The following is a 57,320-nucleotide window of genomic DNA, read 5'->3' on the forward strand; positions in this document are numbered from 1 at the left end:
GGTCGGAACCACCTTCAGCGACGCGGTTTTCGATCAGACGGTCAGAACCACCTTCAGCGACGCGGTTTTCGATCAGACGGTCGGAACCACCTTCAGCAACGCGGTTTTCGATCAGACGGTCGGAACCACCTTCAGCAACGCGGTTTTCGATCAGGCGATCGGAACCACCTTCAGCAACGCGGTTTTCGATCAGATGGTCGGAACCACCTTCAGCCACGCGGCTTTCAATCAGACGATCCGAGCCGCCTTCAGCGACGACCGGGTGAGCAGAAGAAGCGGCGAAAGCGTTAACTGCAAAAACCGAGAAAGCGATGCTGAGAAGGATTTGGCGTTTCATGATGGTGTGCTCCGGGGTGTAGTTGTTTGGTATGGAGGCGATGTTACGCCCCGGAGTTTTTAAGAGAACTTCATTGAGGTGATGGTGAACATCGACGGCATTGATAGGTGACACGATCCCCCTCACGCGGGCGTGATGGTTCAGTCGTCGGATGGCGGCGGCGGGGTCGATCGGCGCTTCTACACTGGATAGCTGGCGCGTGCCTTTGCCTTCGAGGAGTCGATCATGAGTGCCACTTCCTATGCTCCCGAGCACACCGGCCTGCTGCTGGTGGATCCTTACAACGACTTCCTCAGCGAAGGCGGCAAACTGCATGGCCGCGCTCAACCGGTGGCTGATAGCGTCGGTACGCTGGCCAACCTGAAAACCGTGGTGGCGGCTGTTCGCAAGGCCGGCATCCAGGTTTTCTATGTTCCGCATCACCGCGCCGAGCCCGATGAACTGGCGCACTGGAAACACCCCACTCCCTATCAACAAAGCGCCAGCCGTGCGCAAGTATTTGCCGCCGGAACCTGGGGCGGGGAATGGCACCCGGATTTCCAGCCACAGGCCGGTGACGTGATCGTCAAGGAACACTGGGGCGGCAGTGGTTTTGCCAACACCGATCTGGACTATCTGCTCAAACAGCACGGGATCAACAAGGTTGTGGTGGTGGGGATGCTCGCCAATACGTGCATCGAAAGCACCGCCAGGTTCGCCGCCGAACTGGGCTATCACGTCACGCTGGTGCGCGACGCCACGGCCGCGTTCAGTGCCGAGGCCATGCACGCCGCGCATGAGATCAATGGACCGACGTATGCCCACTCGATTGTCACGACGGCGGAGTTGATCGCGGCGCTCGGTTGATCGCGCTCAGATGACTTTCACTGCCCGACCGATGAATTGAATCGGCCCGGTCGGCTTGCCGATCGGTGAGCCCTGCGGATTTTCCAGGGTCAGCTCGAACAGTTGATTGGGTTGCAGTGGCGGCAATTTGTCGAGCGGAATCGATAGGGTCTGTCCCGGTTTGACCAAGCCCAGAGACACCGGTCCTTGCCAGTCATCGGCCTTGGTCCAGAACTCGAGCGCCTTGTCGGCCGGGACCTCAATGACACCCAGCGGAATCAGCTGGATTTCCCTCGGGTTGCTGGCCTGGATCACCCAGCCAGGTGCCTTGTCCTGGGGGCCGACCAACACCACCAGGTAGGTAGGCTTGACGGTGGTTTGCGTCAGCATCAAGGCGCCGAGCAGCAACGTGGCCGCCAGCCCTGCACCAGCGAGCCCGCGCCAGAGCGGCAACAGATTCCACCAGGATAAAGACTGAGCCGCGATGAGCGACGGTGGCCGTGTCACCTTGTTCACGCTGCGCTCGATACGCTGCCAAAGGTAGGGTGACGGCGGGTGAGGTTCTGCCAGATCGGTCAGGCCGAGCAGGCGACGCTCCCAGGCGTCGACGGCGGCCCGTAACTCAGGTTCGTCGGGCAGGCGCTGTCGGACCTGGGTGCGAAGCTCTGCGGACAGGGTGCCCAACACATATTCGCTGGCCAGTTCGTCGAGTTCTTCCGGGGTTTCATTCGTCGGTTTGCTGATCATCCCATGCACTCCCGCAGTGCCGTCAGGCTCCGCTTGATCCAGGCTTTGACGGTGCCCAGCGGGGTGCCGAGTTTGTGTGAGATTTCAGTATGAGAATACCCGTCGACGTAGGCATGCAGGATACAGGCGCGCCTTGCAGGCTCCAGTTGCTCCAGGCATTGATGAATGCGCCCGGAATGAGCCTGGGCATCGAAGGTTGCCGTGTCGTCCACCCCATCGAAATCACCTTGAATCTCGCGGCTGTTGTCACGGATGAAATTCAGGGCCAGATGCCGCGTCAAACTGAATATCCACCCCCGCGCCGACCCTCGCGCCGGGTCGAACTGCGCGGCGCCATTCCATATCTTGATGAAGGCATCGTGGACGATGTCTTCCGCCAGCGCAGTGTCACGCACCAGGCGTTTGGCAACGCCCAGCAGGCGCGGACTCTCCTGCACATACAAATCACGCAGGGCCTGACGCTCACCGCGAGCGCAGGCGGCGATATGGGCTTCGTAATCGAAAAGAGTTTCGGGTAAGGACACTGAGTTCAGCCGTCAATAATGGGCAGCAGCCCCGGGCCATCGGACCGGGGCCAATGCTGAGCAGCGTAGACCAATTTCCCGCAGGTCTGGTTTCAGTTGGCCGCCCAAAAAATGTAATCCGCCTGGTACTTCACTATTTCTTGCTTGCCCTTGTTGGCCGCCGAGCATTCAGCGCTCGGAGCCACGCCACCTTTGAGGGCGACGCGCTGGATGTAGCTGACGCCGGTCATTGCGCCTTTTCCTTCGGCCGGGTTGGCCTTGACCAATTGATAGGGCAGGTTGCCCGGACTCGAAGGCGCGACAGCCAGTTGAGTGCCGGTGACTTTCGAACCGTCTTTCGCCTGCCAGGTGGCGGGCGGTCCGAAATAGGTGCCGACCTGTTTGCCGCTGCGATCATTGAGTACCGCTTTGGGGCCGACAAAGAACCATTCGGTCTGGCCGGCGGCATTGACCTTGTCACGGCATTCGTAAGTGATCTCGCCGACACCGGTGGTTTCCAGGGCGACCTTGTGCCCGTCCGGGACCTTGATACTGTCGGGCAGACCTGACTGGGCGTAGGCCATTGGGCCCGCGACGAACAAACCGGCAAGGCAAATCAGCTGTTTGGCATTCATGAATAGCGCTCCGTAAATGAGTAATCTGCTCGGCAGCCTCAGGGGCTGCTACTGGTACTACCCATCGGAAAGCGATTTGGATGCAGTGGCATAAAAAGAAATTTTCCAGCATGGTCAGTATCAGATGCTACAAAGAGACACTCTTGAAGGGGGGTGCTTATGTACCAGCTCTACGGACACCAGAACTCCGGCGCCGCCGCGATAGAGGCCGCCCTCGAACTCTGTGAAATCCCTTATCGCTTTATCGACGTCGAGTCGTCTGCGGAGGCTGCCAAAGCCCTGGAGAAACTCAACCCGCTCAAGCAGATTCCCACCTTGCAATTGCCCGACGGCAGCGTCCTCACCGAAAGCGCGGCGATCCTGATTCATCTGGGGCTCGCGTTTCCCGAGTCAAACCTGCTGTCGAACACGCCCGCCGAGCGTGATCAAGCGATCCGGGGCCTGGTGTACATCGTCAGCAATTGCTATGCGGCCATCGGCATCATCGATTACCCCGAGCGCTGGCTGATCGAGCCGAATCAATCGGCCATGGAAAACCTCATGGCCGGCGCCCGTCGACGGTTGCACTGGAGTTGGGAGGTGTTTGCCGATCAGTTCTCGGGCGAGTTGTACCTGGACGACGAGACGCCTGGGGCGCTGGATGTGCTGGCGGCGGTGGTGACGCGATGGGCGGGCAGTCGTGAGCATCTGCGCAATGCCCGACCCGGTTTTTATGCGTGGCTGACGCGAATCGACCGCCACCCGACGCTGGCACCGGTTTTCGCCCGGCATTGGCCAACCTGAAAACCAGGCAAATCAAAAGTGGAAGCGAGCCTGCTCGCTCCCACAGGGGAACTGCGTAATTTCAGAGTCACTCGCCGCGAATGTACTGCTCCAACTGGCGAATCAATTCAGCCTGTTCGGCGATGGCTTCCTTGACCAGGTCACCGATCGACAGCAAGCCGATCAACTTGCCGTTTTCCACCACAGGCAGGTGGCGCAGGCGTCTGTCGGACATGATGCCCAGGCAGGTATCAACGGTTTGATGGGTGTCCACGGTGATCACCGGCGACACCATGATGTCGCGAACCGGCGTGCCCACCGAAGAACGGCCATGCAGCACCAGTTTGCGCGCGTAGTCCCGCTCGCTGATGATCCCCAGCACTTCGTCATTCTCCACCACCAACAAGGCGCCGACGTTTTTTTCGGCCATCTTCATCAGGGCTTCGAGCACCATGTGATCGGGTTTGATCTGGTGCACTTCCTGATTTTTCTGATCTTTCAACTTGAGCAGTTGGGCGACGGTTTTCATGATGGCTTCTCAGGTGTTGTCGTTGTTATTGAAGAATCGTAGACCCAGGCGCCGAGGGCAAGGCGGAAAGCGGCAGATAACGCGCAAAAAACGTCATTCGACGGATTTTTTTCGGTTAACCGGAAGTTTTTCGCTGATCCATGGGCTGATCTCAGCCCCCTGTGGGAGTGAGCTTGCTTGCGATAGCGCAGGGTCAGCCAATACAAGCGGCGACGGATGCACCGCCATCGCGAGCAAGCTCGCTCCCAAAGGGGTTGCATTCAGCTCAGAGAGGGCTATCCCCCGCGATGACGCGTAGAATTGCCGCTTGAATCAAATCTTGAGGTTGCAGTGGTGGATTTACAGCAGGGCTTCGTCCTGACCCGGCATTGGCGCGACACCCCGGCCGGTACGCAAGTCGAGTTCTGGCTGGCGACCGACGCCGGTCCCCAACGTATCCGTCTGCCACATCAACCGTCGGTGGCATTTATCCCGGCGGCCCGGCGCGAGCAAGCCGAGGCTGTTTTGCGCGGCGAAAAAAATGTCGAGCTCAAGCCATTGGCCCTTCAGGATTTCGAGCACCGCCCGGTGCTCGGCCTGTATTGCCAGCAACATGGTCAGTTGATGCGCCTGGAAACCGCGCTGCGCAAAGCCGGCGTCGAGATGTTCGAAGCCGACGTGCGCCCGCCGGAACGCTACATGATGGAGCGCTTCATCACCGCGCCGGTCCTTTTTGGTGGCACGCCAGGGTCCGAAGGCCTGCTGCTCGACGCGCAGATGAAACCCGCTCCCGACTACCGGCCCAACCTCAGGCTGGTGTCCCTGGACATCGAAACCACGGCTCAGGGCGAGTTGTATTCCATTGCCCTGGAAGGCTGTGGCGAGCGCCAGGTCTACATGCTTGGTCCGCCCAATGGCGATGACAGCGCGGTGGATTTCCAGCTCGACTACTGCGACTCCCGAACCGTCCTGCTGAAAAAGCTCAACGAATGGTTCGCCCGCCATGACCCCGACGCGATCATTGGCTGGAACGTCGTGCAGTTCGACCTGCGCGTGCTGCACCAGCACGCCCGTCAGTTGGGTGTACCGCTGAAACTGGGGCGTGGCGGCGAAGAAATGCAGTGGCGCGAACACGGCAGCCGCAACCATTACTTCGCCTCCGCCGCCGGCCGGTTGATCATCGACGGCATCGAATCCCTGCGCTCGGCGACCTGGAGCTTCCCCTCGTTCAGCCTGGAAAACGTCGCGCAAACCCTGCTCGGCGAGGGCAAGGCGATCAGCACGCCGTACCAGCGCATGGACGAAATCAACCGCATGTTCGTCGAGGACAAGCCGGCACTCGCCACGTACAACCTCAAGGACTGCGAGCTGGTGACGCGGATTTTCGCCAAGACCGAGCTGCTGACCTTCCTCCTGGAACGGGCCAGCGTCACCGGTTTGCCGGCGGACCGCAGTGGCGGTTCGGTGGCGGCGTTCACCCACCTGTACATGCCGCTGATGCACCGACAGGGTTTCGTGGCGCCGAATCTGGGCAACAAGCCCGCGCAGGCCAGCCCCGGCGGTTTTGTCATGGATTCGCAGCCGGGCCTGTACGAGTCGGTGCTGGTACTCGACTACAAAAGCCTCTATCCGTCGATTATCCGCACTTTCCTGATTGATCCGGTCGGGCTGATCGAAGGCTTGCAGCATCCCGAAGACAGCGAGTCTGTGCCGGGTTTTCGCGGTGCGCGTTTTTCCAGGACCCGGCATTGCCTGCCGGCGATCGTCGCGCGGGTAGCCGAAGGCCGCGAGACCGCCAAGCGCGAGCACAACGCGCCGTTGTCGCAAGCGCTGAAGATCATCATGAACGCCTTCTATGGAGTGCTCGGTTCCAGCGGCTGTCGCTTCTTCGATACGCGCCTGGCGTCGTCCATCACCTTGCGCGGCCACGAGATCATGCTGCGCACCCGGCAGCTGATCGAAGCCCAGGGGCACACGGTGATTTACGGCGACACCGATTCGACGTTCGTCTGGCTGCGTCGTGCCCACGGCCAGGAAGAGGCCGCGCAGATCGGCCGCGCGCTGGTGGACCACGTCAACCAATGGTGGCGCGAACATGTGCAACAGGAATACGGGCTGGAAAGCGCCCTGGAATTGCAGTTCGAGACCCACTACAAACGCTTTCTGATGCCGACGATTCGTGGCGCCGAGGAGGGCAGCAAGAAGCGTTACGCCGGGCTGGTCACCCGCGCCGATGGCACTGACGAAATGGTCTACAAGGGCCTGGAAACCGTGCGCACCGACTGGTCGCCGCTGGCCCGGCAATTCCAGCAGGAACTGTACTCACGGATTTTCCATCGCCAGCCGTATCAGGATTACGTGCGCGACTACGTGCGCAAGACCCTGGCCGGCGAGTTCGACGACCGCCTGATCTACCGCAAGCGCCTGCGCCGTACTCTGGATGACTATGAACGCAACGTGCCGCCCCACGTCCGTGCGGCGCGGATCGCCGATGACTACAACGACCAGCAGGGCCGCCCCCGGCAATACCAGAACGGCGGCTGGATCAGCTACGTGATCAGCGTCGCCGGGCCCGAACCGCTGGAGATTCGCAGCGCGCCCATCGACTACGACCATTACGTCACCCGGCAATTGCAACCGGTGGCGGATGCGATTCTGCCCTTCGTGGACGACGACTTTTCAACCTTGATTGGTGGGCAACTGGGCTTGTTTTGAGTCCAGCAGCTGCAGCGTCCAGTCATCCCGTATGCCGTGAAAGTATTGATCCAGTGCCTTATGGAACACGCTGCCCTTGGGGGCGATTTGGGCGAACAGGGTCATCGACGAGTGAAACTTGAGGTTGTCGGGGTGTCCGAAAATCTCGGCGATCGAGCGTTGTTTGATGTCCAGGACCAATTGAGTGCAGGTTCGCAGTCGAGCGCCCAGCGTTGGATGCTCAAGGTAGGCCACGGCTTCCTCGCGGGAGCGGATCGCGTAATGTCGAGACATCTGGCTACCGCCCAATCCGGCGAACTGCGGAAAAACGAACCACATCCAGTGCCGGCGCTTGCGGCCGGCTTTCAACTCTTCCCGGACCCACTCGAACACGGGGTCTTGTGCTTGCACAAAGCGTGGCAAATTGAAGTCGTCGAGCTGATCAGTGCTTCTCATGCAGAAGCCCTCTGACAGTACCGCGATGGCTCAGACCATGGCCAACCGGTGCTTGCGTTGTGGCGCGTGAAACGCGTGGTCCAGCGCCTTCAAGTCCTCGCCGTCGAGCCGCAGTTGTGCGGCCTGCGCATTCAGTTGCACATGTTCAGGAGCGACCGCTTTGGGGATGGCGATCACGCTTGTCTGTCGCAGAATCCATGCCAGTGCTATCTGAGCCGGCGTCGCGGCGTGACGGGCGGCAATCTGCCTGAGCGCCGGATGGGTCAGCATCGTTCCTCCCTGACCGATGGGACAGTATGCCATCAACGGCTGCTGATGCTGTTGACACCAGGGCAGAAGATCAAATTCGATGCCGCGCTCTTCCAGGTTGTACAGCACCTGGTTGGTAGCGCAGGCCGGTGAGTTCAATTCCTCCAGGTCGTCAACGTCGAAATTGGACACGCCCCAACGGCCGATTTTGCCATCTTCTCGCAGGCGTTCGAAGGCTGCGACGGTTTCCTCGAGCGGATACTGGCCGCGCCAATGCAGCAGGTATAAATCGATGTAATCGGTGTTCAAGCGCCGCAGGCTGCGTTCGCAGGCCTGGGGGATGCCTTTGCGGCTGGCGTTGTGCGGGTAGACCTTGCTGACCAGGAAGACCTTGTCGCGCAGGCCTGTTATGGCTTCACCCACCACTTCCTCCGCGCCGCCTTCGGCATACATCTCGGCGGTGTCAATCAGGGTCATGCCCAGCTCGATGCCCAGGCGCAGCGCGGCGACTTCCTTGTTGTGTTGCGAGGGATCTTCGCCCATGCGCCAGGTGCCTTGACCGATGACCGGTACGTCGACGCCGGCCAGTTCGAGGGTCCGCATGAAAACCTCCTTTTTCGAATCGATAGATACTCTCCAGTTGGCAGCAGAATACCCCGGTGGTTCCGTGGACGTGTAGCAGCTGCTCGGCAGCTGCTTGATTGTGGGGGGATGTTTAGTGGGCCGAAAACTTCAGCACAGTGCTCTGGGTATAGGTCTTGCCCGGGTCAAGTCGGGTGGACGGGAAGTTCGGCTGGTTCGGTGAGTCCGGGTAGTGCTGGGTCTCGAGGGTAAACGCGCCCCAATGCGGATAAACCTTGCCGCCCTTGCCCTTGACCGTGCCATCGAGGAAGTTGCTGGTGTAGAACTGCACGCCGGGTTCGGTGGTGTAGAGCTGCAAGCGGCGCCCGGAGAGTGGGTCGTTGACATCGGCCGCCAGCTTGCCCACATCACCCTTGGCGTCCAGGGCCCAGTTGAAGTCAAAGCCGCCCTGTTTCGGCTCGGCGAATTTCAGTTGCGGGTGATCGGCCTTGATGTTTTTGCCGATGGCGGTGGGTTGTGTGAAGTCCATCGGCGTACCCGCGACCGGGGCCAGTTCGCCGGTCGGAATCAGTTTGGCGGTGACCGGCGTGTAATGGGTCGAATGCAGGGTGACGAGCTGTTTCAGAACATCCCCGTTGCCCGCGCCGGCGAGGTTGAAATAGCTGTGATTGGTCAGGTTCAGTACGGTCGGTTTATCAGTGCTGGCCTTGTAGTCGATGCGCAGTTCATTGTTCTCGGTGAGGCTGTAAGTGACCTCGGTCTTGAGGTTGCCGGGGAAGCCCATTTCGCCGTCCGCCGACAGATAGGTCAGGGTAACGCCCACCGAATCCTTGCCTTTGCTCGGCTGAGCTTTCCACACGTGCTTGTCAAACCCCTGCGGGCCGCCGTGCAGCGAGTTGGAGCCGTCGTTGAGCGGCACCTGATAGCGTTTGCCGTCCAGTTCGAACGCGCCGTTCGCCAGGCGATTGCCGAAACGCCCGATGGTCGCGCCAAAGTAAGCGGTGCCGCTCTGATAGCCCTGGACATCGTCAAAACCCAGCACCACGTCGTCGAGCTTGCCGTTTTTGTCCGGCACCTTCAGCGACTGCAAAATGCCGCCGTAGGTAATGATCGTGGCTTGCAGGCCATGGCTGTTGCGCAAGACGTATTGCTCGACGGGTGTGCCGTCGTTGGTCTTGCCGAAGGCTTTGTGTTCGCTGGACAGGCCAGCCGCTTGAGTGGGGAGAGTGGCGATCATCAGGGACAGTCCGAGGCCGGAGAGCAGGTGTCGGGAGTGCAGCATGGTTGACCTTCCTTTTTGTTGTTTTTGGAATGTAGTCATACTAATAACCGATTTTGATCGTCGATCAAGGAAGGATTTATAGCTGATATGTGAAGCGTTGCAATTAAAAGTATGACTAATGTGTCGGTGTTCGTTATGGAGGCCAGGGTTTACGGACCATCGGCACTGCACTTTTTCAGCTTTGGCGGCTCTATCCTTGGCCAGCCTGCGGCGATCCCCTCCGTCGGCCAATGCCCAAGTTCAAGCACCCATGGCTCGAGTTTTACCCTTCTTCGCTTCACTTCTACGGCGCCGATGCCTGCTGCTGGCCAGCCTGTCGATGCTCTTCGCCAGCGGTTGCAGCCAGCAACAGGGCAGCGACATCGTCAGCCAGTTCCGCGAAGGCACGCCTCAGGAATTCCTCCAGACCAGCGTCGACCGCATGGCGACCCTGGCGATGCGCGACAACCTCGACAGCCTCTACTTGCTGATGAGCAAGCTCTACCTGCGTAACCCGGACGAGTTGAAAAAATCCGGCTTCCTCGACGCCCGCACCGCCGGTAAACAAGTGCGCCTGGCCATCGAACAACAGCAGCCGCTGCCGACCCTCGGTGGCAAGAAGGACCTCGCGGCGCTGAGCTACGCCATGAGCCCGGAGTTTCTCGGCGACCGGGTCGGCGCCTTCATCTACGCCATCGGCAGCATGCTGGTCACCGCTCACGGCAACCGTCTCGAGTTCTATATGACCGATGCGATCAACCCGACCTTCGTCAACAACGCCGCTCGCAACATCGAGAAAGCCACCTGGATCCTGAGCCAGCGGCAAAACAAAAACGGCGAGCCCTTGCTGTTCTCCAACGAAATTTCGGAGGAGGGCAGCAACCTGAGTTTTGCCGTGGAGTTCGGCAAGATCGTCGCGCGGCTGGATCTGCTGACGCAGATGCTGGACGAGCGTTATCGGCGGATCGGCCTGAACTACGCGCAGAGCTTGCTGTTTTTGAATTTCCTGCCCGTGCAGTAAATCAACCCCACCGCACTCACTGACACAGCAGATCCCCCTGTAGGCGCGAGCCTGCTCGCGATAGCGTTGGCACATTCAATATCACGTGACTGAAACATCGCCATCGCGAGCAGGCTCGCTCCCACAGGGGGGTTGAGTAAATAGGAAAAGTAGTAAGTTGTGGAATAACGATAGTTCGCATCGATATAACTGGTTATAAGAAAAATCGCTATGCTGCGGTCCAGTTTTTCCATGCGTTTTATTGCGGGCGTGTTAATGGATTTCGTTAACTTCGGGTTGGTGGTGGCAGGGTTGGTCGTCGGCTTTATCGTCGGCATGACCGGGGTAGGCGGTGGGTCTTTGATGACCCCGATTCTGCTGTGGTTCGGTATCAATCCGGCCACGGCGGTGGGCACCGACTTGCTGTACGCGGCCATTACCAAATCCAGCGGTGTGCTGGTTCATCGCAAGAACAACAATATCGACTGGGCGATCACCGGTTGGCTGACCCTCGGCAGCGTACCGGCAGTAGCGTTGACGTTGTGGTTCCTGAGCAGTTTGCAGACTTCTCCCGACGCGATGAATGCCGTTATCAAACAAGCCCTCGGCTTCGTTCTGTTTGCCACGGCCCTGGCGATTTTCTTCAAAAAACGCCTGCTCGACTTCGCCCACAAACGGGCTGGCGGCCATTACAACCCCAGCGGTTCGCGCCTGAATGTGTTGACGGTCATCACCGGTCTGGTCCTGGGCACCATGGTCGCACTGACCTCCATCGGTGCCGGCGCCCTCGGCACCGTAGCGCTGTTCATCCTCTATCCGTTGCTGCCGACACGCCGCCTCGTCGGCACGGAAATCGCCCACGCCGTGCCATTGACCCTGGTCGCCGGCCTGGGCCATGCCAGCATGGGCAACATGGATTGGCAGGTGCTGGGTTACTTGCTGGTGGGTTCGCTGCCGGGGATTTACCTGGGCAGCCACTTGACCGGTCGTATCTCCGACGAAGTGCTACGTCCTTGCCTGGCCACGATGCTGGTGTTGATCGGCTATAAACTGGCGTTTTAGCGTGTACCCCAGATAAAAATGTAAATTGTCTAGTCTTGAAGCAGGGCTACGCCTGTTTCACCCGAACGCCCGATGCACCGCATCGGGCGTTTTGTATTTTAAGGACAGGTGTGGGCACTTTTGGTTGTCGATAAAGATCGCTGCCGCACCCTCTGCTCAAAAAGTGCTGCGCAGGTGAAAATCAGTTGGTGACCAACAGTTCCGGGCCGAGGTAGTCGTTGATGTGGTCAATATCGTCGTCGCCCAGACTGCCGACCGAAGAGGCCAGGCGCAGGCGCGACATCAAGTAGCGCAGCTTGGCCTCGAACAAATCGTGGCGCGCATCGAAGAGCAGCTCTTCGGCATTGAGAACGTCCGAGTTGGTGCTGGTGCCGCCTTCTTTAAAGCCTTTGCGTGTCGAAGTCAGTGAGCGTTCGTTGGACTCCACTGCTCTCTCCAGCGCACGAATACGTTGGGCGCCGCTCTCTACGCCGCGATACTCACGGGTGGTACCGGAGATGACTTCCTGGCGTGTAGCGTCGAGTTCGTCCAGGGCCTTATAGCTATTGGCACTCGCCTGGCGCGTCAACGCGCTAGTGCCACCACCGTTGTACAACGGGAAGTTTGCCTCCAGCCCGATTGAGGCGTAGCGGTTGCGTTGATTCAGCTCGGAGATTGATTGGCTATCGCCCGCGGTGTAGCCGGCAACGAAATCAAGTGTCGGCCAGTGGCCAGCCCTGGCGCGCTTCACTTCTTCTTCAGCGAGGTCGCTGCTATGACGGCGCGCATGGATCAGCGGGCTGTCAGTCTGAGCCTTGATTAACCAGTCCTGCAGGTTGCTCGGTAGCAGCGGTGGCGTATTGAAGGTCGGACGCAAGGTGGTCAGGGATTCGGGGGATTCTCCGATGTATTCCTCAAGCTTGCGGCGCGCGTTGACCAGGTTGTCCTGCGCTTCGATCAGCTCAACCGCGGCGAGGTCGCGGCGAGCGATCGACTCGTCGATGTCGGTGACGGTACCGGCCCCCAACTCCATGCGTCGTTTAGCCGAAGCGAGTTGCTCGTCAAAGGCGTTTAACTTGGCTTTGGCAAGGATGATGGTTTCGCTGGCCAGGAGCACGTCGAAATAGCTTTCGGCCAGGCGCACTGCGGCGTCCTGACTCTTGGCATCGAACACCGCGACGCTATAGTCGGCACGCTGTTTACCCTGGCGGAACTCGGCCATTTTCTGTTTGTTGAACAGCGGCTGGCGCAAGCGCACGTTAGCGCCCTTGGAGTCGTAGTCGAGATCCCTTTCGATGCCGCTCTGGCGCTGGGTGCCATTGACCTTGTTGTCGTAGGCCGAGGCACTGATCTGCGGTAGCAGGCCGGCCTGGCCAATGGCGCGGTTTTCCAGGCCGGCCTCTTTTTCATGTACGGCGGCGCGATAGACGGGGCCTTGGTACTGCAACAGATCCCAGGCTTGCTTGAGGTCCATGGCGCCAACCGGGAAGGACAGCGCAAGCAGGCAAAAGATCAGGCAATGACGGTCCATTTCATTGTTCCTTGAACGAGCTGTCGACACGCTCGAGCATTGGTTTGAGAAGATAGCTCATCAAGTTGCGCTCGCCGGTCTTGATGGTGACGCTGGCGGGCATACCGGGACGAATGTGATTGCTGCCAAGCTGGCTCATGCCATCGGGAGTGACTTCTACCTGTGCCAGATAGAACGGTTGCTTGCTTTCCTCGTCGAGCAGGCGGTCGGCGGAGACTGTCTTCACACGGCCAGGGATGTTGGGCGTCTGGGCATGGTTGAAGGCCGGAAACGCAATGTCCACGGCCAGGCCGGGGACCATCTTGTCGATCGCCTGTACCGGAATCATCGCGTCAACCTGCAGCGGTTCATTGTCCGGAACGATTTCCATGATTTTGAAGCCGGGCTGAATGATCCCGCCGATGGTCGCAATGCTCAGTGAATGGACGATGCCATCGATCGGCGAGCGAATCACCGTGTGGGTCACTTCATAGTCCAGCGCACGCAAGCGGTCGGCCAGGGTGGTATTTTCCTTGGCGGTGTCGGTGAGCTGCGATTCGACTTCCTTCTGGTAATCGTGCTGGCGCTGAAGGATGCGCAGCTTGATTTCGGTGGTCTGGCTGCGTATGCGGGCGATGTTGTTGAGGTTTTCGGCCTGGCCGGCGGAGAGGTCGGAATTGCTGCGTTCCAGCTCAAGCAGGCGGTTGCGTGGCACATAGCCTTCGGCCGCCAGCACGCGGGTACCTTTTAGTTCCTGGTTGAGGAAGTCGATCTGCGAGGCGCGGGCGCCATAGACCTGCTGCAGGCCCTTGAGCTGCACCGCCGACGCCGCGAGGTTTTCCTGAAGGATGCTGATTTCGCCAGCGAGGCCGGCGCGTCGGGTGTCCAGCAGGCGTTGTTGCAGATTCATGGCGGCCACCAGGCGGTGGTCATTCCCGAAGCGCTTGAGCAGTTCAGGGTCGTAGTTCACCACGTCGCGGCCGTCGCGTTCCGCTTCCAGACGGTTTTCCACCGTCTTGCTGACGATGTACTGGGCGCTGACCGCACCCTGTTCGGAGGCGGCGCGCAGCGAGTCGAGGCGGACCAGCTCCTGGCCTTTTTTCACTGCATCACCTTCGCGAACAAGAATGGCCTCCACAGTGCCGCCGGTCAGATGCTGCACGGCTTTACGATTGCTGGTGACTTTGACCGTGCCAGTCGCGACCACGCCGGCATCCAGTGGCGCCAGCCAGGACCACAGGAGGAAGCCGCCGAAGCCGGCGAGCATCAGCAACATGCCCCAGCGCACGGGTTTACCGACGTCCAGATCCACCACGTTCCTGGGATCGGCGAGAATCATCTCGGTGTGTTGGCTCATTTGCATGATCGGTCACTCCCGTGATTTGACGGAGGCCAGCGGAGTCGATGCGCCTGCAGGCATCACACTGGCCTTGCGCAGCGCTGCAAATACTTCATCGCGAGTACCGAGCATCTGCACACCGCCGTCGCGCAGCATCAGCACCTTATCGACGGCGCAGAGCACATTGGGACGGTGGGAAATCAGAATGACGGTGGCGCCGCGGTTTTTCAGTTGAGCCAGCGCCTCGACCAAGCCCTTTTCACCGACGTCGTCGAGGTTGGCGTTCGGCTCGTCCAGCACAATCAGATTGGGTTCTCCATACAGCGCGCGAGCCAAGGCGATGCGTTGCTTCTGGCCTCCGGACAGCGGGCTGCCATCGGTGCCCAGACGGGTCTCATAACCCTGCGCCAAACGCAGGATCATCTCGTGCACTCCAGTCGTCCTGGCGGCGCGTATGACCGCATCGCTGTCCACTTCGCCAAAGCGCGCAATGTTGTCGGCGATGGTGCCCTCGAACAGCTCCACGTCCTGTGGCAGGTAACCGAGCCAGGGGCCAAGTTCGCCCTTGTTCCAGGTGAATATGTCCGCGCCGTCCAGGCGCACCTTGCCGGCCTGCGCCGGCCAAACGCCAACCAACAGACGAGCGAGGGTGGATTTGCCCGAGGCGGATGGACCGATAATGCCAAGGCTTTCGCCGGGGGAAAGGTTGAAGCTCACTCCGCGCAGAATCGTGTTGCTGGTGCCGGGCGCACCGGCATACACATTCTCCACCGCCAGCATGCCCAGCGGCCGCTGCAGCGACATGCTCGGTGGCCGGCGAGGATAGTCGTTCAGCATCTCGTTCAACCGGGCCCAGGCCGAACGGCAGCCAAGCAATTGCTTCCACGACGCGATGACTTGTTCAACCGGGGCCAGCGCGCGGCCGGTGAGGATCGAGCAAGCAATCATCATCCCCGGGGTGATCTTGCCTTCGATCGCCAGCAACGCGCCGGCGCCGAGGATCAGCGATTGCAAAGTGATGCGCACGAAGCGCCCGGTACTGCTGATCAGGGCAGCACGGTCGGAAGCCAGGGTCTGCATTTCCAGAATGTGCAAATGGCTTTGGTACCAGCGCTTGCCGATCGAAGGCAGCATGCCCATGGCCTCGATAACCTCGGCGTTGCGCAGGTTGTTGTTGGCGTAGCTGGCGGAGGTGAGGGCAGCCTGATTGGCTTCGGCCAGTGGCTTTTGCGTTGCCTTCTCGGTGAGATAAGCCAGGCCCACCAGAATCAGCGAGCCGATCAGCGTGACCAGTCCGAGCAGTGGGTGGATCAAATAGGCGACCAGCAGGTAGATGGGGGTCCAAGGCGCATCAAAGAATGCGAACAGACCATTGCCGGTGAGAAATTGACGCACCTGTGCGAGATCTTGCAGGGCCTGGGCCGGATTACCTCCGGCGCGGCTCAGGTTGCGCTCGAATGCTGCGGTGAAAATGCGTCGATTGAGGTCCATGTCGAGGCAGTTGCCGACTCGGATCAGCACGCGGGTGCGGAACATTTCCAGCGTGGCCATTAGCAAGAACAGGCCTATCACCAGGAAGGTCAGCATCGTCAATGTTGTGACGTTACGACTGACCAAGGCCCGATCGTAGACCTGCAGCATATAAATAGCTGGCGTCAACATCATGACGTTGATGACGCCGCTGAATCCGGCCAACGAGTAAAAACTGCGGCGAAGTCGAAAGAGCGCGTCGGCCAGTTCGGATCGGGTACTTGAGAGCTTGTGCATTTGATAGACCCTCACCGAAAAGCCGGGTGTGCTTGCGGCAAAAAGCAGCAAGGAAAATGTGTGAAAAACCATAGATGTAGTTGCGAATGCTTCTCGCGGACACAAGCCATAGCGTTCCTGGAAAAGTTCCGTAAATTTTTATGTTCACATGCAGCAGCGTAGGTGGCGTTTGTCTCTCTAGCGATACAGTTTGAAATAACATTTCGCTCTAGTAGTTCTTCTGAATATCTATATATCGTTTGATAACAGTAAGTTGGCATGTCCAATGATGATGATATTTTTTTACGTCGTAATATTGACAGCGCATTGCTATAGAACTTTAGTCATGTTCAAGGGCGCCCGTCTGAATCTTGCCATCGCTTCGAAAGTGCAGGGCACGGTGGTCCTGAAGGAGCACGGCATGTCGATCATTTTGTTCTGTTGCACCGTGACGGAGCTGTTCAGGAAGTTCGCTTCGACTTCCCGATTCCATGGCCCACCAGTGGCTCGGAATCGCTCTGCCTAAACGCTCAGCGAGCAATTTCATCCAGCGAATTCCAGGCGCGCATTCACCGGCGCAGGGGACGGCTTTGCCTGCCCCACGCCTGCTCTCGCCAAACACTGAACCAACGAACTGCGCAAGCCAGCACGTGACTTGGCGCGGGAGGATTTATTCGTCCCGAGCCTTTCCCATATAGATCGAGGGCAATCGAAATGGCCAATTTCAACAAGTCGGACCTGGAGTTCATTCTCAAGCAAATCTTCATCGCAGAAGCGCATGCCGACGGCGCCAGCCTTAGTGATTTGCTACCCAACAGTCAGGTGCCATACGGCCTGCGAACCGTCGATGGCAGCTACAACAACCTGGTCGCCGGACAAAGCGAGTTTGGCGCCGCGGACAATTCCTTCCTGCGCCTGCTTGACGCTTCGTATCGTGCGTCGTACGCCGGGACAGGGACGGTGGTCGATCCGCAGCCACGGATTATCAGTAACCTGATCAACGACCAGACCGCCAACAACCCGGCCGCTGTCGCTGCGAACGGTGGTGCTGACCCAGTGATCAGCCCCGGTCTGGACGGCGTGTTCGGCACGGCCGACGACAAGGAAGTATTCTTCATCCCCAACGAGTCGCCGGACGCCGGCCTGACCGCCGGCTTCAACTCGTGGATGACCTTCTTCGGCCAGTTCTTCGACCACGGCCTTGATCTGCTCAGCAAGAGCAGTACCGACGTTGTGTTTATTCCGCTGCAGCCGGACGATCCGTTGTTTGTGCCGGGCAGCCCGACCAACTTCATGGTGCTGCCACGTGCAGTGCGTACGGCCGGCGCGGACGGAATTGTCGGCACTTCCGATGATGGTCAGCCCAACACCACCTCACCGTTCGTAGACCAGAGCCAAACATACAGCTCGCACCCGTCGCACCAGGTGTTCCTGCGTGAGTACGTCCTCAACGCGGCCGGTGACCCTATTGCAACGGGGCGCTTGATTACCAACCGCGATCTCGGCGCTGATGGCAAATTCGGCACGGCCGATGATGGCGACGGCGAAAGCGGCGGCATGGCGACCTGGGCAGTGGTAAAAGCCCAGGCCCGTGACATTCTCGGCATCAACCTGACCGACCTCGATGTGCACAACGTGCCGTTGCTCGCGACTGATGCCTATGGCAGCTTCATCCGGGGGCCGAACGGTATGCCGCAGGTGGTGATGCGCACCAGTAACGGTACCGACGGTATTGCCGGGACGGCTGATGACGTCACGCAACTGGTCGAAGGCAACCGGGATGCGCCGATCAGTCTGGCCAACGCCGTAAGCACCGGACATGGTTTCCTCGACGACATCGCCCACAATGCCGCGCCGGTCGTCGTCGGTGGGGTTCTGCAAGCGGATGCCGACGCCGATGTCGGCAATGCGCAGCCCGTGGGTGCGGGCGGCAACAACCTGACCTATGACAACGAACTGCTCGACGCCCACTACATTGCCGGCGACGGCCGGGCGAACGAAAACATTGGCCTGACCGCCGTGCACCATGTGTTCCACTCCGAGCACAACCGCCTGGTCCAGCAATCCAAGCAAACCATCCTGGCCGCCGGCGATCTGGCGTTTCTCAATGAGTGGCTGGTGGACGACGTCGCCGCAATGCCTACGACACTCGCCGAAATATCAGCCTTGGTGTGGGACGGCGAACGCCTGTTCCAGGCCGCCAAGTTCGGCACCGAGATGCAGTACCAGCACCTCGTCTTCGAAGAATTCGCGCGGACCATTCAGCCGCAGGTTGACGCATTCCTTGCCCCCAACGGGTATGACACCTCGATCAACCCGGCCATCCTCGCCGAGTTCGCCCATGTGGTGTATCGCTTCGGTCACTCGATGTTGACCGAGACCGTCGATCGCTTCGACCCCGAGTTCAATCCGCTGCTCACTGACCCGAACAACCCGGATTCGCAAATGGGTCTGATCGCGGCCTTCCTCAATCCGCTGGCGTTCGCCGGCAGCGGGGCCACTGCGGACGAAGCGGCAGGGGCGATCATTCGCGGTGTGACCCGCCAGCTCGGCAACGAGATCGACGAGTTCGTCACCGAAGCGTTGCGCAACAATCTGCTCGGTCTGCCCCTCGATTTGCCGGCCTTGAATCTGGCGCGTGGTCGCGACACGGGTATCCCGACTTTGAATGAGGCGCGGCGTGAGTTCTACTCATCAACCGGCGACAGCCAACTCAAGCCGTACATCAGTTGGGCAGACTTCGCGGACAACCTCAAACACCCCGAGTCGTTGGTCAACTTCATCGCAGCCTATGGCACGCATGAAACGATTACGGCGGCGACCACGCTGGCAGACAAACGCGCTGCAGCCCTGGCGCTGGTATTCGGTGGCGATGATGCGCCGGCTGACCGCCTGGACTTCCTCAACAGTACCGGCGCCTATGGCAACGTAACGCTGGCCGGCAAGGATGGGCTGCTGGGTACTGCCGACGACGTGACGGGTGTAACGATCACGGGCGTCGACGATATCGACTTCTGGGTCGGTGGCCTCGCCGAGCAGAAGATGCCGTTCGGCGGTATGCTCGGTTCGTCGTTCAACTTCGTGTTTGAGACCCAGATGGAGGCGTTGCAGGACGGCGACCGCTTCTACTATCTGTCACGTACCGCGGGCCTGAACTTCGGCACCGAGTTGGAAAACAACTCCTTTGCCAAGCTGATCATGCTCAACACCGATGTCACACACCTGTCGAACACCGTGTTCCTGACGCCTACTTACACCCTGGAAGTGAATCAGGCCAATCAGTTCACTGGCCTTGGCGCGGGCAGCGCCGATCCAACTGGCGGCCTCATGATCAACGGTGTGGAAATCGTGCCGCTGGTGATCCGCGATAACCCCGACACCGTGGGGGCGGACAGTAATTATCTGCAATATACCGGCGAAGACCATGTCGTCCTGGGTGGCACCGCTGGCAATGACATCATCGTCTCCGGTGAGGGCGATGACACCCTTTACGGCGACGGTGGCAACGACCGCCTCGAAGGCGGCGCCGGCAACGATGCGGTACTGGGCGGCGCGGGCGATGACATCATCACCGACTCGTTCGGTGACAACCGTCTGGAAGGTAATGCCGGTAACGATGTGATCGTCGCCGGTAGCATGCTGGTTGGCGGCAACCTGATCCTGGGGGGCGATGGCCAGGACTTCATCATCACCACCGAAGACATCAGCACCACCTTCGGCGGTCAGGGTGACGATTTCATCCTCGGGGCCAAGACCAACCTGCCAGCTACGGGCAATGAAGGAGATGACTGGATCGAAAGCGGCACCCAGGACGGCGCGCCAGGCGATAACGCCTCGCCGTTGCTCAATGACGACGTGATCGGCAACGATATCTTTGTCGGTGGTGGTGGCTTCGACGAAATGATCGGCGAGGGTGGCGATGACATCTTCGTCGGCAGCGATGCCCAGGACAATATGGACGGCATGTCCGGTTTCGACTGGGTGACCTACAAAAATGACAGGGTCGGTGTGACCGTTGACCTGACCATGGCCACGCTGGCGCAACCACACGGCAACGCGCCAAACCAGAACAACGGGCCGTTCAATCCGGTCGGTGCCTCACCGACCTCGATCCTCGACCGTTTTGCCGAGGTCGAAGGCTTGTCCGGTTCGCAATTTGGCGATGTGCTCAAGGGCGATAATGTTGATGCGGTCACGATTGCCGACCACGGCGGGACCACGGGCAGTGCGCTGACCAATGTGGCGTTGATTCGCGGACTGGAGCAATTCCTGGCCGATGCCGGCTTGCCGACCACTGGTTTTGCCACGGGCAATATCATCCTCGGTGGCAATGGCAGTGACCTGATCGAGGGGCGTGGTGGCGATGACCTGATCGATGGCGACAAATGGATCAACGTCAGAATTGCGGTGTATGGCCCCAACGACGTCAACCATACCGGCCCTGAAATCGCCACCTTCGACAGCATGGTCGACATGATTCCGTTCATGATCGACGGCACCTATAACCCAGGTCAGCTCAAGGCCGTGCGGGAAATCCTGCCGGGCACTTCGACAGGCGGGGCGGCTTTCGACACTGCCGTTTTCTCCGGCCTTCAGTCTGAGTATGTGGTGACGCGTGACACCCGAGGCACGGCCAATGTGGCGGACGATGTCTGGACAGTGACCGATACCGAAGCGGGTCGCGACGGCACCGATACCTTGCTGCATATCGAACGCCTGCAGTTCGCCGATACCCAGCAAGTGCTGGTGCCGGATCTGAACGCACAACCGTTGGGCAGACCGACCGTCGCGGATGGAAACGGCGGCGCGATCACAGTGGGCGACACATTGACGGTGAGCATGGCCGGAGTGCGCGATTCCGACAACATCACGGTGGGTAACCCGCAGGGTTTCGTCAACAATGCCTCGGTGTCCTACTATTGGCAGTTCGAAGCCGACCCCGGCACCGGCGTGTTCGAAGACATCATCCAGCTGCCAGCGGGTGACCTGGCGTTCCAAAGTGCCGACGGCACCACGTTCAAGGTCTCGCCGGATCTTGCCGGGCTGGCACTGCGGGTCAAAGCGATCTACCAGGATGGTCACGGCACGACTGAAGTGGTGTTCTCGCAACCGACTGATGTGGTGGCTCCCGGCGAGCCGGTTGTGCCGACGGCGCAGACACCGGTAGTCAATGCCACCGCGGGGGGCGAGGGCCTTAACATGGTCCGCTCCGACCTCAACTTCATCCTTGATCAGATCAAGATTGCCGAGGCTGATGCGGCCGGTCAGGACATCCTCTCGCTGATCCCGAATATCCGCGCGCCGTTGGGCCTGCGTGCGGTCGACGGCTCGAACAACAACCTGATGAACCTCAACGGCATCAACAACACCGAGTTTGGTGCCGCGGATAACACCTTCCCGCGCTTGACCGATCCGGTCTTCAATCCGGCGGAAGGTGCTCCTGCCGGCTTCTTCGGCCCCGGCTCGCCGGCCATTCCGGGATCGTCTTATCAGCAGAACAGCGGCTTTGTGTTTGACTCGCAGCCGCGCACGATCAGTAATCTGATCGTCGACCAGACCTCGAACAACCCGGCGGCCTATGCCACTGCTTACGACCCGGGTGCGGACGGTGTGCTCAACTTCGGCGCAGAGGGGAACGACGACGTGCTCAAGGATGGCACTCGAATAGTCGCCAGCCCCGGCATGGATGGTCAGTTCGGTACTGCCGACGACCATGATGTGTACCTGTTCGAGAACACCGCGTCGGACGCAGGGTTGTCCGCGCCGTTCAACGCCTGGATGACCTTCTTCGGGCAGTTCTTCGATCACGGTCTGGACCTGGTGACCAAAGGCGGTTCGGGCACGATCTTCATCCCGCTGCAACCGGATGATCCGCTGTATGTGCCCGGTGGCAACACCAACTTCATGGTGCTGACCCGCGCGACCAACCTGCCCGGGGCGGATGGCGTTCTCGGCACGGCCGACGACATCCATGAGCACACCAACACCACGTCGCCATTCGTGGATCAAAACCAGACCTACAGCTCGCACCCATCACACCAGGTTTTCCTGCGCGGTTATGAGCTGACCGACAACGGCCCCATCGCGACCGGCAGATTGATCACTAACCGTGACCTGGGGGCGGATGGCAAGTTTGGTACCGCAGACGACACCGAAATCGGTGGTATGGCGACCTGGAAAGTGGTCAAGGCGCAGGCCAACGACATTCTGGGTATCCGCCTTACCGACGCCGACGTCGACAACTCCCCGCTGTTGGCGACCGACGCTTATGGCAATTTCATCAAGGGGCCGAACGGCTTCCCGATGGTCGTGATGAAGGGCGCTGACGGTCTTGGTGGCACGGCTGATGACGTCCTTGTCGAAGGCAATCCGCTTGACCCCATTAGCCTGACCAACGCTGTGCGTACCGGTCACCAGTTCCTCGCCGACATTGCCCACAATGCAGCGCCGGTGTTCAGCGGTGGCGTGCTCGTGCCTGACGCGGATTCGGATACTGGCAACGCAGTGCCGTTCAATCCGCAGACCGGGGCCAACCTGGCCTACGACAACGAGTTGCTCGATGCGCATTACATCGCTGGCGACGGCCGGGTCAACGAGAACATCGGCCTGACCGCGGTGCATGCGATCTTCCACTCCGAGCACAACCGGCTGGTCGCGCAGACCAAGGACACCGTGCTTGATTCGGGTGACGTAGCCTTCCTCAACGAGTGGCTGCTCACTCCGGTGAGCGCTTTGCCCGCCAACCAGGCTGAGATCGATGCGCTTGTGTGGAATGGCGAGCGCTTGTTCCAGGCTGCCAAGTTCGGAACCGAGATGCAGTATCAGCACCTGGTGTTCGAGGAGTTTGCGCGGACCATCCAGCCCAACGTTGACCTGTTCTTTGCACCGACCCAGGTCTATGACGTTGACCTCGATGCCTCGATCGTCGCCGAGTTCGCCCATACCGTGTACCGGTTTGGCCACTCGATGCTGACCGAGACCGTCGATCGCTTCGACGTCGACTTCAACGTGATCGGCGATCCGAACAGCGCTGATCCTGATCAGCAACTCGGCCTGATCGCGGCGTTCCTCAACCCGTTGGCGTATGCCGCCAGTGGCGTGACGCCCGAAGATGCGACCAGTGCGATCGTGCGTGGGATGACCCGGCAAGCAGGTAACGAAATCGACGAGTTCGTCACCGAGGCGCTGCGCAACAACCTGCTCGGCCTGCCGCTCGACCTGCCAGCGATCAACATTGCCCGTGGCCGCGATGTGGGGATTCCTTCGCTCAATGCGGTCCGCCGCGACATCTACAGCCAAACCGGTGATACCCAACTCAAGCCTTACATCAGCTGGGTCGACCTGGTGCAGCACCTCAAGCATCCAGAGTCGTTGATCAACTTCATCGCGGCCTATGGCACGCATAGCACGATCACGGAGGCGACCACACTGGAAGCCAAACGCGCTGCAGCCATGGCGCTGGTATTTGGTGGTGATGATGCGCCGGCTGACCGCTTGGACTTCCTCAACGGAACCGGTACCTGGGCCAACGTCACGCTGGCCGGCAAAGATGGGGTGATGGGGACTGCCGACGATCTGAAGGGAGTGACGATCACGGGCGTAGATGCCATCGATCTCTGGATCGGCGGCCTGGCCGAAGAGAAAACCCCGTTCGGCGGCATGCTCGGCTCGACCTTCAACTTCGTGTTCGAGAACCAGCTGGAAAAACTGCAGGACGGTGACCGCTTCTACTATCTGGAGCGTACGGCTGGCCTGGCGATGAATGCCGAACTGGAAAGCAACTCGTTCGCCAAGCTGATCATGGCCAACACCTCGGCTACGCACTTGCCGGGCCTGGTGTTCTCGGACCCTGGTTTCTATCTTGAAAGGGACCAGAGCAAGCAGTACAACGATGGCTTGGGCAACGCTGATCCGCTTGGCGAGAACGGCGAGCAGGTCGTGTTCCGCGACAACCCGCTGACCGCAGGACCGGACACCAACTACATCAAGTACACGGGTGATCAGCACATCGTGCTGGGCGGCACCAACAATGCCGACATCCTCATCGCCAGTGAAGGCGATGACACGGTCTGGGGTGACGGCGGCAACGATGTCATCGAAGGCGGTGACGGCAACGACCAACTGCGCGGTGGCGCCGGCGACGACATCATCACTGACCGCGGCGGCGACGATAACATCCAGGGGGGCGACGGCAACGACGTGCTGCACGGTGGCAATGGCGTCAACCTGATCATCGGCGGGTTCGGCAATGACTTCATCGTGACCGGCGAGGACGCCTCCGAGGCTATTGGTGGCCACGGCAACGACTTCATTCTGGGCAGCAAAGCCAACGAGCAGGACATGGGTAACGAAGGCGACGACTGGATCGAGAAGGGCACGTCGGACGGTGCGCCTGGCGACAACTTCGACCCGCTCGGCAACGACCCGATAATCGGCCACGATGTGTTCATCGGCGCTAGCGAAAACGACAAGTTCAACGGCGAGGGCGGCGACGACATCATGGTCGGCAGTCTCGGCCTGGGTGACCGCTATATCGGTGGCTCCGGCTATGACTGGGCAACCTTCAAGGGGCTCGCCCAGGGCGTGACCATCGACTTCACCGATCGCTTTTTCGATGTTCCGCCGGTGCCGGGTTCGGGGGCTTCGGCGCTGGTGCGGTTCGACATCATGGAAGGTTTGTCGGGTTCATCACACGGGGACTACCTGCGCGGTGATAACGAAGATGCCACAACACTGCCCGGCGCCGGTGCAACTGGCAGTGTGCTGACCAACATCAACCTGATCGACGGCCTGGTTGATCTTCTGCCCGCCGGAGCAACGTTCTTCGACGGCGGCAACATCATCCTCGGCGGCAGCGGCAGCGACCTGATCGAAGGTCGCGGTGGTGACGACATCATCGATGGTGACAAGTGGCTGAACGTGCGTATAAGCGTGCGGGAAAATGTCGATGGTACTGGCGAGGAAATCGCCACGTTCGACAGCATGGAGCCGCTGGTGCCGTTTATGTTGAACGGTACTTACAACCCGGGCCAGTTGGTCATCGTGCGGGAGATTCTGACCGGCAATGACAGCTACGACACTGCATTGTTCTCCGGTAATTTGGGGGAATACGGCATCGAGATCGATGGCGACACTGTCATCGTGACCGACTCGGTGGCGGGGCGTGATGGCGTCGATCGCCTGACAGGCATCGAGCGTCTGCAGTTCGCTGACGTGGCGCAATCGTCCGGAGTGGGCACCGCTCAAAACAACGACCCATCGGGTCATCTGGCAATCCTCGATGCTGCAACCGGTGTGCGTGACGAAACGCCTGTCGCCGGCCAGTTGCTGCGAGTCAGTGATCGGGCGGTACACGACGCGGACAACCAAAACGGGACCAACCCGACGGGTGCGGTGACTGGCGGGGTGGCTTACTACTGGCAGGTCGAAACCATTGCCGGCACGGGCGTTTATGATGACATCACCTCCCTCGCTGCGGGCGAGGCAACGCGGGCGATCGGCACCACCTACCGGGTGACGGACGATGTGGCAGGTCTGAACATCCGCGTCCGGGCGGTGTACCAGGATGCCAAGGGCACGCTGGAGATCGTCGATTCGTCCGGGAACAGCACACCGACCGAAGGGCCGACCGTTACCGGGCTTGCCGTGCAGAACCAGCTGTTGACCGCTGACCCGTCGAGCATCATCGACCTCGATGGCCTGAGCAATCCGCAGTTCACCTATCAGTGGCAGGCGAACGACGGGCTTGGCTTCGTCAACATCGCCGGCGCTACCGGTAGCACGTTCGCGCTTGGCCAGGCTCAGGTCGATCAGGAAGTGCGCGTGGTCATCGGTTACGTAGATGCGTTCGGTGTGGCCGAAAGCGTTTCGTCCAACATCCTGGGGCCGGTGGAAAACGTCAACGATGCTCCGACTGCAGGGCCAACCTTAACCGGGCTTGCAGTGCAGAACCAGGTGTTGACCGCTGACCCGGCGAGCATCATCGACGTCGATGGCTTGAGCAATCCGCAGTTCACCTACCAATGGCAGGCGAACAACGGGTCTGGCTTCGTCAACATCAACGGCGCTACCGGTAGCACGTTCGCGCTTGGCCAGGCTCAGGTCGGACAGGCAGTGCGCGTGGTCATCGGTTACGTGGATGATTTCGGTGCGGCCGAAAGCGTTTCATCCAACACCCTGGGGCCGGTGGCCAACGCCAATGATGCACCGACAGGCGCATTGCTGATCAGCGATACGACACCGAATCAAGGGCAGGTGCTGACCGCGCTGACGGGCGAGATTGTCGATGCGGATGGGCTGGGCGCCTTCAGCTTCCAGTGGCAGCAAGGTGTCGGTGTGTCCTTCACTGACATCAACGGTGCGACTGCTGCGACCTTCACCCCGGGTGCGGCGCAGGGCAATCTGCAACTGCGAGTGATCGTGCGCTACACCGATGGCTTCGGCACGCTGGAGTCGGTGACCTCTGCGGCGACGGCGGCAGTAACGGTACTGAGTGGCGTGGTCCTGCAGGGCAATGCGTTTGCGAACACCCTCACCGGCACAGCGGGTAACGATGTGCTGATTGGCCTGGGCGGGAGCGATACGCTGAATGGCCTGGCCGGTATCGACCAGTTGTTTGGCGGCACGGGCAACGACATCCTCAACGGCGGAGACGACAACGACGTCCTCAATGGCGAGGACGGCACCGACACCCTCAACGGTGGGCTCGGCGCGGATACCATGAACGGCGGTGCCGGCAACGACACGTTTGTGGTCGACAACGTCGGTGACCTTGTCACCGAGGCGCTGGGTGGTGGTACCGATCTGGTGCGGACCAGTCTGACGAGCTACCAGCTCGGTGCCAACGTCGAGAACCTGACCTATACGGGAACCGCAAACTTCACCGGTACCGGTAACGCGCTAGCCAACATCATCACCGGCGGGGTGGGTAGCGACCTCCTCAATGGCGGTGCAGGTGCTGACCGGTTGGTGGGGGGCGCCGGCAACGATACCTATGTCGTCGACGCAGCCTTGGACGTGGTGGTCGAGGTGTTAGGTGGCGGTACGGACACCGTGCAGACCTCGCTGGCCAGCTACACGCTGGGCGCTAATGTCGAGAATCTGACCTACACCGGAGTCGGCAACTTCGTCGGCAACGGCAACGGGTTGAACAACGTCATCACCGCCGGAGCGGGTAATGACACCCTCAATGGTAACGACGGCAACGACCAACTGTTCGGTGGCATTGGCACCGATACCCTGAACGGCGGCAATGGCGATGACAGCCTCGACGGCGGTGATGGGGCGGATGTCTTGAATGGTGGATCAGGCAACGACACGCTGCTCGGTGGTGACGCTAACGACATATTGTTGGGTGGAACCGGCATTGACTTTATCGATGGCGGAATTGGCAACGATACGGTCACTGGCGGTGCCGGTAACGACATGATGGTTGCCAGCAGTGGCAACGATATCTTCATGTTCGCAGCGGGCTTCGGGGCCGATCAGATCATCGGCTTCGATGCCGACGCGGTGGGAGGCCAGGACCGGCTCGATATTTCCGCGTTCGGCGTCACTGCTGCGACCTTTGCCGGCATCGTTATCATCACCGATATCGGTGCGGATACCTTGATCAGCTCCGCAGGGCCTGAATCCATCCGCCTGGTCGGTGTGGCCGATGCAACAACCGTCACTGCCGCAGACTTCATTCTGGCCACTTGAGGTTCTGATCAGCAATGTCGCAGGGAGCGTGGACATCGGAGGGGAGGGCAATGGATGCCCTCCGTTTTTTTAAAACTCTGGCCGTTTGTTCGGCCGAAAATGCGTGAACCACTCTGCCACGCCGGTATGTCGGTTCGTGGGAAACGCTCGATCAACATTTGACCAGGGAATGGAAATAGGGGAGCCCGACCTTGAACATTTCAACGACCTGCGCCATGAGCAGCCTGTTGGTTTCGCTCACCGCTTCTGCTACCGGGATCATTCCGGTCTTCGAGCTGGACTTCACCCGATCCGCAACAGAAACGCTGCAAAAAATGGGCATCAACGACGCTTGTATTATTGCCGCTTCACATCCCGCTGAATTTACCTACTGCCGAGAAGGATCTTCAACGCTCTGGAAGTATCAGGCGTTGGATCTAGAGCAACAGGCGGCGATCCAAGTTGGCCAAACGCGGTCTTCTATGGATCATCAGCGAATTACTGTCGCGCAATTCAATAGCACTGCCTGCGAAGAAGATCACCTTGAGCCAGTGGTAAATCCGGCGATTAGTCTTGGGTTTGTCCTCGGCTTGTTCACCCTGTTTCTGTTGATCGGTTTTCGACGCGCCCGCCACCTGTAATCCAAACGTGATGAATGCTTCCCACGGACTCTTGACTGCTGAACAAGCTGATAAGACGCCAGGCTGTTCCTGTCGCAAAAATCCTGGAGCAACGCAGCCTGGCGTTCCGGCCTTTTTTCACCACCAGGCAAGGTGGCCTGGTGCAGGTCAAGCGGATGATGGAGCGGTGCGGCGGGGTGTTCAGTCGGGAAAGTCGCGAGGGCGACGGCACGGTGTGTCCGCCTGTTGTTCAAGCGAATTCCCTGAATATGGGGAGGAACTTTACCCAGTAGCGGGTGCCATGCCCCAGTCGCTTTTTGGGCATGGCAAATTGATGTTGATAAGCCATTGTTCTGCTGGGTATTGATGCTTTGTATAGAACATTACGAATCTGGCGAACTCCTTGCACTCCTCCCATTACCCCCTTCACGATTTAGAGGCGGCTGGTGATGGACAGAAAAGCGCGGCACCCCTGCAAATGGTTTGGTCTCCTGACGCCCCTGAGCGTCCTTCTGACAATGACGCTCGGCACAACAAACCTGCGCGCCAGCCCGATCGACGACGAACGACAGCCCGAACCCTCCGACCCTTCAGCGTACTACGACGAACCGACTGACAAAGTAGGCGCCTTGAACGCCATTTTGACCATGCCGCCGGCTAACCTCGATTCCTTCGACTTGCCGGGTGGCGTCAAAGGCAGCAAAGACACCACGCGCAAGGAAAACATCCTGCCGCCAGCGCTGCAGACCAGTTTCAATTACCCCACCAACGGAAAACCCAGTCCGCTGTATGGTGCTCTGCCGTTCACTCAACCACTGGCGCTGTTCGAAGAATTCGGTGTGGAAAAACTCGACCCCACCACCCCGGCGGCACTGTTGCCGTTTCCACCCGCCGCCATTGGCCCGCTGCCACAACAAGATCCCACCAGCGTCGCACGCAGCGCTCCGCCGAGTGCGGCGCTCGACGCGTTCTTGCGTCAACCAGGCCTGACTCCGTTCCCCAGCCAGTATTCCAACGTGGTCGACCGCAACCCTTGGCAGAAGCAGATTGAATTTTTCCTCAACCGCCGTATCGGCTCGTCGGCTGAAGGCCGTCCGCCAGGAAAAGGCTGGTCGCACCAGCGCTGGAACGAGTTTTACCCGCAGGTGGCCTACAAGACCGTGCAAGCCGGCGCACGGGTGAATACCGGTTTGCGTGACAGTCGCCAGATGCACCGCTATGCCGTGGGTGAGTTCGGTCCCAGTGGTCTCTATTACAACGTGGCTGGCGTGCCAGCGACAGCAGGCACCTCCAAAGGATCTGAACCGCGTTTTCATCCGAAAATGCCGGTGCAGAAACTCAACTCGCTATGGACCTTCGACGGCACCTTGCCGCCAAAATTGCTCATGGTGCGGTACGGGCAACCCGTGTTGATGCGTCATTACAACGGCTTGCCGATCGACCCGTCGGCGAACATGGGTTTTGGTCTGCACACCATCACCACCCACGAACACAACGGTCACGTACCGGCGGAAAGCGACGGTTACACCAATGCGTTTTTCTTCCCTGGGCAATTCTACGACTATCGCTGGCCGATCCAGTTGGCCGGTTACGACAGCATCAACACCAAGGCTGAAGACCCGCGTGCAGCGTTTCCGTGCTCGCCGGGCGAAACCCTGTGGACTAACGACCTCGCCCCCGGCCGCAAAACCTGCGACAACGGGATGATCAAAATCCGCGGTGACTGGCGCGAAACCATGAGCACCCACTGGTTCCACGACCACATGCTCGATTTCACCGCGCAGAACGTCTACAAGGGCAACGCGGCGATGATGAACTACTACAGCGCCCTGGACCGCGCCAATGAATCGGTGAATGACGGCGTCAACCTGCGCCTCCCCAGCGGCAGCGCCTTGCCCTGGGGTAACCGCGACTACGACGTCAACCTGATGTTTGCCGACAAGGCGTGGGATAAGAACGGTCAACTGTGGTTCAACCCTTTCAACACTGCCGGCTTCCTCGGTGACCAGGTGCTGGTCAACTGGAAATGGAAACCAGTCCTGGATGTGCGCGCCCGCAGCTATCGCTTGCGCATGCTCAATGGCTCCGTGTCGCGCTACTTCAAGATGGCGCTGGTGCGCGAGATCAAGGGCACCAGTGGCGAGTTCCAAGGGCCTGTCGGGTCGGGCGTGTCGTATGCCCGGGTGCCGTTCCACCTGATCGCCAACGACGGCAATATCATGGAACACGCCGTGCCGTTCGACGGCACCATGGACCTGGATGCCGACGGTGACAAACAGAACCACAACGCGATCCTGCCAACCCTGGGCATCGCCGAGCGTTTCGACATCATCGTTAACTTCTCGAAAAACGGGATCAAACCAGGCGACAAGCTGTTCTTCGTCAATCTGCTGGTGCACCAAGACGGCAAGGGTCCGGAAGAACCCGTCGCCCTGGCTGACGTGCTGTCCGAGAAGTACCGGGCGATCATCAAGCAAACCAGCAAGGGGCCAAAGTGGGAGGACGGTGATCCGGCGGTAGGCAAGGTGTTGCAACTCAACGTCAAGGCTTACACCGGTCAGGACCTGGCCATGGACCCGGCCGCTTATGAGCCGGCCAAACCGGGCAAGGCTGAAGGCCTGTTTATGATCCCGCTGAAAATCCATCGCGACAATGCGGCCGACAAGGCGCTGCTGGCTCAGGCTCGTCACCGCACCTTTACCTTCGGCCGTTCTGATGGCACCGATGAAGCACCCTGGACGGTCAAGACCGACGGCGGTTTCGGGTTTCGCATGGACCCACGTCGGCTGAACACCTCGACCAAACTGGCCAGCGGTCCGACCGACGCCGGCGCCACGGGCTTCGGCACGCTGGAAGTGTGGCACATCAAGGGTAATGACACGGGCTGGGGCCACCCGGTGCACGTGCACTTCGAGGAAGGGATCATCCTCAGCCGTGGCGGCAAGCCACCACCGGAATGGGAAAAATGGGCACGCAAGGACGTGTATCGCGTCGGTTCGGAAAAGGATGGTACGGACAATGTCGAGATTGCGATCCAATTTCGCGAATTCGCCGGCACCTACATGGAGCACTGCCACAACACTCAGCATGAGGACAACTCAATGCTGTTGCGTTGGGACGTTGAAAAACCCGGGCAAGTGCAGTTGATGCCGACTCCGTTGCCGAGCTGGGATGGCGTGCGCTACGTGAACTCCGCTGCGCTGCCAACCTTCCGCACCGGCGACGGCTACGGTACCAAAGCAGCGGTCACACCATGATCCGCAGGGGAGCCGACATGACATCAACTACGCCGCGCTCCCGCGCCCTGGGCATGCACCTGATTTTGCTGCTGGTCACCGGCGTGCTGGCCGCTTGGCTGCTGCTCGCTCATGAAGGTGCACCGTCGCCCACGGAATCGGCGACACCCTGGGGCGGCGATTACTTCCCCAACACCTTGCTGACCGATCAGGACGGTCGGCAGGTGCGTTTTTTCGAGGACCTGATCAAGGGCAAAGTGGTGGTGATCAACTTCATCTTCACCACGTGCAGCGACTCCTGTCCGCTGGAAACCGCGCGCCTGCGCCAAATGCAACAGTTGCTCGGGGACCGGGTCGGGAAGGATATCTTTTTCTACTCGATCAGCATCGACCCGCTGAGCGATACCCCCGAGGTGCTTAAAACCTACGCCCAGCGCTTCAAGGTGGGACCGGGCTGGCAGTTTCTCACCGGCGAATTCGAGGCCGTTACCGACCTGCGAAAAAAACTCGGGCTGTTTATCGAAGGCGTCGACAACGGACGCAGCAAGGATCACAACCTGAGCCTGATCGTTGGCAACCAGAGCACCGGTCGCTGGATGAAAGCCTCGCCGTTCGAGAACCCGTGGATCCTCGCCGATCAGTTGGCCAATACCTTACAGAACTGGAAGCAGGCCAGTGCCGAAGGGAGCTACGCCAATGCGCCCGAGATTCGTCCGCCGAGCAACGGAGAAGAATTGTTTCGCACCCGTTGCGCGTCGTGTCACAGCCTCGGGCCGCAAGACGGGCAGGGCATCGGCATGCGCAGCATCGGCCCGGACCTTATCGGCGTGACCCGTCAGCGAGACCCCGTCTGGCTCAATCGCTGGATCCGCGAACCGGACCGCATGCTTGCCGAAAAGGACCCGATTGCGCTGGAACTGTTTGAGCGCTTTGACAAGATTCCAATGCCCAACCTGCGCCTGGATGAAGACGCAGCGCAGTCCATCATGGATTTTTTGCAGGAAGAAACTGACCGTCAACAATCGTTGCAGGCGGCGCAGTTGCAATAGCAGCTGAATACAATCATTGAGCCGTCGGGCTCGATCAATGCCACCTGCACTGATCCGATGAAAAGGCTTCGTCCAGTACTCAGGAGCCACCCATGCAGTTACTCCAGCGCCAAAAAGTACCTGCGCTGCCGCACACGGCGGCAGGAGAAGGCACGGGCTTGCGTGGCCAGTTCAATCTGCTGCGCTGGTTTTCCCTGGGCAGTTTTTTCATCATCGCCGCCGTGGCGCTGGGGCTGGGTTATATATCTACGCGCTTCGTCGTCGAGGAAAGCATCGAGCGCGATTCCATGCTGACCGCGCAATTCATTCAGGCCATTGGTGATGCCGAAATCCGCCACGCCTCGATTACCCCGAACAGAACCATGGGCGAAATGCTCGATCCTCGAGGTGACAATGCCTATTCCGACGTCGATCCGGGCTCTCGTGCGGCTGCCCGCACAGAGTTTCTCGATCATGTCGCACACTTGCCGGACACGCTGTTGGCGGTGGTGTACGCTCTGGATCGCACGGTGGTCTGGTCGACCAACCCGGAGTTGGTCGGCGTGCGCATTGAAAATGATAAGGAGCTGGACGAATCCTTTGAGATGAAGGAAACCGTGTCCACCAGCTACCACCAGATCGATGAAGAACGTCCCGAACAGATGCTGCTGCGCGAACCCAAGTACTTGTTCATCGAGAACTACATCCCGATGTTCAATGCCGACAAAAGCAAAGTGATCGCCATGGTGGAGATCTACAAAGAACCTGCGGACCTGGTGGCGCGCATCCAGCGTGGTTTCAAGTCGATCTGGCTGGCGACCCTGCTTGGTGGTGTCGTCATTTACCTCGGGCTATTCTGGATTGTCTGGCGTGCGTCCGAGCTGCTCGAGAGCCAGCAGAAACAGTTGATCGCCAACGAAACCTTCGTGGCGCTGGGTGAAATGTCCTCGGCCGTGGCCCACAGTTTGCGCAATCCGCTGGCGAACATTCGCTCGAGCGCCGAACTGGCCCAGGAAATCGCCAGCCAGAATACGCAAAAGAACATCGGCGACATCATCAATCAGGTCGATCGCATGTCGCGTTGGGTTCGTGAATTGCTGATGTCGTTGCGGCCGATGAATGACGACTATGAGGCGGTGGATCTGGTCTTGATCATTGATGACACCCTGGGTGCCTTCGACGCGCTGATCAAACGCTCCGGCGTTGAAGTCCGTTTCACACCCAAGGTCTGCCCGCCAGTGGTTAGTCAGCAGGTGTTGCTGACGCAAATTCTCAATAGCCTGATTGCCAACGCCCTGGAAGCCATGCCCAGGGGCGGCGTGCTGAGTATCGAGATTGAATCGCCGCAGACCGGCCATGTGTGCATGATCCTGAGCGATACCGGCAAGGGCATGACCAAGCAACAGCAACAAATGGTCTTCAAGCCTTTTTTTACCACCAAACAAGGCGGGTTGGGCGTAGGCCTGGCCCTGGTCAAAAGGATAATGGAACGCTTAGAGGGCTCGGTCGAGCTGACCAGCCAGGAGCAGGCAGGAACCCGCGTTTGTCTCAACTTTAAAGTGGCAACGGGGGGAGAGTACGGAGCACAGCATACCGCTGGTCGAGGATGATGGAGCGCTCATGGCGGGTTCTCACGGCGGATCAGGTGTATCGTCATAAGGGATGAGATTAGCTCAGCCTGTTGCGCAATGACCGCCCTGACCTAAGCTTTGGTCAAGGCGGAACACAATTGCGGTGCGTCACCCGGAACGATCGCCGCGATGCGCAATCATTAGAGCGTGGATATCAAAAGGAGATGCGCATGCTCATCAGGTCTTTGACCCTGACTACCTTGCTGGCTTTCGCCGGCCCCTTGCTTGCCGCCGAAGACGGCTCACCGCTGGACAATGACAAAGGCAGATCCCGGCCACTGATTGTGATTGCTTCGAGTACCGTTGACCCGGTCTGGGTGAGCCTGAAAAAGGCGATGGACGATCCGGCCAACAAGGATGGCGTCAAGCAACGCAATATCAGGGTGTACACCGTGCTGAACATGTTCGGTCAGCTCGACGGCAAGGATCTCGGCCAGCAGGACACCATGGCGCTGATCCGCTCGCTGAAACTCGGCGCGGGGGCGTTTCCCAAAGTCATCCTGGTGGGCAAGGATGGCGAGAAGAAGTTCGAGAGTTCGGGGGATGAATCGAAGTCGGTCGACTTGAAGAAGATTTTCGACACCATCGACGCCTTGCCAGCCGCCGAAAAAGAAGCCGCACCGCCGACAGTCGCAACGCCCGTCGTCGCCGAACCGGCCGCCAAAGGCGCCAAGGGTGCAAAACCGGGAAAACCGGCGAAACCGGCCAAGCCTCCTGAAATGCCTGACGATTGAATCCCTATTGACCCCGGGTGAGCAGACTCCGATTCTTGTAAACGTCGCCACCCACTGTGGGCGCGAGCGTGCTCGCGAAAGCGGTCTGACAGGCAACCTTGATGTTGGATGTGCCAGCTCCTTCGCGGGTAAGCCCGCTCCCACAGGGATGCCCTTTTGGCACAAGGGTTGGGGGCGTTACCAGTTGTAGCGATAGCCGACCGTCAGCGCCCAAGGCTGTTCGATATCGTTGCCTTTGGTGTAGCCCGCTTCGGCGAAGAAGTTGTGTTTTTCAACCGCCGTCACAGTGACGCCACCCGCTACCTCGGCTCGTGAACCCGGCAAGCGGCTGTCGAGTTTTGCCCCGTTGACGTTCACTGTGCTGTCACCTGCATGTTCGGTGATCCAGGCGGCCTTGACGTAAGGTTTCACCGCAACGCCATTGCCTGGCTGCAGATTTCGCCCGAACGCCCCGCCAACACGGCTTTGCAGCGAAACCATCGAATCCTGTTTAACGCTCAGGCCATTGCTCGCCGTGTAGCTGCCGCCACTGATGCGCGCTACCTGCAGCCCCGCTTGGGGTTCAACGAACCAGCCCTGGCTTAGGTCGATAGTCTTGCCGAGTTGAACGTCAGCACTCACGGCGTGGTTCTTGTAGCGCGCCTTGACCTTGTCGCCGAGGTTGCTGGTGATGTCGACGTCATTGTTCAGGTGGCTGTATTTCAGCGCGCCATCGACATACATCCCGCTGCGGTCCAGATAGGCGGCATAACCCCCCAGCGTCGCGCTGTCGATCGTGCCATTGCTGGCCTCGCCAAAGTGTTGCCGCGCCTGACCCTTGCCGAGCAAGCCGCCCACATACAGCGTACCGTCGGCAAAGGACAGGGCCGTGTCGGCGCCGATTTCCAGGCCGTTGACCTGTTGCTGGAACGCGCGACTGGCACCTGTGTCCAGGCGTTGTTCAGTGCCATAGCCACGGATCCACAGACCTCCCTGATCCTTACCCGAACGAAGATCGCCCAAATGCTGGGTCGTCGCATTCATCTGCGCGCCGATCAGCGCAGCGGAGGCGGCGTGGCTGGCGACCGCCGCGTTGGCGCCTTTGCTGAGAACTTTTGCCTGAGGAACAGGGTGAGTCTGGATCGGTTGCGGCGTTTGCGGTGGCGGGGCGATGATTGGCTTGTCTGGCTGTTCAGTGACGGGTGGGGTCACCGGGTTGACTGGATCGACCGTATCGATCGGATCTACGGGATCTACGGGATCTACGGGATCTACGGGATCTGCCGGATCTACCGGATCTACCGGATCTACCGGATCCAGATCAGGTGTGTTTTCGCCTGGTTTGGCCAGGAACCAATCGTCGTCGTGCTGTTGCAGGGTGTAGCGGTAGGCGCCGGCATCGACGGTCCCGCCATGGAGTTTAAAATCACCGCTGCCACCGTTGCCATCCACCAGCATCAGTTGCTGCTGCTCGCCGCTCGGCGCGTTCCCGGAGTCGGCAACCACCAGGGTGTGGCTGTCGCTGATCGGCCCTTGCACCTTGATCAGGTCGCCTTGCAGTGAGGCCAGGTCCGTGTTCATCAGGAAGCTGCCATTGCCGGTCAACGGGCCTTTAATCGTCAGCGTGTGAAAACCGTTGATGGCCGGATCGGCGAACGTGACTTGACCGGCGATATGGTTCGCGCCGCCCAGCACTGCATCACCCTTGAGTCGCAGAACACCACCCGAATTGATCGTTGTGTCACTGGCTTCGGCCAGGTCGCCGAGCACCATGAGGCCACCCTGATTGACGGTGGTGAAGTGGATATGCGGGCCAGCCCCACTATCCATCATCCCGCCCTGATTGACCACGGTGTTGATGACCGAGGCGTTCTCGCTGAGGGAAAGTTCGCCACCGTCATTGACCGTCGTGCGGTCGGCATTGCCGTTTTCGTAAACGGTCATCTGACTGTTGTTGACGAAAGTGTTCTTGGCGGTGGCATCGGTATACACCCACATAGTGCCGCCTTTGAGCTGGGTATCACTGACCACCGCGTTCTGCGCCACCTCCAGGTTGCCGTCGTTGACGATGGTGCGCAGGGCTGTGGCTGAACCGACGACGACCATGGTGCCGTTTTCAACGACGGTGCTGAATGCCGCCGCAGAGTCATAGACACTCAGCCTTCCACTGCCATCGACTGTGGTGCCGTTCGCGCGCCCGCCGTCCAGAAGTTGGATGAACCCATTGCTCACGGTGCTATCGGTCAGAGTGCCGCCCGTACCGACGTAAATCGTCGAGCCATCGTTCACCGCTACATTGGCCTGAGGCGTTGTCAGGCAGTTGAGCGAGTCGCAGCTGGCAGCAAAGGCGCCGGCAGGCGCGCAGCCCAGCATCAACAATGCCCCGGACAGGGAGACACGAGAAAACGGTACACCAAAAGTAAACATAACGATCCGCCGACTGCATGGAAATGAGCCGCGGATTCTCCGGGTGTGGGCGAGGCGGATAACGCAGCCGCTTCCTATCTTTTTGTAGGACGCGTCCTACAAAAGTCGACCGTTGAGGTGCTCCTGAAGGCTGTTTTGCAGGCGTTGCATCTGCTTGGCAAAGGCCTGATGCAGGCGACTCAAGGCGTCTAGCGGAATCGACTGGCCACACGCCTGCTCCAGTTCCTCGCAAGCGCTGATCAGCGGCGCCGCGTGGATGATCCGCGCGCTGCCGAGAATCTTGTGACTGCGCCGCCCCATGGCGCTGTAATCGCCAGCGGCATACAGCGCCTGCATGGCGTCGAAGTCTTCCTGATTAGTGCGCAGCACCGTGGCCAGCAACTGGCGAGTCATGGCCGCATCACCCGCCGTAATATCGCTGACCTTCGAGATATCGAAGCAGGGGGCCGCCGCCTGTTGCACTTGTTCGACCTGGCGAAGATAGCGCTCAAGCGCCGAGCGGGTGACGGGTTTGAACAGGCAGTCGTTCATGCCGGCATCCAGGCAGCGCTGGATTTCCTGAGGCTGAGCATTGGCCGTCAGTCCGACCACATGGGTTGCAGTTCGTCCTTCCCGGGCCTCGACCGACCTGAGTTGGCGGGTCATCTGGTCGCCGCTCATTTGTGGCATGTTGCAGTCGGTGATCACGTAGTCGAAGATTTCCCGGTCCCACACCCGCAATCCCTCGAGCCCGTTCTTGGCGCACGTCACGCGCATGCCCAGCGACTCCAGTTGACGTTGCAGCACCACGCGGTTGAACTCGTGATCTTCGACGATCAGGATATCGCGCGCCGGCAGCGGTGCCAGGTGTTCAGTGCTGTCCAAAGGCACCGGGGCGTCGTCAGGCGCCAGGTCCGCGTCGAGTTCCAGGGTAAAACGCGAGCCTTGTCCCGGCGCGCTGACGCAGCTCAGTCGCCCGCCCATCAACTGCGTCAACTGCTGACAGATCGCCAGGCCCAGCCCCGTACCGATCTGCAACTCGCTGTCGCTGGATGCGAACTGGGTATAGGGCTGGAACAGCCGCTCGCGCTGTTTATCATCCATGCCGACACCGGTGTCTTGAACACTCAGGCGCACGTGGGCGAGGTCGCCTTGCGGTTCAATCAACAGCTGCACCATCACCGAACCTTGCGGAGTGAATTTGATCGCGTTGCTGATCAGGTTGGACGCAATCTGGCGGAACCGCAGCGAGTCCAGCTCCACCGCGGTATCGAGCCCTTGGTTGATGAATTCCAGCGCGACGTTTTTCTGCTGCGCAAGGCTGGCGAAACTCTGAATCACCGTGCTGACCAATCGCTCGGGATGGCAGGTGCCGCTGCGCAGCTCGAACTTGCCGGATTCGATTTTCGACAGATCAAGAATTTCGCCGATCAGCTCCATCATGCCGCTCGCGGACTTTTGTGCGATGTCGATCAGCTGCGCGTCGGAGCGATGGTCGCGCATCAGTTCGAGCACGCCGATCAAGGCGCTCATCGGCGTGCGGATCTCATGGCTCATCACCGCGAGGAAGTGACTCTTGCCCCGGTTGGCTGCTTCTGCCAGGTCCTTGGCCTGATGCAGTGCGTGCTGCAAATGCTGCTGTTCGGTAAGGTCGATCCAGCCGCCGATCACCCCGGTCATGGTGCCGTCGGAATCGCGGTAGGGCAGTGCCCAGTGGTAAATGTGATACGTCTTGCCGTTGACGGTCATGGTGAAGTTGTCGAAGGACGGCTCGCCGCTGTCGAGCGTCGCGCGATGAATGCGCTTGTAGCTCCAGGCGTCGTCGGGGGCAAGAATGTTTGCTTCGATCAGGCCTTTGCCCTGCACCTGCTCCAGTTCGATTTCCATCACTTGCAGGTAGGCGCGGTTGCAGGTCAGCAGCAAGCCTTGGCGGTCGCGCACGTAAATCGGATGCGGCGTGCCGTCCACCAGCACTTTCATGAACTCCAGTTGGTCATTCAGGGCTTTTTGCGCTTTCTGACGTTCGGCGATTTGCCGGCGCAAGCCGCGGTTCCATGCCAGGATCGCCAGCACTACCACCAGTAGCCCCAGCACCGCTTTATAGAACCAGCTTTTGTAAGCGCTCCAGCCGCCCTGACTCTCCTGCGGGTTCTGCCAGCGGTTGGCCAGGTCGCTGAACTTCTCGGGACGGATATCGAGCAGGGCCTTGTTGAGGATCGAGACCAGTTCGGTATTCTGATGCCCGGTGGCAAAGCCGATCAGCGCGGGTTGGGAGCCGATCACCGAGTCGATTTGCAGTCGGCCACGGAAAAAACGGTCGATCAGGTACGTCGCGCCCAGTTGCGGCTGGATGACGCCCTCGACCCGGCCTTCAGCGAGCAATTCATACGTCTCGATGGGCGCGTCCACTGAGACCTGTTGAATGTCCGGCCACTCGCGTTCCAGCCAGTTGGCGGCGGCCGAGCCTTTGACGAGCGCGACTGGCCGGCCTTTCATGCCCGTCAGGCCCGAATGCTCGGGTTGCGTGCGTGTCACCAGCACAAAGGGGTTGATCACGTAGGGGCGGGAGAACATCAGGCCGGGTTCGCGGCGTTCACTGTAGGTCAGCGCGGCAATGATGCTGACCGGGTCCCGTTGTGCCCGGCTAGTCATGGCATCGACGGAAGTGATTTTGCTCGGACGGAACACCAGCCCCGTTCGGTCATTGATCAGTTCGAGCAAGTCCGCCGCCATACCGCGGAGTTGACCTTCCGCGTCGAAAAAGCTGAAGGGCGAATACAAGTCGTTGGCCAGCACATCGATCTGCGGGTGATCCTTGATCCATTGCTGTTCCACCGGCGTCAATTGCAGACGGCTGTAACCCAGCCTTGGATTGGCGCCGATGCCCCAGCGCCGGGCAATCACGCCGCGTTCCTGGGGGGAAATGTTCGCCAGGGCACTGTTGAGCAATGTGCGCAACGGCGTGTTCCCGCGCTGTACCGCAAAGCTGAAGCCCAGGCCTTCGGAGTCGCGCTGGATCGTCTGCTTCAGGCTTTGCTGATAGCTGCGCTCCACCAGGTACTGCGCGGAAATGGCGTCGGTGAGCAGCACCATTCCTTCGCCATAGGCAACCCGGCCCAAACCTTCATCGGTCGAGTGCACCGACTCGACCTGCAACTGCGGGAACAATGAGGCAACCCGTTCCCGCTGAATCCAGTCGGGATCGAACAATACGGTAGTGCCGGCCGGGGGGTGGTCTGCGGGCCAGTGCGTACCGAACTTGCTGATCAACACCGCCTGGTCGTAGGCGTAAGGTGCACTCAGCAGCAGATCGGCACGGACGGCTTCGAGGTGATTGATTCGCGGCACCAGATCGACTTCGCCCTGTTGCAGCGCGGCCAGCGCCTGTTCCTGGCTGGCATAGCGATTAACCTGCAAACGTACACCGAGCCCACGGGCCAGCACGTCGAGGTAATCGGCGGAGAGGCCTTCGTAATCCTTTTGATTGGCGGTGATATCCAGCGGCGGCCGGTCGGGCAGATACACGCCAACCCGCAGCACGGCATTTTGATGGAGCCACTGGCGTTGCGCGGCCGTGAGTGTGAGCGCGACGCTGCTGTCCGCGGCGCGGCTGAGCAATGAAAGCGGTTCTGCGCACGCGCTATAGGACAGGAGCATCAGCACGCCCAGCAGCACTCGGCGGATCGCGGTCATGAGTCAGACCAGATCATTGCGTTTGGCAAATTCGATCAGCTCCAGCAGCGTCGAGACGTTGAGCTTTTCCATCAGGCGGGTTTTATAGGTGCTGACCGTCTTGTTGCTGAGCAGCATGTCGTCGGCGATTTCCTTGTTGCTCTTGCCCAGTGCCAGACCGTGCAGCACTTTGAGTTCACGGCGGGTAACGGCGCTCAGGAGCTGCGCATCGTTGTGGGCGAAATCGCTTTTGCGCACCGAATCGAACGTGCTGACCGGAAACCACGTCTTGCCGCTGGCCACGGCTTTGAGCGCGGCGACGATTTCTGCCGGATCATCGATTTTCGACAAAAAGCCCGATGCGCCGGCCCGCAGGCACTGCGCCGCGTAGGCCTGGCTTCTCAGCCCGGTGTGCACCAGCACATGGGCCTGGCTGCCGCCGATGCGCAGCCGGTCAATGACCGCCATGCCGTCGAGTCGCGGGATGTCGAGGTCCAGCACAATGGCATCCGGCTTCAGCTCGAATGCCTTGCTGAGGGCGTCTACACCGTTGTCGCACTCACCGACAATCTCATGGCCCTCACGGGCCAGAATCATCCCGATTGCCATGCGCACCACAGCGTGATCATCGACCAACAGTACTTTCATGGGTCAGCCCTTAATGCTCTGATTCAGCATAGTCCTGTCGCAGATAAGCGGTATGGAGGGCTGATGCGTGGTGGTGGGGTGAGAAAAAAGAGGGCGATGCTACTTGGTTTGGGTGGGGTATGTAATCTTTAACGAGGGCGCCATTGTGCAGCACCACAGGTTTTGCATTGGTCGACAATCGGGTTCAAATCGATCCTCCACAGCGGCTATAAAAACCGCGTGTACCGCTGGGGGCCTGATTTCATTGGTCTCGGAAATTTCCTGCAAGTCCTATCGGACTTCATGAACTGGTTTCTGTCAGAGCGCGCCGTTAGCCTTCGTCAGCCACCGCAACCATCGCGGTCGGACGTGGGAGTCCGCAACACTGAGGGATCCAGGGACGAATTAACCAATGGCCAGAAAGGAGCCTCGTCTATGAAGAAGTTCGGCAAAAATGATCCGCAACGCCCAACCGATGCCACTCACCTGAAGCTTGTCCGGGCGGGCGACACGACCGAGCACGACACCCGCATTCGAGTGCGCAAGCCCAGACGTTCCGTCCCGATCAACCAGATCTTGTCTGTTGCCCCGGGCGTCGACACCCTCACTCTCTTGCATCAGGCCAGCGAAACCCTTGCGTCGCTGAATGCGGTGCTTGTGAATTTTGCCGTCAAGCTGGATGGCTCGAACAGGGTGATGCTGGGGGCGATTCAGCAGTTGGCGGGGATTGCAGAGTTGTTGGTGGCTCAGGCTCGGGACAATCTTGATCCGAGGAACGATGCGCCTGACGCTCCAGCGCCGACTCGGCATTGAGCCGACGTAATAACGACAATGGGCGACCCCAAAGAGGTCGCCCATTTTTATTGCCAGCATTGACCCCTGTGGCGAGGATTACTCGGTAAGGGCACTCACTATGTTGTGAGCGATCTTGATTCGCTCGGCGTTCGGGTAATTCTTGTTCGCCAGAATCACGATACCGATGTCTTCCGAAGGCACGAACGCGACATACGCGCCGAAACCACCCGTCGACCCGGTCTTGTTGAACCATGCCGCGTCTTGTGCAGGTTGTGGCGGGTTCAGCCACTGGACTTTGTGCGCCTCCATCGCCATCTCCGTCGAGTTGCCACTCAGTAACGTTTCGAGGCTGGCCGGATAGTGGTAGTGCTCCCAGCCCAAGCCTTGCGTCATCTCGCCCACGGTGTAGTAACCGCTGTGAGTGAGGGCGATCGCTTGTTGCAATGGCTTCTCCAGCGCTGCCGGTTTCAGGTTCGCTTCAACATAACGAAGCAAATCCGCCGCGCTGGTTTTCACCCCATACGCCTCCGAATCCAGCGCTCCCGGGCTCACCCGCACCGGTTTGCCATCCTTGCCGTAACCCTGGGCGTAAAGCCCCATCTGATCCTGCGGCACCTTGAGATAGGTGTGCTTGAGGCCGAGTTTGGGCAGCAGGTTTTTTTCCATCAGCTCATCGAACGGCTGGCCCATGCTTTTGGCCGCCAGATAACCGGACAGCCCAAGGCTGGGGTTCGAATACTGGCGGTGGGTGCCTGCGGCATAAACGGGCTTCCACTGTTTGAAGTAGGCGAGCATTTTGTCTGGATGATCGGCCTCGTCAGGAAACTGCAGCGGCAACCCGCCAGCGGTGTAAGTGGCGAGTTGCAACACGCTGATGGTGTCGAATGCACTGCCGCGCAGATCAGGCCACACCTGGCTGGCCCGGTCAGACAAAGACAGTTTGCCGCTCGCATGGGCGTAAGCCGTCAACGTGGTGGCAAAGGTTTTACTCACGGAGCCGATTTCGAACAGCGTGTCTTTGCTGACGGGTTTACCGTCCTCTTTCGACGCCATGCCGTAATTAAAGTAATGCTGCTGACCCTTTAAGGTGATCGCGACCGCGACGCCAGGGATATTCTGTTGTTGCATGACCGGCCCGATGGCGGCTTTCACCAGGGCGTCGAGCTGATCGTCGGATTTTGTTGCGGCCATACAGTGACTTGCGCCGAGGAACAGGGCGAAAGCGCTGAGGGACGCCAGTCTTGGCAGTTGAAATTTGAACATGATTGGAATCACTCTCCATGAGTTGCCATTACTTTAACCGCTACACTCCGTCCGGATCCAACACCGGACGGCTGATGGGCGCGCCAAATCTAGGCAGTCGGGCGAAAATCGACAAACGACGATATTTCGGGTTAGCCATTAGAAAAATTTGGGAGTGGGCATGATTCGTCCTCATCTGCCGCTGAACGCATTGCGGGCCTTCGAGGCTTCCGCACGCCATTTGAGCTTTACTCGGGCAGCGGTGGAGTTGTTCGTCACGCCGGCGGCGGTCAGCCATCAAGTCAAAAGCCTTGAAGCCCAGCTTAACGTAACGCTGTTCAAACGCTTGCCCCGCGGCCTGATGCTGACCAGTGAAGGCGAAACCTTGCTGCCGGTGTTGCGCGAGTCCTTTGACCGGATTGCCGAAACCCTTGAACGTTTCGAGGGCGGGCATTTTCGTGAAGTGTTGACCGTGGGTGCCGTGGGGACCTTTGCGGTGGGTTGGCTGTTGCCGCGACTGGCGGACTTCCAGTCGAAACATCCATTCATAGATTTGCGCCTGTCGACTAACAACAATCGGGTGGATGTGGCTGCCGAGGGCCTGGATTACGCCATCCGGTTTGGCGCCGGCGCATGGCACGGGATCGAGGCGTCAAAGCTGATCGAGGCGCCGTTGTCGGTGCTCTGCGTCCCGGAAATAGCCGGGCAGTTGCAAGAACCTGCGGACTTGCTCAAGCAGACGCTGTTGCGTTCCTATCGCACGGACGAGTGGCCCGAGTGGTTTCTGGCCGCCGGGTTACCGGCCAATACGCCGGCGCCTAGGAGCATCGTCTTCGACTCCTCGCTGGCCATGATGGAGGCGGCGCTACAAGGCGCCGGGATTGCCTTGGCGCCGCCGCTGATGTTCGCCCGGCAACTGGCGGCGGGGGCGATCGAGCAACCATTCGACATCGGTATCACCACCGGCAGCTATTGGCTCACCCGCTTGCAGTCGCGCCCTGAAACGTCGGCGATGACGATGTTCAAGGAGTGGCTGCTGCAAGCGGCCAGGACCCACTGACGAATACCATTTCCCCTGTAGGCGTAAGCCTGCTCGCGATGGCGGTGTAACAGTCAACGATGAGGTGGAATGTTGTGGCCTTATCGCGAGCAGGCTCACTCCTACAGGGGATTTTTGGTGCTGCGAGGGTTTAGCGCACCAGGCACGGCCGCTTGTTATCGAACTTCCACCCCGGAATCAGAAATTGCATCGCCACGCTGTCATTCCGGGCGCCCAGTCCCATGCCTTTGTACAACTCATGAGCCTTGGCCAGTTGATCCAGATCCAGCTCAACCCCTAACCCGGGCTTCTTCGGCACCTGCACGCACCCCCCGACGATTTGCAGCGCAGCCTTGGTCAGGCGCTGACCGTCCTGCCAGATCCAGTGGGTGTCGATGGCCGTGATTTCACCCGGCGCAGCCGCGGCGACATGGGTGAACATGGCCAGGGAAATGTCGAAGTGATTATTGGAGTGCGAACCCCAGGTCAGGCCCCATTCGTGGCACATCTGCGCCACGCGAACCGAACCCTGCATCGTCCAGAAATGCGGGTCGGCCAGCGGAATATCCACCGATTGCAACTGGATGGCGTGGCCCATTTCCCGCCAGTCGGTGGCGATCATGTTGGTCGCGGTTTTCAGGCCTGTGGCACGGCGGAACTCAGCCATGACTTCTCGACCCGAATACCCGTTTTCCGCCCCGCACGGGTCTTCGGCATAAGCGAGTACGTGATGCTGGTCGCGGCACAGTCGAATGGCTTCCTTGAGTGACCACGCACCATTCGGGTCGAGGGTAATGCGCGCATCGGGAAAGCGTTCGGCCAGCGCGGTGACGGCTTCGATTTCCGCGTCGCCGCTGAGCACGCCACCCTTGAGTTTGAAGTCCTTGAAGCCGTAACGGGCGTGCGCGGCCTCGGCCAGGCGCACCACGGCATCGGCGGTCATGGCTTTGTCGTGGCGCACGCGAAACCAGTCATTGTCGGCCTCCGGTTCGCTGCGATAGGGCAGGTCGGTTTCATTGCGGTCACCGACATAAAACAGATAACCGAGCATCTTCACTTCGTCACGTTGCTGGCCTTCACCGAGCAGGGCCGCAACCGGCACGTCCAGATGCTGGCCGAGCAAGTCGAGGAGGGCGGCTTCCAGGCCCGTGACCGCATGAATGGTGATGCGCAGGTCAAACGTCTGCAAACCGCGACCGCCAGCATCACGGTCAGCAAAGGTCTGGCGCACCTGATTGAGGATCTTCTGATACGTGCCGATCGGACTGCCGACCACCAGCGAACGTGCATCTTCCAGCGTCTGGCGAATGCGCTCGCCCCCCGGCACTTCGCCGACCCCGGTGTGCCCGGCGTTGTCCTTGAGAATCACGATATTGCGGGTGAAAAACGGGCCGTGGGCGCCGCTCAGATTGAGCAACATGCCGTCATGACCGGCCACCGGCACCACTTGCATGCTGGTGATGATCGGGGCTTTGGCGGTGTCTTGTGGGTTCATAGTCTTGTCCTTCAACACAGAGATTCAGGCGTGATTGGGCGCTGGTTTGCCCAAGGCAACGGCGGGTGCGGTTTTCGGTGTGTTGCGCGCGGCGAAGACGATGATCGCGGCGATGATCGATGTCGCGGCCAGGCCATACAGCCCGCCCTGAATCGACCCGGTATGTTCTTCCAGCAGACCGAACGTGGTCGGTGCCACGAAGCCGCCAAGGTTGCCCACCGAGTTGATCAGCGCGATGACGCCCGCCGCGATTCGCGCATCCAGATAAGCCTGAGGAATCGGCCAGAACAGCGACGAGGCCGACTTGAAGCCCAGCGCCGCGAAGCAGATCGCCACGAAGGCAAAGATCGGCCCGCCCGTGGTCGACATGAACATCCCGGCTGCCGCGATCAGCAGGGCGGCGGCGACCCAGGCCTGCTGGTGTTTCCATTTCGCCGACAGCGAAGCGAAGGCGTACATGCCGACGATCGACAGCAACCAAGGGATCGAGTTGAAGAGCCCGACCTGAATGTCGCTGAGGTCGCCCATCTTTTTGATGATGCTCGGCAGCCAGAAGGTCGCGGCATAAATGGTCAATTGGATGAAGAAGTAGATCAGGCAGAACAGGATGATCTGGCGATCTTTGAGCAACGTGCCCAACGACGGCTTGATCGGTGTCGCCGCTTCCCGGGCCAGTTGTTCGTCATCGATGGCCTTGACCAGCGCATCTTGCTCGGCGCGGGTCAGCCATTTGGCGTCGTGGGGTTTGGAGTCCAGCCAGAACCACACAAATACGCACAGCCCGACTGAAAACATCCCCTCGATGAAATACATCCACTGCCAGCCATGCATCCCGAATCCGCTGATCTGCAACAGCAAACCGGACAGCGGGCCGGAGATCAGCGAGGCAATGGCCGAGCCGCTGAGGAAAATGGCAATCGCTTTGCCACGCTCGACGCCAGGCAACCAGCGCGTGAAGTAATAGATCACCCCGGGAAAGAACCCGGCTTCAGCCACGCCCAGCAGGAACCGCAGGATGTAGAAGTGGGTTTCGTTCTGGATGAAGGCCATGCCGGCGGCGACCAGGCCCCAGGTCAGCATGATGCGGGTCAGCCAGATGCGGGCACCGACTTTTTGCAGAAGCATGTTGGAGGGGACTTCGAACAGCGCATAGCCGATGAAGAACAGGCCGGCGCCGAGGCCGTAGGCGGCAGCTCCGATGCCCAGGTCCTGCTCCATGTGGGCGCGGACGAAGCCGATGTTCACGCGGTCTATGTAATTGACGATGAACATGATGACGAAGAGCGGTAGGACATGGCGTTTCACTTTCGAGATGGCGGACTTCAGGACCGAATCGGCGCCCTCGTGCATCCCGTATATGGAGGTATTCACTTGGTTTTCTCCCACTGATTATTTTTATGCGGGGTGTGGCTGGATGTTGCTGTGTTGATAGACATCATACAACTACATTTTTTTGTCCTGCAAGCAGTCTGACCTAATAAAATGGCGTTTATTTTCGCTGAATTAACTTTTTTGCTGGTGGATGGCACCTTAAATAACGGTCGTTTTTAGCCGATTGTTGAGTGTTGTCATACAAGTTGGTCATGGTTTTCTTGGGATTCCAGCTGAGCGCAGTGCTACGATTCCGTTAGCCCTGCTTCCGGATGATCGCCATGCAAGAAGACCTCGACGCGCCTGCCCGCAAGCGCACCCACAACCTGGCCCATGACCTGGTGGCCAAACTGAGCCAGAGCATCTTGCTCGGGCAGATGTTGCCGGGAGACAAGCTGCCGTCGGAGAACACGATTGTTCAGGAGCACGGGGTCAGCCGCACCGTGGTGCGTGAGGCGATCTCGAAGTTGCAGGCCTCAGGCCTGGTGGAAACCCGTCACGGCATCGGCACCTTCGTGCTGGAGCGCGCACCGGAGCAGGGGCTGCGATTGAATGTCGATACCGCGCTGGGAGTGCGCAGCATTTTGGAGTTGCGCATGGGCCTGGAAACCCAGGCTGCCGCGCTGGCGGCGAGTCGTCGCACCGATCAGCAGTTGATGCAGATGCGCGAAGCGCTCGACGACTATCAGAGCCTGCTCGCCAACAACGACAGCTGCGTCGAGGCCGACAAGCGCTTCCACCTGCTGATCGCCGAAGCCACCGGCAATGTGTGCTTCACCGAAATCATGCAGCACCTGGGCAGCGCCATGATTCCCCGGACCCGAGTCAATGCCGCCGAACGTGGCGCGGCGGATTTGAGCAAACTCGGGCAACTGGCCAACCTCGAGCACGAGGCAATTCTCAACGCGATCAAACGCCAGGACCCGGACGCTGCGCGGGCCGCCATGTGGCTGCACCTGACCAACAGCCGCGACCGTTTTTCGGCCGGTGCCTGACAACCGTTTGTCCAGTTGATAGCACGCTATTCCCGCACCCGCTTCCAACCAGTACGGCCCGGATTTTCTGGACCTCATCAGTGAGGTGCGTCATGGCAAACGACTCAATGCTCCAGGGTGGAACACCCAATACCGACCCCACCAGACCCATGCCCGGCACTGACGAGCCGACGCTGGATGACGATGCTCCGCCTGGTAGGGACCCTTCACTGGACCCGGCGGCCGCAGACGCCGATCGACCTGAAGACTGGAAGGATCCGGCCGCTGACGAGGACGTACCGCCGGCGGATGAGCCAACCCCTTTATCCGATGACAGGCGATAAACAGAACCCGGCCACTGTGCCGGGTTTTTCTTTACTGTTCGACCTTGACCAGCCTGACTCGACTCTCGGTGCCCCCTAACGTGGACGAGGACACAAAGAAGTAAGCGTAGTCTTCAAGGTAGAAAATCTTGCTGTCACGTTTGAGCTTCTGGCCAAGGGCAAACTGACAGCGCAGTTCTTTGGCGGGGCCTTCCAGTTCGCTGTTGACCTGGGCTGCGTCGAGCACACGCTGCACGGTGCACTGCACACTTTCCCGTTTCATTGTTTCGCCGTCGAGGGTGCTTCGTTCCCGTTTGCTGGCACGCATTTCCAGTGACGCACCCACCGGCATGCGTTGCCAATCGCCGGTGAAACTCAATTGCTGAGTGTCGGTGACGGTGGATAACGGTGGTCTGTTTCGCTTGCTCTCTGTCAGCGAGTATTGTTCTGCCAGTGGCAACAAGCCTCTGAAACTGACGATGTACCGGCCGACGGGAGCCTGTTCCCGGCGCTCGCGCAATTGTCCGCTCTGAGCGTCGGTGTCGAACACCAGCGCATTTTCCGTGCTTGAGTTTGAAAAATAAAAGTGCGTGTTATTGATCTTCGACACCGTGCGCTTGAGTGTCCGGGTGGGCGGCGCAAGCTTTAAATCGGTGATGGCCTTCAATACCGAAGCGGACACAGGTTCTATCTGGTAGCTCAGCGGAAATTTGGCGCGGGCGACATACGCAGGCAGTGTCGATCGCGGCGGGGGTGCGGTGCACGCAGCGCTCAGCAAGGTCTGGGTGTCCGCGCTGCCTTGGGCGAAGGCCTGCGACGGGTTGTTCAGTACCCCGCCCATGGACACCCGATCATTCGGGCCAAGCTGGAATGAGCTCAACACTCGATAGGTCTTGCGTGCGCAATCGACTTCGTAGCGCTCGCGAGTCTGTCCGAACAGTTGCAGGTTGGGCTTGTCGGTGAGGAGCACGGGTTCGTCGAATCCGCCCCAGAACCGCCTGACGTTGCCCTCGATTTTCAGGCTGTTGACGTCGATCATCACCCAGCGAGCGGCTTCAGTGCGATGGACAATGCGCCAGTCCGACGCTGCGGTGCGCGTACAGGCTTCGCTGAAGTGCGGCTTGCTGGCCAGTTCGGTTGCCAGTTCCTTGGGAATCAGTACGGTCAGCGGTGTGTGTTGGTGGCTGCCATCCGTCGTCGCGATGGGGAAGTTGTCGAGGAACAGTAGTTTGACATCGGGCACCTTGCAGTCCGCTTGCAGCTGTACAACGCTCGGTAAACCATCGCGAGTGTAAGCCGGTGTGTGGACCTGAAAGCTGAGGGTATCGCCGTTACGCATCACCGAGTTTTCCAGTGGCGTTTTCTTGAACACTTCTTGCACCGTCAGTACCGGCTGCCGGTAGGGAGGTGTGGCGGGAGTCGCGGGTGGCGGGCTGGCGCAACCGGACAATATCCCTAGCACACAGGCAGCAGCGAAACGGTTCATAAGCATTTCCAGGCGATGGCGTCACGTTCATGTGAACAGAGGACGTCGGCATCGCCAGGCGATTCTTTAATTCGCATGGCGTGCAGTCATGGCCGGGCTGGCGGCGCCGCGATGACGGCGGAGCGCCGCTCCAGATTCAACGCCAGCACGCTGATCAGCACCACCATCGCACCTATCCCGACCATCAACGTTGGCTGCTCGCCCAAGGCAAACGCTGCAATCGCCATGGCGGTGGGCGGAATCAGATACAGCGTCATGGTCGCGCGACTCAAATCGATGTGGGCCAGTACAAATGCCCAGGCCAGGTAGGCGAGGGCGCTGGGAAACACGCCCAAGGCAACCACGGTCATTTGCACCTGCATCGGCGCGCTGGCGACTTTGCCGGCCAGCCCCGGCAGGTAAATCAGCAACAGCGCCGTGCCCGACCAGACCGTGTAGCAGACCAGCGTCAACCCGTCGTAGCGAGCGCAATGATGCTTTTGCAAGGCGAAGTAGAAACTCCACGACACCGCCGCCAGCAAGATCAGCAACCCGTGCGCATCCATGCTGCCCAGCCCTCGATCACCGGCCACCACAATCACCACGCCGATCAATCCCAACAAGACACACCCCCAGCGCCAGGCGCTGACCCGGTCCTTGAACACGAAACGCGCCAGCAAGGTACTGAACAACGGGGTCGATTGCGCCAGCACACTGGAGGCGCCGGCGCTGACATTTTGCTGGCCGATATTCAAGGCGACGTGGTGAAGGCTCACGGCAAAAAAACCAAGGACGAACAGTAACGGCAGATCGCCAAGCTTCGGCAGACTGATGCCTTTGAATGCGGCGACGACCGCCATGAACACCGAAGCGATCAGAAAGCGCAGCAGCGCCAAGTGGCCGGGGTCGTAGGCCTGCAAGCCGATGTGGATGCCGGTCGGTGAGAAGCCCCAGCAGGCGACGACAAACGCCATGGCCAAGAGAATTTTCAGGGTGTGCGTGGAGGGCTTCATGGTCGATTACCGGTGGGTTGATGCACCGAGTATCAGAAGTCTGATCATTCGCAACAACTGACTTATACTGCAACAACTGTTCACTTTGGGTGATGTATGGAATTGGCGCAAATTCGCATGTTCAAGACCGTTGCCGAGGTCGGCAGCATCGCCCGGGCGGCGGAGCTGTTGCATTGCGTGCCGTCGAACATCACGGCACGCATCAAGTCGCTGGAAGCCGAGTTGGGGGTGGCGCTGTTTCTACGCGAGGGCCGAGGCTTGCGTATCAGCCCGGCGGGCCAGACGTTTCTGTCATACGCCTCGAAAATTCTGGCGCTGACTGTTGAAGCCAAACGGGCGGTGGACCCTTCGGCCGAACCGTCCGGCCCGCTACGCATCGGCGCCATCGAATCCTCGGCCACCGGTCGCCTGCCGCGTCTGCTGGCCCAGTTTCACAAGCGATATCCTGGCGTCGCGTTGGAACTGACCACCGGAACCTGGAGCCAACTGCTCGATGACACCCTCAATCATCGGCTCGACGGCGCGATCGTCGCGGTGGATGTCGAGCGCTCGCTGCTCAAGCGCACGCCGATGTACCGCGAAGAGCTGCTGCTTATAGCCTCGACATCCCTGGGACCGGTGCGCGATATCGCCGACTTGCAGGACAAGACCGTATTCATGTGGCCGCAAGGCTGTCCTTACCGGGCGGCGCTGGAGCACTGGTTGTTGCGGCAGGGGCAGGCGCTGCCGATTGTCAGTCTGGCCAGTTATGGCGCGATAGTCGGGTGTGTCAGCGCCGGGGCCGGCGTCGCGCTGGTGCCCAAAGGGGTGTTTGACCAGTACGCCAAAGGGGCGGGGTGCGCGGGGTTTGAGTTCCCTGAGCTGACGGCGATCGACAACCTGTTTTACTGGCATGAAAACGCCGGGGTTCACCCGGCGCGGGAAGCGTTTGTGGCGATGTTGCGTGAGGAGTTTGCGTAGGCGCGGGCGCAGACGGCGATCTTTGGTACGGATCTACACGCCCACATCCCGCATCAACAACCCGAACTTCAAATCCACCGCATCCGGAATCGGCACATACACCGTATGCCCATCCCCCGGCGCCACTTCGATCGCTTCACCTTTGATGTTCTGCAACTGATGCAGATCGAAGTGGAAATTACCCTGGGGTGTCATCAGCTCCATGTGATCGCCCAGGCTGAACCGGTTCTTGACCTTTACCTGCGCCAGGCGATCACGGCGCTCGCCGGTCAACTCGCCGACAAACTGCTGGCGCTCTGAAACCGAGCTGCCGTGCTGATAGTTCTGGTATTCGTCATGCACATGCCGACGCAGGAAGCCTTCGGTGTAGCCACGCTGGGCCAGGGACTCCAGATCCGTCATCAAGCTGCGATCGAACTCGCGACCGGCCACGGCATCATCAATCGCCCGGCGATAGACCTGCGTGGTGCGTGCGCAATAGAAGTGCGATTTGGTCCGGTCTTCGATCTTCAGCGAGTGCACGCCAATCTGCGTCAGCCGCCCGACATGCTGAACGGCGCGCAGGTCCTTGGCGTTCATGATGTAGGTGCCGTGCTCGTCCTCGAAGGCCGGCATCAATTCGTCAGGGCGATTGGCTTCCTGCAACAGGAACACCTGATCGGTCGGCGCGCCGATGCCCAGGGTCGGCTCGGGCTGGAATTGCTGAACGATTTCACCGAGCTGATTTTCCGTGGCTTGCGTCGCCGAATACTTCCAGCGACAGGCGTTAGTGCAACTGCCCTGATTGGCGTCGCGCTTGTTCATGTAGCCCGATAACAGGCAGCGGCCGGAATAGGCCATGCACAGCGCGCCATGGACAAAGACCTCCAGCTCCATCGCCGGGACGTGCTGGCGGATCTCGGCGATTTCTTCCAGCGACAGTTCCCGGGACAGGATGATCCGGCTCAAGCCCTGTTGCTGCCAGAACTCGACACTGGCCCAGTTCACCGTGTTGGCTTGTACCGACAGGTGAATCGGCATCTGCGGGAAGTGTCGGCGTACCAGCATGATCAGGCCCGGGTCGGACATGATCAGCGCGTCCGGGGCCATGGCAATCACGGGGGCCAGGTCGTTGAGGAAGGTCTTGAGCTTGGCGTTGTGCGGCGCAATGTTCACCACTACATAGAAGCGCTTGCCTTGGGCCTGTGCCTCTTTGATGCCGAGCGCGAGATTGGCGTGGTCAAATTCGTTGTTGCGCACCCGCAGGCTGTAACGCGGCTGGCCGGCGTAGACCGCATCGGCACCGTAGGCGAAGGCGTATCGCATGTTTTTCAAGGTGCCGGCGGGAGCGAGCAGTTCTGGGGCAAGGAGCGTCATGGCAGTGTCGATCGCAAAAGTCCGCGAGGGTAATCGCCTTGCCCGCGAGGTTCATTGATCTGGATCTATGCTTGATGAACAAACGGATAGCACTCGCGCGAACCGTGGCGGACTAAGCATCAGCACGGCTCTTCAATACGAGAGCGCACTGACATGGATCGGACATGAACGAACAGACGGTACACAACAAATCGCTGGTGATCTTGCTCGGGGTGGTCACCGCCGCCTTTATCTGGATTTTGCTGCCGTTCTACGGCGCGGTGTTCTGGGCGGTGATCCTCGGGATTCTGTTCGCGCCGCTGCAACGCCGGATACAACTGAAGTTCAGCTGGCCGCGCAACCTGACGTCGTTGCTCACCCTGAGCATCTGCCTGGTGATCGCGATCCTGCCGGTGATTATCCTCAGCATCTTGCTGGTTCAGGAAGGGGCTGCGCTGTACAAGAGCATCGAAAGCGGCGAGCTGGACATCGCGGGGTATGTGACGCATTTCAAACACAGCCTGCCGCCGTACTTCCAGCATTTGCTGGATCGGGCCGGGCTCGGCGAGCTGGACGGGCTGCGGGAGAAAATCATCAAGAGTGCGGTGACGGGCAATGAGTTTGTCGCCACGCAAGTCTTCAGTTTCGGTCAGGGCACGTTCGATTTTGTGGTGGGTTTTTTCATCATGCTCTACCTGCTGTTCTTCTTCCTGCGAGACGGTGCGGAACTGGCGCGTAAAGTTCGCTCCGCCGTCCCGTTGCAGGAGCACCAGAAACGCCGTTTGCAGCTGAAGTTCAACCGTGTGGTGCGGGCGACCGTAAAGGGCAACCTGCTGGTGGCGATTACGCAGGGCGCATTGGGCGGTTTGATTTTCTGGTTTCTGGACATCCCGAGCGCGTTGCTCTGGGCGGTATTGATGGCGTTTCTATCGCTGTTGCCAGCCGTGGGGGCGGGGATTGTCTGGGCACCGGTAGCGGCGTTCTTCCTGTTCACCGGGGCGATCTGGCAAGGGGTGGTGCTGGGGTTGTTCGGGGTTTTTGTGATCGGCCTGGTGGATAACGTGCTGCGCCCGATCCTGGTGGGCAAGGACACGAAGATGCCGGACTATCTGATCCTCATCTCGACCCTCGGCGGTCTGGCCATTTTCGGCCTGAACGGCTTTGTCATCGGGCCGCTGATTGCAGCGCTGTTCATGTCGAGCTGGGCGATCTTCATCGAAACCAAACCAAGGGTGCAGCTGCCTTAAGCGCTGAGCTGCCCCTGGCCGATTTGTTGCGACAGTGCCTTGGCGGCCGGCAGCGAAGTGAGCGGTCCGCTGATCGGTTCGCCGTCCTGCACCAGATACCAACAGGCGAGCAATCCTAGCTCTCTGAGCGGTGCGGGAACGGCGCTGCCAATTACGGACATGATCTGAACCTGGGACATAAATACCTCCATCAATCGATGGAGCTACCTTACGGACCTGCCTCGCGAACGGACAATCAACGCTTTCGATAGTCGTCATTGACGCCAATGAGTTTTCAGCTCAGTCGACCACCAGGTCAAGCATATGGACCACTTCCTGCTCGTTGAGCAGGCCTTTGCGCACCAGGTTTTCGGCCAGCAGCGAAAGAAACTTGGCGCTGCGATGGCCTTCCAGGTGCTTGAGTTCGGTCAAAGCGTTGTACACCTTGCTGGAAGTGCACAAGCCGACAATGCGGTGCGGGTTTTGCGTGGGCATGAGGTCGTCCTTGTTTTTATCAACCTGTTGTTTACGTACAGATCCAAGCTTGCGGAGCTGACATGACATAAATATGACCGTTTTTCCCAAGTCGGGGGAAGGGCGGTCGAGTCAATCTTGCCAACTTGAACCGTCCACACTGTCTCCACAGCGACATTGGCGCGATTTTTCCAGACCTTCGCCGACGAACGGTCACAAAAAAGCCACGCTGATTAGGCGCGGCCTGATGAGTCTGTTACCAGCGGCCATAACCGTGGGGATGGCCGTAGTAACCGCGCGGTGGACCGTAATAACCACGGGGCGGGCCGTAGTAAACCGGCGGTGGTGCGTAGTAGACCGGTTGCTGCACGTAGACCGGCGCAGGCTGGTAATAAACCGGTGGTGGCTGTTGTATATAAACCGGCTGAGGCTGGGCGTAGACCGGTTGCTGTACATACACCGGTCGGTTGCTGTTGATGATGGCCGAGCCGACGATTGCCGAACCAACGATCGCGCCAAATACCGCTGGACCCTGCCAACCGTGACCGCCGCCAGCCTCTGCCTGCCCTGTGATAGCAAGAGCACCGAGCAGCAAGGCAACTGTGGGGATTTTACGGATCATGATAATTCCTCGGTTCTTCGACCCGGCGCTTGCGTCTGCAATAGACCCAAGGATCGTCGCGGGGATACCTCTAAGACAGCGTTTTTTTGAAAATCAGCACAGCCGTTGGGTAAATTTTGTGTAAGGTCTGTACCGGCTTCTTTACGGCCGCTGCCACCCTGCGCGGGCACGCCGTTATGATCGATCAGAATTCGATGGAAGGGCTCATCCCGTCCATCTGAAAGTGCTTATGAAGGAGATATTTCATGCAGATGAACCCCAACCGAGACACCCAGCTGTGCATGTCGCTTTCCGGGCGTCCCGGCAATTTCGGCCTGCGGTTTCACAATCATCTGTATGAACAGTTGGGCCTGAATTTTTACTATAAGGCGTTCAGCAGTCAGGATCTGCCGGGTGCTGTTGGCGGCATTCGTGCGCTGGGTATTCGTGGCTGCGGCGTGTCGATGCCGTTCAAGGAGGCCTGCATTGCGCTGGTCGATGAGCTGGACGCGTCCGCAGCGGCCATTCAATCGATCAATACCATCGTCAACACCCATGGCCATCTCAAAGCCTACAACACCGATTACATCGCCATCGCCCAGCTGCTTGAAACCCATCAGGTGCCGAAGGAATCGACCTTTGCCCTGCGCGGCAGCGGCGGCATGGCCAAAGCCGTGGCCAGTGCCTTGCGTGATGGCGGCTATCAAAACGGCGTGATCGTGGCCCGTAACGAACAGGCCGGGCGGGCGTTGGCTGAATCACTGGGCTATCAGTGGCAGGTGGAACTGGGCTCTCAGCGTCCGCAGATGTTGATCAACGTCACGCCGATCGGCATGAGCGGCGGTCCCGAGGCCGATCAACTGGCGTTCGACGCTGAAACCATCGCGGCTGCCGAAACTGTCTTCGATGTGGTGGCGATTCCCTCGGAAACACCGCTGATCGTGCGCGGTCGCGCCGAGGGCAAGCGCGTCATTACCGGGTTGGAAGTGATCGCGATCCAGGCGCTGGAGCAGTTTGTCCTGTACACCGGCGTGCGGCCGACGGATGAGCAGTTCAAGAAAGCGGTGGAGTTTGCTCGCGGTTGATCCTTCAGATTATTGGTTGGCTGTACCGGCCTCATCGCGAGCAGGCTCGCTCCCACAATGGATTGGCGTCGTACACATTTTTTGTGTCCGACAGAAAACCCTGTGGGAGCGAGCC

General features: G+C 59.7%; 42 protein-coding genes and 1 pseudogene. 19 read left to right on the forward strand and 24 right to left on the reverse strand.

Annotation, left to right across the window (positions count from 1 at the left end; genetic code table 11):
* Positions 1-337 (reverse strand): phage infection protein (locus tag QMX98_RS08825; RefSeq protein ID WP_282410577.1); only part of this gene is annotated, 337 nt, incomplete at its 3' end.
* Between the two features lie 225 nt (positions 338-562).
* Between QMX98_RS08825 and QMX98_RS08830 the strand changes: the two genes are divergently transcribed.
* Positions 563-1,183 carry an isochorismatase family cysteine hydrolase gene (locus QMX98_RS08830; protein WP_282410578.1) on the forward strand — a complete coding sequence of 207 codons (621 nt, stop codon included), beginning with the start codon at positions 563-565 and terminating at the stop codon, positions 1,181-1,183.
* A gap of 6 nt (positions 1,184-1,189) precedes the next feature.
* Here the strand turns inward: QMX98_RS08830 and QMX98_RS08835 are convergent, their stop codons facing one another.
* The 3 genes from QMX98_RS08835 to QMX98_RS08845 all read right to left on the reverse strand — a co-directional run bounded on the left by QMX98_RS08835 (position 1,190) and on the right by QMX98_RS08845 (position 3,047).
* Positions 1,190-1,909 (reverse strand): anti-sigma factor, encoded by a 720-nt coding sequence (locus tag QMX98_RS08835; RefSeq protein WP_200668086.1) that lies wholly within the window; start codon positions 1,907-1,909, stop codon positions 1,190-1,192.
* A complete protein-coding gene (locus tag QMX98_RS08840) occupies positions 1,906-2,433 on the reverse strand; it encodes a sigma-70 family RNA polymerase sigma factor (protein WP_010458612.1) in 528 nt (175 codons plus the stop codon). The genes QMX98_RS08835 and QMX98_RS08840 overlap by 4 nt, the downstream gene beginning before the upstream one ends.
* A 92-nt stretch (positions 2,434-2,525) precedes the next feature.
* Positions 2,526-3,047 (reverse strand): DUF3455 domain-containing protein, encoded by a 522-nt coding sequence (locus QMX98_RS08845; RefSeq protein WP_010458614.1) that lies wholly within the window; start codon positions 3,045-3,047, stop codon positions 2,526-2,528.
* 159 nt (positions 3,048-3,206) lie between these two features.
* Between QMX98_RS08845 and QMX98_RS08850 the strand changes: the two genes are divergently transcribed.
* Positions 3,207-3,830, forward strand: a complete 624-nt coding sequence (locus QMX98_RS08850) for a glutathione S-transferase (RefSeq protein ID WP_010458616.1) — start codon at positions 3,207-3,209, stop codon at positions 3,828-3,830.
* A 67-nt stretch (positions 3,831-3,897) separates the two neighbouring features.
* On the opposite strand, the gene QMX98_RS08855 is transcribed toward QMX98_RS08850, so the two are convergent.
* Positions 3,898-4,338: a CBS domain-containing protein gene (locus QMX98_RS08855; RefSeq protein WP_007944798.1), complete on the reverse strand. Its 441-nt coding sequence runs from the start codon at positions 4,336-4,338 to the stop codon at positions 3,898-3,900.
* Positions 4,339-4,671: 333 nt separating this feature from the next.
* Here QMX98_RS08855 and QMX98_RS08860 point away from each other — a divergent pair, with 333 nt between their 5' ends.
* On the forward strand, positions 4,672-7,032 hold the full coding sequence (locus tag QMX98_RS08860) for a DNA polymerase II (RefSeq protein WP_282410579.1): 2,361 nt from the start codon (positions 4,672-4,674) through the stop codon (positions 7,030-7,032).
* Here QMX98_RS08860 and QMX98_RS08865 read toward each other — a convergent pair.
* From QMX98_RS08865 to QMX98_RS08875, 3 genes are all read right to left on the reverse strand, one after another.
* The gene (locus tag QMX98_RS08865; RefSeq protein ID WP_010458619.1) at positions 6,997-7,467 is read right to left on the reverse strand and encodes a DUF1810 domain-containing protein; all 471 of its coding nucleotides are present in this window, start codon (positions 7,465-7,467) and stop codon (positions 6,997-6,999) included. The genes QMX98_RS08860 and QMX98_RS08865 overlap by 36 nt on opposite strands.
* Positions 7,468-7,497: 30 nt before the next feature.
* Positions 7,498-8,319 carry an aldo/keto reductase gene (locus tag QMX98_RS08870; RefSeq protein WP_282410580.1) on the reverse strand — a complete coding sequence of 274 codons (822 nt, stop codon included), beginning with the start codon at positions 8,317-8,319 and terminating at the stop codon, positions 7,498-7,500.
* A gap of 112 nt (positions 8,320-8,431) precedes the next feature.
* Positions 8,432-9,580, reverse strand: coding sequence for an aldose epimerase family protein (locus QMX98_RS08875; RefSeq protein ID WP_282410581.1), 1,149 nt, complete (start codon positions 9,578-9,580; stop codon positions 8,432-8,434).
* Between the two features lie 250 nt (positions 9,581-9,830).
* Here QMX98_RS08875 and QMX98_RS08880 point away from each other — a divergent pair, with 250 nt between their 5' ends.
* Complete coding sequence (locus QMX98_RS08880; RefSeq protein ID WP_282410582.1) at positions 9,831-10,580, forward strand: hypothetical protein; 750 nt, start codon at positions 9,831-9,833, stop codon at positions 10,578-10,580.
* Positions 10,581-10,835: 255 nt separating this feature from the next.
* Entirely contained in the window at positions 10,836-11,621 is a 786-nt protein-coding gene (locus QMX98_RS08885; protein ID WP_010458623.1) for a sulfite exporter TauE/SafE family protein, read from the forward strand.
* Positions 11,622-11,802: 181 nt separating this feature from the next.
* Here the strand turns inward: QMX98_RS08885 and QMX98_RS08890 are convergent, their stop codons facing one another.
* The 4 genes from QMX98_RS08890 to QMX98_RS08905 all read right to left on the reverse strand — a co-directional run bounded on the left by QMX98_RS08890 (position 11,803) and on the right by QMX98_RS08905 (position 16,742).
* Positions 11,803-13,131, reverse strand: a complete 1,329-nt coding sequence (locus QMX98_RS08890) for a TolC family outer membrane protein (protein WP_083377213.1) — start codon at positions 13,129-13,131, stop codon at positions 11,803-11,805.
* A 1-nt stretch (position 13,132) separates the two neighbouring features.
* A complete protein-coding gene (locus tag QMX98_RS08895; protein ID WP_077750010.1) occupies positions 13,133-14,473 on the reverse strand; it encodes an HlyD family type I secretion periplasmic adaptor subunit in 1,341 nt (446 codons plus the stop codon).
* A gap of 6 nt (positions 14,474-14,479) precedes the next feature.
* Positions 14,480-16,216: a type I secretion system permease/ATPase gene (locus QMX98_RS08900; RefSeq protein WP_010458626.1), complete on the reverse strand. Its 1,737-nt coding sequence runs from the start codon at positions 16,214-16,216 to the stop codon at positions 14,480-14,482.
* Between the two features lie 319 nt (positions 16,217-16,535).
* Positions 16,536-16,742, reverse strand: coding sequence for a hypothetical protein (locus tag QMX98_RS08905; RefSeq protein ID WP_146013801.1), 207 nt, complete (start codon positions 16,740-16,742; stop codon positions 16,536-16,538).
* 167 nt (positions 16,743-16,909) lie between these two features.
* Here QMX98_RS08905 and QMX98_RS08910 point away from each other — a divergent pair, with 167 nt between their 5' ends.
* From QMX98_RS08910 to QMX98_RS08940, 7 genes and pseudogenes are all read left to right on the forward strand, one after another.
* Entirely contained in the window at positions 16,910-27,895 is a 10,986-nt protein-coding gene (locus QMX98_RS08910; RefSeq protein WP_282410583.1) for a peroxidase family protein, read from the forward strand.
* A 215-nt stretch (positions 27,896-28,110) separates the two neighbouring features.
* Complete coding sequence (locus tag QMX98_RS08915; RefSeq protein WP_156375902.1) at positions 28,111-28,515, forward strand: hypothetical protein; 405 nt, start codon at positions 28,111-28,113, stop codon at positions 28,513-28,515.
* Between the two features lie 86 nt (positions 28,516-28,601).
* Positions 28,602-28,761 (forward strand): annotated as a pseudogene (locus QMX98_RS08920) (two-component sensor histidine kinase); the annotation flags it as partial.
* Between the two features lie 182 nt (positions 28,762-28,943).
* Entirely contained in the window at positions 28,944-31,751 is a 2,808-nt protein-coding gene (locus tag QMX98_RS08925; protein WP_282410584.1) for a multicopper oxidase domain-containing protein, read from the forward strand.
* A 17-nt stretch (positions 31,752-31,768) separates the two neighbouring features.
* Positions 31,769-32,779, forward strand: a complete 1,011-nt coding sequence (locus QMX98_RS08930) for an SCO family protein (RefSeq protein WP_138739092.1) — start codon at positions 31,769-31,771, stop codon at positions 32,777-32,779.
* A 92-nt stretch (positions 32,780-32,871) separates the two neighbouring features.
* Positions 32,872-34,368 (forward strand): ATP-binding protein, encoded by a 1,497-nt coding sequence (locus QMX98_RS08935; RefSeq protein WP_282410585.1) that lies wholly within the window; start codon positions 32,872-32,874, stop codon positions 34,366-34,368.
* A gap of 191 nt (positions 34,369-34,559) precedes the next feature.
* Entirely contained in the window at positions 34,560-35,123 is a 564-nt protein-coding gene (locus tag QMX98_RS08940; RefSeq protein WP_083377207.1) for a DUF4174 domain-containing protein, read from the forward strand.
* A 177-nt stretch (positions 35,124-35,300) separates the two neighbouring features.
* Here QMX98_RS08940 and QMX98_RS08945 read toward each other — a convergent pair whose 3' ends face one another.
* From QMX98_RS08945 to QMX98_RS08955, 3 genes are all read right to left on the reverse strand, one after another.
* The gene (locus QMX98_RS08945; RefSeq protein ID WP_282410586.1) at positions 35,301-37,529 is read right to left on the reverse strand and encodes an autotransporter outer membrane beta-barrel domain-containing protein; all 2,229 of its coding nucleotides are present in this window, start codon (positions 37,527-37,529) and stop codon (positions 35,301-35,303) included.
* 96 nt (positions 37,530-37,625) lie between these two features.
* Positions 37,626-41,201 carry a transporter substrate-binding domain-containing protein gene (locus QMX98_RS08950; protein ID WP_282410587.1) on the reverse strand — a complete coding sequence of 1,192 codons (3,576 nt, stop codon included), beginning with the start codon at positions 41,199-41,201 and terminating at the stop codon, positions 37,626-37,628.
* 3 nt (positions 41,202-41,204) lie between these two features.
* Positions 41,205-41,828 carry a response regulator transcription factor gene (locus tag QMX98_RS08955; RefSeq protein WP_077749996.1) on the reverse strand — a complete coding sequence of 208 codons (624 nt, stop codon included), beginning with the start codon at positions 41,826-41,828 and terminating at the stop codon, positions 41,205-41,207.
* Positions 41,829-42,242: 414 nt separating this feature from the next.
* Here QMX98_RS08955 and QMX98_RS08960 point away from each other — a divergent pair, with 414 nt between their 5' ends.
* Positions 42,243-42,620 carry a DUF6124 family protein gene (locus QMX98_RS08960; RefSeq protein ID WP_042932867.1) on the forward strand — a complete coding sequence of 126 codons (378 nt, stop codon included), beginning with the start codon at positions 42,243-42,245 and terminating at the stop codon, positions 42,618-42,620.
* 78 nt (positions 42,621-42,698) lie between these two features.
* Here QMX98_RS08960 and ampC read toward each other — a convergent pair whose 3' ends face one another.
* Positions 42,699-43,865 (reverse strand): class C beta-lactamase, encoded by a 1,167-nt coding sequence (ampC, locus tag QMX98_RS08965; RefSeq protein ID WP_282410588.1) that lies wholly within the window; start codon positions 43,863-43,865, stop codon positions 42,699-42,701.
* A gap of 160 nt (positions 43,866-44,025) precedes the next feature.
* Between ampC and QMX98_RS08970 the strand changes: the two genes are divergently transcribed.
* Positions 44,026-44,904, forward strand: coding sequence for a LysR family transcriptional regulator (locus QMX98_RS08970; RefSeq protein ID WP_010458644.1), 879 nt, complete (start codon positions 44,026-44,028; stop codon positions 44,902-44,904).
* A 130-nt stretch (positions 44,905-45,034) separates the two neighbouring features.
* Here QMX98_RS08970 and gudD read toward each other — a convergent pair whose 3' ends face one another.
* Positions 45,035-46,378, reverse strand: coding sequence for a glucarate dehydratase (gudD, locus tag QMX98_RS08975; protein WP_282410589.1), 1,344 nt, complete (start codon positions 46,376-46,378; stop codon positions 45,035-45,037).
* A gap of 24 nt (positions 46,379-46,402) precedes the next feature.
* A complete protein-coding gene (locus QMX98_RS08980) occupies positions 46,403-47,749 on the reverse strand; it encodes an MFS transporter (RefSeq protein ID WP_077749993.1) in 1,347 nt (448 codons plus the stop codon).
* A gap of 281 nt (positions 47,750-48,030) precedes the next feature.
* On the opposite strand from QMX98_RS08980, the gene QMX98_RS08985 reads away from it, so the two are divergent.
* Both QMX98_RS08985 and QMX98_RS08990 read left to right on the forward strand, forming a co-directional pair.
* Positions 48,031-48,744, forward strand: a complete 714-nt coding sequence (locus QMX98_RS08985; protein WP_010458651.1) for a FadR/GntR family transcriptional regulator — start codon at positions 48,031-48,033, stop codon at positions 48,742-48,744.
* Positions 48,745-48,836: 92 nt separating this feature from the next.
* A complete protein-coding gene (locus tag QMX98_RS08990) occupies positions 48,837-49,067 on the forward strand; it encodes a hypothetical protein (RefSeq protein WP_010458652.1) in 231 nt (76 codons plus the stop codon).
* 31 nt (positions 49,068-49,098) lie between these two features.
* Here the strand turns inward: QMX98_RS08990 and QMX98_RS08995 are convergent, their stop codons facing one another.
* Positions 49,099-50,532, reverse strand: a complete 1,434-nt coding sequence (locus tag QMX98_RS08995) for a hypothetical protein (RefSeq protein WP_282410590.1) — start codon at positions 50,530-50,532, stop codon at positions 49,099-49,101.
* Positions 50,533-50,618: 86 nt separating this feature from the next.
* The gene (locus tag QMX98_RS09000) at positions 50,619-51,524 is read right to left on the reverse strand and encodes a DMT family transporter (RefSeq protein ID WP_221108941.1); all 906 of its coding nucleotides are present in this window, start codon (positions 51,522-51,524) and stop codon (positions 50,619-50,621) included.
* A gap of 96 nt (positions 51,525-51,620) precedes the next feature.
* On the opposite strand from QMX98_RS09000, the gene QMX98_RS09005 reads away from it, so the two are divergent.
* Complete coding sequence (locus tag QMX98_RS09005) at positions 51,621-52,484, forward strand: LysR substrate-binding domain-containing protein (protein WP_282410591.1); 864 nt, start codon at positions 51,621-51,623, stop codon at positions 52,482-52,484.
* Between the two features lie 33 nt (positions 52,485-52,517).
* Here the strand turns inward: QMX98_RS09005 and yegQ are convergent, their stop codons facing one another.
* On the reverse strand, positions 52,518-53,840 hold the full coding sequence (gene yegQ / locus QMX98_RS09010) for a tRNA 5-hydroxyuridine modification protein YegQ (RefSeq protein ID WP_282410592.1): 1,323 nt from the start codon (positions 53,838-53,840) through the stop codon (positions 52,518-52,520).
* Between the two features lie 164 nt (positions 53,841-54,004).
* On the opposite strand from yegQ, the gene QMX98_RS09015 reads away from it, so the two are divergent.
* On the forward strand, positions 54,005-55,066 hold the full coding sequence (locus tag QMX98_RS09015; RefSeq protein ID WP_077749986.1) for an AI-2E family transporter: 1,062 nt from the start codon (positions 54,005-54,007) through the stop codon (positions 55,064-55,066).
* On the opposite strand, the gene QMX98_RS09020 is transcribed toward QMX98_RS09015, so the two are convergent.
* The 3 genes from QMX98_RS09020 to QMX98_RS09030 all read right to left on the reverse strand — a co-directional run bounded on the left by QMX98_RS09020 (position 55,063) and on the right by QMX98_RS09030 (position 56,141).
* Positions 55,063-55,245 (reverse strand): hypothetical protein, encoded by a 183-nt coding sequence (locus QMX98_RS09020; RefSeq protein WP_010458664.1) that lies wholly within the window; start codon positions 55,243-55,245, stop codon positions 55,063-55,065. The two genes, QMX98_RS09015 and QMX98_RS09020, sit on opposite strands and share 4 nt — an antisense overlap.
* Before the next feature lie 100 nt (positions 55,246-55,345).
* The gene (locus QMX98_RS09025) at positions 55,346-55,540 is read right to left on the reverse strand and encodes a hypothetical protein (RefSeq protein ID WP_003179723.1); all 195 of its coding nucleotides are present in this window, start codon (positions 55,538-55,540) and stop codon (positions 55,346-55,348) included.
* A 235-nt stretch (positions 55,541-55,775) separates the two neighbouring features.
* A complete protein-coding gene (locus tag QMX98_RS09030; RefSeq protein WP_010458670.1) occupies positions 55,776-56,141 on the reverse strand; it encodes a hypothetical protein in 366 nt (121 codons plus the stop codon).
* A 245-nt stretch (positions 56,142-56,386) separates the two neighbouring features.
* Here QMX98_RS09030 and QMX98_RS09035 point away from each other — a divergent pair, with 245 nt between their 5' ends.
* Positions 56,387-57,205, forward strand: a complete 819-nt coding sequence (locus tag QMX98_RS09035; RefSeq protein ID WP_102599597.1) for a shikimate 5-dehydrogenase — start codon at positions 56,387-56,389, stop codon at positions 57,203-57,205.
* The last annotated feature ends 115 nt before the right edge of the window (positions 57,206-57,320 follow it).

This window comes from Pseudomonas sp. PS02303, from assembly GCF_029959925.1.
Taxonomy (GTDB): Bacteria; Pseudomonadota; Gammaproteobacteria; order Pseudomonadales; family Pseudomonadaceae; genus Aquipseudomonas; species Aquipseudomonas mandelii.

What these genes read in the sequence shown, in the direction of transcription:
- QMX98_RS08830 (WP_282410578.1), top strand. Translation starts at nt 563, where the DNA reads ATGAGTGCCACTTCCTATGCTCCCGAGCACACCGGCCTGCTGCTGGTG.
- QMX98_RS08835 (WP_200668086.1), bottom strand. Translation starts at nt 1,909, where the DNA reads ATGATCAGCAAACCGACGAATGAAACCCCGGAAGAACTCGACGAACTG.
- QMX98_RS08845 (WP_010458614.1), bottom strand. Translation starts at nt 3,047, where the DNA reads ATGAATGCCAAACAGCTGATTTGCCTTGCCGGTTTGTTCGTCGCGGGC.
- QMX98_RS08850 (WP_010458616.1), top strand. Translation starts at nt 3,207, where the DNA reads ATGTACCAGCTCTACGGACACCAGAACTCCGGCGCCGCCGCGATAGAG.
- QMX98_RS08855 (WP_007944798.1), bottom strand. Translation starts at nt 4,338, where the DNA reads ATGAAAACCGTCGCCCAACTGCTCAAGTTGAAAGATCAGAAAAATCAG.
- QMX98_RS08865 (WP_010458619.1), bottom strand. Translation starts at nt 7,467, where the DNA reads ATGAGAAGCACTGATCAGCTCGACGACTTCAATTTGCCACGCTTTGTG.
- QMX98_RS08870 (WP_282410580.1), bottom strand. Translation starts at nt 8,319, where the DNA reads ATGCGGACCCTCGAACTGGCCGGCGTCGACGTACCGGTCATCGGTCAA.
- QMX98_RS08875 (WP_282410581.1), bottom strand. Translation starts at nt 9,580, where the DNA reads ATGCTGCACTCCCGACACCTGCTCTCCGGCCTCGGACTGTCCCTGATG.
- QMX98_RS08880 (WP_282410582.1), top strand. Translation starts at nt 9,831, where the DNA reads ATGGCTCGAGTTTTACCCTTCTTCGCTTCACTTCTACGGCGCCGATGC.
- QMX98_RS08885 (WP_010458623.1), top strand. Translation starts at nt 10,836, where the DNA reads ATGGATTTCGTTAACTTCGGGTTGGTGGTGGCAGGGTTGGTCGTCGGC.
- QMX98_RS08890 (WP_083377213.1), bottom strand. Translation starts at nt 13,131, where the DNA reads ATGGACCGTCATTGCCTGATCTTTTGCCTGCTTGCGCTGTCCTTCCCG.
- QMX98_RS08895 (WP_077750010.1), bottom strand. Translation starts at nt 14,473, where the DNA reads ATGCAAATGAGCCAACACACCGAGATGATTCTCGCCGATCCCAGGAAC.
- QMX98_RS08900 (WP_010458626.1), bottom strand. Translation starts at nt 16,216, where the DNA reads ATGCACAAGCTCTCAAGTACCCGATCCGAACTGGCCGACGCGCTCTTT.
- QMX98_RS08905 (WP_146013801.1), bottom strand. Translation starts at nt 16,742, where the DNA reads ATGAAATTGCTCGCTGAGCGTTTAGGCAGAGCGATTCCGAGCCACTGG.
- QMX98_RS08910 (WP_282410583.1), top strand. Translation starts at nt 16,910, where the DNA reads ATGGCCAATTTCAACAAGTCGGACCTGGAGTTCATTCTCAAGCAAATC.
- QMX98_RS08915 (WP_156375902.1), top strand. Translation starts at nt 28,111, where the DNA reads ATGAGCAGCCTGTTGGTTTCGCTCACCGCTTCTGCTACCGGGATCATT.
- QMX98_RS08925 (WP_282410584.1), top strand. Translation starts at nt 28,944, where the DNA reads ATGGACAGAAAAGCGCGGCACCCCTGCAAATGGTTTGGTCTCCTGACG.
- QMX98_RS08930 (WP_138739092.1), top strand. Translation starts at nt 31,769, where the DNA reads ATGACATCAACTACGCCGCGCTCCCGCGCCCTGGGCATGCACCTGATT.
- QMX98_RS08935 (WP_282410585.1), top strand. Translation starts at nt 32,872, where the DNA reads ATGCAGTTACTCCAGCGCCAAAAAGTACCTGCGCTGCCGCACACGGCG.
- QMX98_RS08940 (WP_083377207.1), top strand. Translation starts at nt 34,560, where the DNA reads ATGCTCATCAGGTCTTTGACCCTGACTACCTTGCTGGCTTTCGCCGGC.
- QMX98_RS08945 (WP_282410586.1), bottom strand. Translation starts at nt 37,529, where the DNA reads ATGTTTACTTTTGGTGTACCGTTTTCTCGTGTCTCCCTGTCCGGGGCA.
- QMX98_RS08950 (WP_282410587.1), bottom strand. Translation starts at nt 41,201, where the DNA reads ATGACCGCGATCCGCCGAGTGCTGCTGGGCGTGCTGATGCTCCTGTCC.
- QMX98_RS08955 (WP_077749996.1), bottom strand. Translation starts at nt 41,828, where the DNA reads ATGAAAGTACTGTTGGTCGATGATCACGCTGTGGTGCGCATGGCAATC.
- QMX98_RS08960 (WP_042932867.1), top strand. Translation starts at nt 42,243, where the DNA reads ATGAAGAAGTTCGGCAAAAATGATCCGCAACGCCCAACCGATGCCACT.
- ampC (WP_282410588.1), bottom strand. Translation starts at nt 43,865, where the DNA reads ATGTTCAAATTTCAACTGCCAAGACTGGCGTCCCTCAGCGCTTTCGCC.
- QMX98_RS08970 (WP_010458644.1), top strand. Translation starts at nt 44,026, where the DNA reads ATGATTCGTCCTCATCTGCCGCTGAACGCATTGCGGGCCTTCGAGGCT.
- gudD (WP_282410589.1), bottom strand. Translation starts at nt 46,378, where the DNA reads ATGAACCCACAAGACACCGCCAAAGCCCCGATCATCACCAGCATGCAA.
- QMX98_RS08985 (WP_010458651.1), top strand. Translation starts at nt 48,031, where the DNA reads ATGCAAGAAGACCTCGACGCGCCTGCCCGCAAGCGCACCCACAACCTG.
- QMX98_RS08990 (WP_010458652.1), top strand. Translation starts at nt 48,837, where the DNA reads ATGGCAAACGACTCAATGCTCCAGGGTGGAACACCCAATACCGACCCC.
- QMX98_RS08995 (WP_282410590.1), bottom strand. Translation starts at nt 50,532, where the DNA reads ATGAACCGTTTCGCTGCTGCCTGTGTGCTAGGGATATTGTCCGGTTGC.
- QMX98_RS09000 (WP_221108941.1), bottom strand. Translation starts at nt 51,524, where the DNA reads ATGAAGCCCTCCACGCACACCCTGAAAATTCTCTTGGCCATGGCGTTT.
- QMX98_RS09005 (WP_282410591.1), top strand. Translation starts at nt 51,621, where the DNA reads ATGGAATTGGCGCAAATTCGCATGTTCAAGACCGTTGCCGAGGTCGGC.
- yegQ (WP_282410592.1), bottom strand. Translation starts at nt 53,840, where the DNA reads ATGACGCTCCTTGCCCCAGAACTGCTCGCTCCCGCCGGCACCTTGAAA.
- QMX98_RS09015 (WP_077749986.1), top strand. Translation starts at nt 54,005, where the DNA reads ATGAACGAACAGACGGTACACAACAAATCGCTGGTGATCTTGCTCGGG.
- QMX98_RS09020 (WP_010458664.1), bottom strand. Translation starts at nt 55,245, where the DNA reads ATGTCCCAGGTTCAGATCATGTCCGTAATTGGCAGCGCCGTTCCCGCA.
- QMX98_RS09025 (WP_003179723.1), bottom strand. Translation starts at nt 55,540, where the DNA reads ATGCCCACGCAAAACCCGCACCGCATTGTCGGCTTGTGCACTTCCAGC.
- QMX98_RS09030 (WP_010458670.1), bottom strand. Translation starts at nt 56,141, where the DNA reads ATGATCCGTAAAATCCCCACAGTTGCCTTGCTGCTCGGTGCTCTTGCT.
- QMX98_RS09035 (WP_102599597.1), top strand. Translation starts at nt 56,387, where the DNA reads ATGCAGATGAACCCCAACCGAGACACCCAGCTGTGCATGTCGCTTTCC.